Source organism: Buttiauxella brennerae ATCC 51605, assembly GCF_001654925.1.
In the GTDB taxonomy this organism is placed as follows: Bacteria; Pseudomonadota; Gammaproteobacteria; order Enterobacterales; family Enterobacteriaceae; genus Buttiauxella; species Buttiauxella brennerae.
Map to the genome: position 1 here is coordinate 230,686 of NZ_LXER01000029.1, position 47,822 is coordinate 278,507.

The following is a 47,822-nucleotide window of genomic DNA, read 5'->3' on the forward strand; positions in this document are numbered from 1 at the left end:
ATTTAGTCTTGTGGCTACCCGAAACGACCGCCCCACTGAATGGTTTGCCGTCAATGGCGTCGTGAGTACGTACCGCTTCTGGATGGATCCAACGCTGGATACGTGATGGCATATCCAGGCCAATCAACAGGATGACCACAAACGTCAGGCTGAACGACAGTGATGCCAGCGCCGTCCCTAAATCAAGGCGCTGAGCGATAGTCGCGCCAATCACCGGAGCCAGTGCGCCACCGAGCGCGCCGACGTTATAGGTAAAGCCAAGACCTGCGGCACGCTGTTCGGTATCGAAATAACCGCCGATAAGCTTAGGCAATATTCCCGAAATCCCCTGCCCCAACATTTGTTGTAAGAACAGCAGCAGGCCCAGCACCCAAATGTTGCCGCCACCAATTGCGAATACCGGAATAATTAGCAGTTGTGATGCCAGCAGGCTGCAGACATAGGCTTTGCGCGTCCCTAGCCAGTCGCCCAGGAAGCCACCCACACAGCAGCCGACTGCGGCACCAAATCCACTAAAGAACAGAACATGAGCCACCGTTGCAGGGTCGTAGGCCAGTTCAGTTTTCAGATAAGTGGGCAGTAACGCCTGAATCGGCCAGGAGTAGAGGAAGGCGAAGAACACGACGATCATCAACGTGACACCTGTCGGCCAGCGTTTGCCACTACTTTGCACCATAAAGCTAATGAAGATGGCCGCACAAATCAGGCCGAGAACTGCAATCAGTAGTGCATTGCCAAGGTTACCGGCAAAGCAGAAGTAAAGTGCCGCTGCGACGACTATCGTCAGGCCAATATTGATAAGCCGGTGTTCGCCGCGATACAGAATATCCACCATGGTTTTGGTTGGCTTTTTATCGGCAAACTTCTCTTTCCAGTCTTCTGCTTCGGGGATATTTTTACGCAGCCAGAGCGCGAAAATAATGGGTAAAATGCCGATGAAGAACAGTGCACGCCAGCCCCAGACAGGCACCACTACGCTATACACTTGAGCGGCGATTACCGCCCCAACAGAAAAGCCGGAGATCAGAAAACCACTCGCTTTATTCCGCATCTGCTTCGGCCAGCTTTCGATAACATAAGTAGCGCTTGAACCGTACTCACCCGCCATTCCCATGCCAATCAGCAGTCGGGCAAAGAACATGGTGGTAAAACCTGGGGCAAAACCGCAGGCCAGCGTGCCGAAAGAAAACAGCACGATACTGGTGATCATCGCCAGTTTGCGGCCATAGCGGTCGCCCATTGCCCCTAAAACCAGGCCACCAAACCAGCGCGAGATAAATGCAGCCGAGATTAAACTCGCGGCCTGAATGGTCGTCAGGCCAAATTCACTCTGAATTTCAGTCAGTACTAACGCTATTAAGACAAAATCAAAACCATCCAGTAAGTAGCCAATCCAGGCTGCCGAAAACGCTTTCCATTGCGGTTTGGTAAGATGGCGATACCACGGGATCTGTTGGGTAGTGTTATTCATAAAGCACTCCCGGTGCGGGTTTGTGAAAACCCGCCCATTGGTTAGATTAGGTATTAGCGATACTGGCGTTCAGCATCATTTATTATTCAGAACGTTGCACGCTCGCTCTGCAGCTGTTTTGCCAGCGCTTTCAGCTCCGGCAGATATTGCTCATCAACCGGGGAAAACGGCTTACGGCACAGCGGTACCGCTACCACATCCATATAGTGCAGCAGGGTTTTCAGTCCACGGAAAACGCCCACTTTGATCAACAGATCAATGACTTTATTACATTCGCTTTGTAGATGGCTTGCGCGCTGCATATCCCCTTCGAGCACCGCTTGCTTGATGGCGAGGTAACGCCAGCCCATCACGTTGTAAGTGCTACCAATGCCGCCATCGGCACCTGCCACAAGGCCTGATGCGAAGATCTCGTCATAACCGTTATAGAGCACCAGATCAGGATGTGCACGGCGGATCTGCTCCATCTGATAAAGATCGCCGGAGGTTTGTTTTAATGCGCCCACTCCCGGCAAGTTGATAAGAGTACCAATCTGCTCAAGCGTCAGTTTCACGCCACTCAACGCAGGGATGTTGTAAACCACCATCGGCAAACCGCCGGATGAATCAATCACGGCGCGGTAATGGTCGCAATGTTCGTTAAAGCTGAATGGGTAGTAGAAAGGTGTCACTGCGGAGACGGCATCAAATCCGTAACGGTGTGCAGCACTCGCCAGCGCCTGGCTTTCATGGGTGCTGATACTACCGACATGGGCAATTAAGGTCACTTTACCTTTAGCCTCTTCCGCGACGATTTCCAGCACCTGTTCACGTTCCTGTGAACTTTGCAGGAAGGCTTCCCCGGTTGAGCCGCCGACGTAAAGGCCATCAACCCCCTGCTCAATATTGAAACGAACCAGGCGCCGTAAGCTTTCGGTGTCTATCTGCTGTTGCTGATTAAATGGAGTAAGCAGTGCGGGCATCACACCGCGAAGATTCTGTTTCATAAATGCCTCTGTGTTGTCTGGTTTCTGGAGTTAACGATATACCTTTATACCTGTTATACCAGATCAAAAACTAAACACCACAGCGCGGAGAGCTAAGAATGCGATCCTGTTCATACGAAATTATGATGGGTATGCAGACGTTACCGGCAAAGACGTGCGCGGGATCGCAGATTAATGCAGGTTATTTTTTCGCTGTGCGTTTGCGTGGTGCGGGATAGTAAGAGGCAAATACACTTTTCAGGTGCGCTTTCAGGGCTGCGTCAGCCGCATCAGGATCACGAGCCTGGATCGCGTTATAGATGTCGATATGCTGTTGGTAGCTAACCGTATTGTGGGCGAGAAGAACATCCTGCGAAACCGCGGGACGCGCGGCAATCAGCCAATCGAGCAATGCGACATGCACCGCCATGAAGATCGGGTTATTGGGGATCTCGGCCAGCTCGCGGTGGAATTCAATATCGGATCGAATAAACAGATCGTTGTCATCCAGCGCCTGATTGTTCATCTCCAGCGCTTTTCCAAGACGGGCGATTTGCTCATCTGTGGCAAATTCCGCAGCGTAGCGGACCAGGCTTGATTCAAAGAACATGCGCAGTTGCTCGAAGTGCGCAATGCCGCCAGGCCGTGCGAGGAAGTCTTTCGCGACGCCAGATAACTCACCAATTATGGTGTCTGCGGAAGGGCGCGAAACGCGGGCACGTTCGCCATTACTGATTTGCACCAGCCCTTTGCGTTTGAGCGCAGCCAGTGCTTCACGCACCGAAGGGCGACCAACATTGAAAAAAGCCATCAGTTCACGTTCAGAAGGCAACTGCTCACCTTCGGCAAACTCACGTCGGCGAATCATCTGCTCGAGCTCTTCTTCCACCATTTCTGAGAGTTTTTTACGCGCAAGCGGGCGACGTCGCATCGTATGGCCGATGGTTTCAGTCGTCTCAGGTGGCTGCTCGTCAAATGTGCTCATCGCGTCAGAATTGGCCGTTTAATGGAAGGAAGATCGCAAATAATATTGTCGAATCATAACACAGCAATTCGTGGCTGACGTAAAGATGCCGTCCGCATGTTTATTTTAGGCAAGAAAAAGCCAGTCATCAGACTGGCTTTCGATTCCCGATTAACGCTCGCGAGTTACTTCACTACGCGCAGAGCTGGACGTCCACCACGTGGAGGTGGCTCGTCATCCGGACCGTTGTCATCTTCATCATGATCGGGGCGTGAGCCGTCGATCACTTGCATGACCATTTCTGAATCAGACGGCAACTGCTCAATATTGTTATGACTTTCACCATCTTCGTCATAGTTGGCTTCTGGCTCGAACATGGTGCCAGCACCATTTTCTCGAGCATAGATAGCCAGAACCGCAGCCATAGGAACAAATACCTGGCGTGGAACGCCACCGAAGCGCGCATTAAAGCGCACATCGCTGTTGGACAATTCCAGGTTTCCTACAGCACGTGGGGCAATATTCAGGACAATTTGCCCGTCACGCGCATATTCCATCGGTACATGCACGCCTGGCAATGTCACATCCACCACCAGGTGCGGAGTGAGCTGGTTATCCAATAACCACTCGTAAAAAGCACGGAGCAGATATGGACGACGTGGTGACAATTGCGACATATCCATCAATTAGCCCCGGGTCTGCAGACGCATTTCGCGCTCAGGTTCGGTCAGAGAAGCCAGGAATGAATCTCGTTCAAATACGCGAGTCATGTAGCCTTTCATCTCTTTAGAACCCGCGCCTGTCAGCTCGATACCCATTTGTGGCAAACGCCACAGCAGAGGTGCCAGGTAGCAATCTACCAGACTGAACTCATCACTCAGGAAGAAAGGTTTCTGAGTAAATACAGGTGCGATTGCCAGCAACTCTTCACGCAATTGCTTACGTGCAGCGTCAGCTTCTTGAGCAGAACCACTCATCACGATATGCATCAGGGAGTACCAGTCTTTCTGGATACGATGCATGTACAGGCGACTTTCACCACGTGCAACCGGGTAAACCGGCATTAATGGTGGGTGCGGGAAACGCTCATCAAGATATTCCATGATGATGCGGGATTCCCACAGGGTAAGTTCGCGGTCAACCAGGGTCGGTACGCTGTGATTTGGGTTGAGGTCAATCAGATCCTGAGGCAGGTTATCCGTTTCCACATGCTCAATTTCAACGCTAACACCTTTTTCAGCCAGGACGATACGAACCTGGTGGCTATAGATGTCAGTAGGACCGGAAAACAGCGTCATCACCGAACGTTTGTTGGCAGCGACAGCCATGAAAACCTCCAAGTTTATCAGAAAATTACTGCTAATAGCCGCAAGCGGCAACTAACCTGACCGTTTGATACCCAACGACGCCGTAACACCATCAGTTGCCAGAAAACGAGGCGAAAACAAACTGATGCCGACATGCGGGCAGAAAATTGTTTGATAGTTTACCAGATTTTACGGGTTTTGTGGGGGATGGATCTGGGATTAGCCTGAAAAGCCAGTACTATCATAATGTTAGCATCAATAAATATAATTTTCAGGCATAAAAAAACCCGGTACAGGACCGGGTTTTTTCGCAAATTGTATTCTGCAAAAGCAGAGGACAATTAACGTTTGGAGAACTGAGGACGACGACGTGCTTTACGCAGACCGACTTTCTTACGTTCAACTTCACGAGCATCACGAGTAACGAAACCAGCTTTACGCAGTTCGCCACGCAGGGACTCGTCGTACTCCATCAGAGCGCGGGTGATACCGTGACGGATCGCACCAGCCTGACCAGAAGTACCACCACCTTTAACAGTGATGTACAGATCGAATTTCTCAACCATATCAACCAATTCCAGCGGCTGACGAACTACCATGCGGGCAGTTTCACGACCGAAGTACTGTTCCAGAGAACGTTGGTTGATGATGATTTTACCGCTGCCCGGTTTGATAAAAACGCGAGCTGCAGAACTTTTGCGGCGACCAGTGCCGTAGTATTGATTTTCAGCCATTGCCATAATCCCGATTAAATGTCCAGAACTTGCGGTTGCTGTGCCGCGTGGTTGTGCTCGGTGCCCGCGTAAACTTTCAGTTTACGGAACATAGCACGGCCCAGCGGGCCCTTTGGCAGCATGCCTTTAACCGCGATTTCAATCACACGCTCAGGATGGCGAGCAATCATCTCTTCAAAGGTCGCTTGTTTGATACCACCGACGTAGCCGGTGTGGCGGTAATACACTTTGTCAGTACGCTTGTTGCCGGTTACAGCAACTTTTTCTGCGTTCAGAACGATGATGTAATCACCAGTATCAACGTGCGGAGTGTATTCCGCTTTGTGCTTACCGCGCAGACGGCTAGCCAATTCAGTAGCCAGACGACCTAAGGTCTTACCGTCAGCGTCAACAACGAACCAGTCGCGCTGTACGGTTTCTGGTTTAGCTGTAAAAGTTTTCATTAAAAGCTTACCCAATATATAGTTACACGTAGGTGTTCACCCAAACGTTTAAAATCAGTTCAAGGTTCACACGACAAAGTCCGGCAAACCTACCCCTTCGAATAGCCAATGCCAGCACGACCAAGTTTCGGGAAAAAAACTTTGGTTGTAACGTGGGGTCGCAAGATTATAGGGAAGTCGCCCCTAAAGGTCGAACCTTTTTGTCGTTTTTGTCTCACTTTATAGTCAGCCTCAGCTGCGCATTGCCGTTTAAGGCATATGTTGCAACCGCAAATATTCTTCACTTTGCATTTCCTGCAGGCGCGACAGGCAGCGCTGGAACTCAAAGCGCAGCCTTTCCCCCTGGTAAATCTCAAACAGCGAAACTTGTGCTGAAACCACTAATTTAACGTGGCGTTCGTAAAACTCATCGACCAGTGCAATGAATCGTCGCGCTTCATTTTCATTGCGAGTGTTCATGACTGGCACGTTAAACAACATCACGGTATGAAAGAGGCGTGATAGTGCAATGTAATCATGCTGGCTACGGGCATCAACGCACAGGGTATTAAAATCTACCGCCAGCGTCTGATTCACCAGGCCGAGCGTCGCAAGCGGGCGGTGGTTAATCTCCAGTACCGGCTCGCCTTCCCTAACAGCCCCGGCAAGTGCTGCATAGAGTTTTTCCATCTGCCGCGCGGTTTCGTCGTTTAACGGCGAAAGCCAGAGATGAGCTTGAGTCAGGGTTCTTAAACGGTAATCAATACCTGCATCCACGTTCATCACTTCACAATGGCGCTTGATGGCTTCAATCGCAGGGATAAATCGCGGCCTCTGCAAACCATTACGGTACAGCTCATCTGGCGGGATATTTGACGTCGCCACCAGCGTAATTCCGCGTGCGAAAAGTGCCTGCATTAATGTGCCAAGCAGCATTGCATCGGTGATATCCGACACAAAAAACTCATCAAAACAGAGAATATCCGTTTGAGCTTTGAAGCGGTCGGCAATCAACTCTAGCGGATCGGTTTGCCCTTGCAGATCGGCCAGCTCCTCATGAACCCGCAACATGAAACGATGGAAATGCAGCCGCAGCTTGCGCTCACCAGGCAGACTCTGAAAAAACATGTCCATCAGCCAGGTTTTCCCTCGCCCTACTCCACCCCACATATATAAGCCACGGGCGGGTTCCTGATTTGCACAAGCGCTGCGTTTACCAAAGAGTTTGCCGAAGAAACCAACATTTGCGGGCGCAGCAGGCATTTGGCTGCTTAATGCCTGCCAGATAGCATCGAGCCGGGCCACGGCCTCACGCTGAACGTCATCAGGTTGATAACTGCCTTCAGCCAGGGCTTGTTGGTAGCGCAATGCAGGGGAGAGATTTTGCATGGTATTATGGTATTCCCTTAAAAATCGGATTGCCGTTTACTTAGTACTCAAAAAAGGACGGTTGTCGAAAAAAAGGCCGTTCTACCCTAAGCGATGCTGCGTCAGGATTCCACTTCTCTTAGGTTAACGGTTATAGTGGCTACATTACCCTACGGAAACACAATACAACGGGAGAAGTTCATGACCTGGGAATATGCGCTAATTGGGTTAGTTGTTGGCATCATCGTTGGTGCTGTTGCTATGCGTTTTGGCAACCGCAAGCTGCGTCAGCAGCAGGCTATGCAGTATGAGATTGAGAAAAACAAAGCAGAGCTTGAAGAGTATCGTGAAGAGTTAGTCAGCCATTTTGCACGTAGTGCGGAGTTGCTGGATAACATGGCTCACGACTACCGCCAGCTTTATCAGCACATGGCAAAAAGCTCCAGCAGTCTGTTGCCTGAAATGTCAGCGGAGGCGAATCCATTCCGCAACCGCCTTGCTGAGTCCGAAGCCAGCAACGATCAGGCACCGGTGCAAATGCCGCGTGACTACTCTGATGGTGCATCTGGTTTGCTGCGTACCGAGCGCGCAAAACGCGATTAATCACAAATTTAGAATTTTATTCCGGGGTACAACTTTTGTACCCCGATCTCTCTTCAGCACAGCTATCATTTACTAATATCACTTCACTCTATAACAACATTGTTACCCGGTTGATATTTCAATAACATCGGAGTGTCATACTCTTCAAATTTCGAGTGACAGGTAGGCGGTAAGGGAGTGAATCCCAGGGAACCTACTAGAGTCAGTGGCGGAGCGTGCGAGCGCAACCAACATCTCTGCGGCTTGAAAGATGACAAGTGTATCGGGTTTTCCTTTTCCAGGTTCAGGTCACGAGAGCAAGCCATCAATGAAGAAAAAAACACTGTTATTGAGTGCATTAGCGATAAGCGTTGGACTAACGTTCGGTATTGCATCGCAGGTCAATGCGGCGATTCCAGCACAAGTTCCGGGCCAGTCCGCGATTCCAAGCCTTGCGCCAATGCTGGAAAAAGTATTGCCCGCCGTGGTTAGCGTTCAGGTTGAAGGCACTGCCGCTGCACCGACTCAGAAAGTCCCGGAAGAATTTAAAAAGTTCTTTGGCGATGATATGCCGCCATCTGAAGCACAGCCGTTTGAAGGCCTGGGTTCTGGCGTCATCATTAATGCTGAGAAAGGCTATGTACTGACCAATAATCACGTCATCAGCCATGCTGAGAAGATCAGTGTGCAACTTAATGATGGCCGTGAGTTTGATGCCAAATTGATTGGTGGCGATGATCAAAGTGATATTGCGCTGATTCAAATCCAGAATGCGAGCGGCCTGACACAAATCGCCGTAGCTGATTCCGACAAACTGCGCGTGGGCGATTTTGCCGTGGCCGTGGGTAACCCATTCGGTCTTGGGCAAACGGCAACATCAGGGATTGTCTCGGCATTAGGCCGCAGCGGCCTTAACCTTGAAGGGCTGGAAAACTTTATCCAGACTGATGCCTCGATTAACCGTGGTAACTCTGGCGGCGCCTTGCTGAACCTTAATGGCGAGCTTATCGGCATTAACACCGCCATCCTTGCACCAGGCGGCGGTAGCGTCGGTATCGGCTTTGCCATTCCAAGCAACATGGCACAGACCCTGGCCAAACAGCTGATGGAGTTTGGTGAGATTAAACGCGGTTTGCTCGGCATTAAAGGCACTGAAATGAGTGCTGATATTGCCAAAGCCTTTAACCTGACCACCCAACGCGGCGCGTTTGTTAGCGAAGTCCTGCCACAATCCGGTTCAGCTAAAGCAGGCATAAAAGCCGGTGATGTGATTACCAGCCTGAATGGTAAGCCTCTTAATAGCTTTGCGGAATTGCGCGCTAAAATCGCCACCACGGAGCCTGGAACCGTGGTGAAACTTGGTTTACTGCGCGACGGGAAGCCACTGGAAGTCAGCGTTACGCTTGATAAGAGCACCGCTGCATCTGCTAACGCCGAGCTGATTATGCCAGCCTTGCAAGGGGCAACCTTAAGCGATGGTCAGCTTAAAGATGGCACGAAAGGCATCAAACTCGACAGCGTTGAGAAAGGCACCCCAGCAGCACAAGCCGGGCTGCACAAAGATGATTTCATTATTGGCGTGAACCGCGAGCGAGTCTCAAGCATTGCTGAGATGCGTAAAGTTCTGGAAACCAAACCAGACGTGATTGCGTTGCACGTGGCGCGTGGCGAAGAGAGCATCTACCTGTTAGTTCGCTAATCTGTTCAGTAATCGGACATCGCTATACGATGTCCGATTAACTCATGCTATTCTGCTTCCGGCTTATTATTAACTAATTCAAATCCATGTTTCTTAAGATATTACGTTCGGTGGTAATCGGTCTGATTGTGGCTGGAATGTTGCTGGTAGCATTACCAACATTACGCCAGAAAATCGTCCCGTTAGCGCCTTCGAAGTTTGACAGTGCCGATGAAACACCGCTGAGCTACAACTCCGCGGTGCGACGCGCTGCGCCAGCAGTAGTGAATGTGTATAACCGCAGCGTGGGTAACAATTCGCAAAATCAGCTAGAAATCAAAACGCTGGGTTCTGGTGTCATCATGGACGAACGCGGATACATCATTACCAACAAACACGTCATCAATGATGCTGAGCAAATTATCGTTGCCTTGCAGGATGGGCGTGTATTTGAAGCGTTGCTGGTCGGTTCAGACAGCCTCACCGATTTAGCTGTTCTGAAGATCAATGCGACCAATCTTCCTGTTATCCCTATCAACAATAAGCGCGTGCCGCATATTGGTGATGTCGTCATGGCGATTGGTAACCCGTATAACCTCGGGCAGACCATTACACAAGGGATCATCAGTGCTACGGGGCGGATTGGCCTTAGCCCTTCAGGTCGCCAGTCTTTCCTGCAAACCGACGCTTCAATCAACCATGGCAATTCCGGTGGCGCGTTGGTTAACTCGCTAGGTGAACTTATGGGCATCAACACTCTGTCGTTTGATAAAAGTAACGATGGTGAAACGCCGGAAGGTATCGGCTTTGCGATCCCGACCCAGCTTTCCACTAAAATCATGGATAAGTTAATCCGAGATGGCCGCGTGATTCGTGGTTACATTGGTATTGGCGGGCGTGAGATAACGCCATTACATGGCCCGGCCACCGGTATTGACCAGATTCAGGGCATCATTGTTAATGAAGTCACCCCTGACGGCCCAGCTGCAAAAGCCGGTCTTCTGGTTAACGACGTGATTATTTCGGTCAACCATAAACCAGCCATCTCCGCGTTGGGAACAATGGACCAGGTAGCGGAAATTCGCCCGGGTTCAGTTATCCCGGTTGAAGTCATGCGTGATGATAAGAAGCTGACGCTACAAGTAACGATTCAGGAATATCCCGCCACAAATTGATAAACGTTGAATCGCAGGCAATAAAAAACCGGAACTCAGTTCCGGTTTTTTATTTATGAAGCCTGGTGCTTACTTGTTAACGAACTCTTCACCAAGGGTAATATCTTTCTTCAGGGTATCCAGCATACCTTCCAGTGCCTGGTGCTCAAACGCACTCAGTTTGCCGTAAGATTTGTGCTCTTCAATACCATTTTTACCCAGCAGTAACGGCTGAGAGAAGAAACGAGCGTGCTCGCCGTTGCCTTCTACATACGCACATTCAACAACATTGCTTTCGCCCTGCAGTGCACGTACCAGAGAAAGACCAAAACGTGCAGCAGCCTGACCCATTGACAGAGTTGCGGATCCGCCACCTGCCTTCGCTTCCACAACTTCAGTACCTGCGTTCTGGATACGTTTGGTCAGATCAGCAACTTCTTGCTCGGTGAAGCTTACGCCTGGGATCTGAGACAGCAATGGCAGAATAGTCACACCAGAGTGGCCGCCAATGACAGGCACTTCGATATCAGTCGGCTGTTTGCCTTTCAGTTCCGCAACAAAGGTGTTGGAGCGGATGATGTCCAGCGTGGTTACGCCAAACAGTTTGTTTTTGTCGTACACGCCTGCTTTTTTCAGCACTTCAGCTGCAATCGCAACGGTAGTATTCACAGGGTTTGTGATAATACCGATACAGGCTTTCGGGCAAGTTTTAGCAATCTGTTGAACCAGATTCTTCACGATTCCCGCGTTGACGTTAAACAGGTCAGAACGATCCATACCTGGTTTACGAGCGACACCGGCTGAGATCAGCACCACATCCGCACCAACCAGTGCAGGGGTTGCATCTTCACCGCAGAAACCTTTGATTTTCACATCAGTAGGGATATGGCTCAAATCAACTGCAACACCTGGGGTTACCGGTGCAATATCATACAGGGAGAGTTCTGAGCCTGAAGGCAGTTGGGTCTTGAGTAGAAGGGCAAGCGCCTGGCCGATTCCGCCTGCTGCGCCGAGGACTGCAACTTTCATCCTAAACTCCTTATTATGGTTAGCAAATAGGTGCCGTAACTCCATGCGGTGGCGACCATAATCCAGAGAAGGGGTAATTACAATCTTCCCGCTTAAGGTTTGCGAAGTTACGCAATCCTGAAACGTTACTGCTGCATTTACTCGCCGGGTGGAAACGACGCCTGAGCGCCCGGTCACTACCTGATGTTGTCACATCAACAGGCGGTTACATTACCCCTCCCCTCGCAGCAAAACAACATCATTTTGATAACATTTGGTTTACTTACAGACTTATTTTAGAGACGTGACGAAGGCATGTTTCTCAATAACAAAATTTGATAAAATCAGCCTCTTTCATAACATTATTTCAGGCTAACACCCAGCCATTGATTTGCATAAAAATTCATTTAAATGCATAATAATGTTATCTTTGTTGACCTGTATATGGGTGATCTATGCGTATTTCCTCAAAACAAGAAGAATTAGTCAAAGCATTCAAAGCATTATTGAAAGAAGAAAAATTCAGTTCTCAAGGCGAGATTGTCCATGCTTTGCAAAATGAAGGCTTCGAAAACATTAACCAATCTAAAGTCTCGCGCATGCTGACGAAGTTTGGTGCGGTGCGTACGCGTAATGCCAAGATGGAGATGGTGTATTGCCTGCCAGCTGAGTTAGGTGTGCCAACCACATCAAGCCCACTCAAAAATCTGGTGCTGGATATTGATTACAACGATGCCGTTGTCGTTATCCATACAAGTCCTGGCGCTGCACAGTTGATTGCACGCTTGCTGGACTCTTTAGGTAAAGCAGAAGGGATCCTCGGCACCATCGCCGGAGATGACACTATCTTTACTACCCCAGCAAAAGACTTCACGGTTAAAGAGCTTTATGAAGCGATTCTGGTGCTCTTTGAACAAGAGCTGTAAGCATTAATACCCTGTTCCCGCTGTCATCGCATGGCGGGAATGACATCCTGATAACATCCTTATCCTTCCTTATACCTGTCTGTAAATTCCACTCGTAACATCCCAGGCGAGCTTAAAAGCCGAATCCATCAGCCCGTTATGTGATGCACCGCACAAAAAGTCAAAGTCTGACATCTCATTGTTTTTACTTATATTTAACAAAAAAATAGCAATAAAAGACCATTTTTAATAACTTTACGAACTAACGAAAGCCTCTATTATTGTAAAGTTTCATAGAGAATAATTAGCGTGGTATTAATTTTCCAGGTTATTAGTGTATACTTGATTTTGTGATGAGGGTCACGGAATGATGACCCAAACAAAAGAATACGACGAGGTAAAAATTATGAACATGAAAACAACATTAGTTACTGCAAGCCTGCTTTCCATGCTGTCATTCGGCGCATTTGCCGCAACATCTATCAATGCTGATCAGGCGCAAGACCGTCAGGCAATGGGTACCGTTTCGGTAAGCCAGGTAGGTAGTGCACCGATGGACATGCACCAAATGCTGAATGAAAAAGCTGAAGCGAAAGGTGCTTCTTCATACCGCATCGTTGAAGCACGTTCCGGTGATGCATGGCATGCAACTGCTGAGCTGTACAAATAACAGCCCGGTAGCAATAAGCAAAAGCAATACAACGATAATCCAGACAACGGCCCCAAGAACAATAAAGCAGTTTAGCCCTTCCGGTCGTTGAGAAAACTATTCAGGAGTAAAGATTATGAAAACCAAATTAACTATCGCAGCACTGAGCCTTTTCTCTGTTATCTCTTTCGGCGCTAACGCAGCCGCACATCAGGTAACCAGCGAACAAGCACAAAACATGCAATCTATGGGTAGCATTTCTGTCAGCCAGGTTGGCAGTGCACCAATGGATATGCGTCAGGAATTATCACAGAAAGCGACTAAAGAAGGTGCATCGGCATATCGCATTACCGAAGCACGTAGTGGCGATGCATGGCACGCTACCGCTGAACTGTATAAATAAACCCTCGTCGTCAAATTCTGACGACTTTGCCCCCGCTCGCGGGGGCTTTTTTATGCCTTTAAATCAGCCTTAGCCACGCACGTTAAAGCGTAACTGCCCTTCCAGTTCTTCTTCTGCTTCGTCAAAGAGCAAAATCAAAGCCCCGTAACGTCGCCTTTGCATTTCTGGCAGATGAACAAACTCGATCTCCGCCGGGAGCGGTAATGTGCCCCCAACGACTACATCCCACAAGCTATCGAGATCGTGAATCTGTTTTTTCTCGAGTTGAAATGCCTGGGTAAAGTGACGATAGAATCCAGGCTGGTCTTCTATCTGACTAAAATCAAAGGTGTATTTTTTCATTACTTGCCACCTTAACCAGAACGAATTGTTCTACAGACCGCCAATGTGCAGGGTTTTGACTTCCAGAAACTCATCCAGCCCCAATACGGAACCTTCCCTGCCAAGCCCTGACTCTTTCACGCCGCCAAACGGCCCCAGTTCAGTCGAAACGGCACATTCGTTAATCCCTATCATCCCACTTTCAAGTGCCTGAGAGACACGGAACACGCGTGACAAATTCTGAGTATAGAAGTAGGCGGCCAAACCAAATGGCGTATTGTTCGCCCGCTCAATCACCTCCTCTTCGGTTTTGAATCGGAAACAGGCTGCCAGCGGGCCAAAAGTTTCTTCCTGTGCCAGTTTCATGTTGTCATTAGCATCGACAATCACCGTAGGTTGCCAGAAATTACCACCCAACTCATGACTCTTGCCTCCCACCAGCACGTTGCCGCCCTTCGCCTGTGCATCTTCAACATGCTCACGGACTTTATCGACTGCAGATTTCTCAATCAGTGGACCAACAATGACGCCCTCTTCCATGCCATTCCCTACTTTCAGGGCTTTGACCGCATCTGCCAGCTTATTAACAAACTGATCGTAGACAGTATCCTGAATGAAGAAGCGGTTAACACTGACGCACACCTGCCCGGCGTTACGGAATTTGTTGGCAATCGCACCTTTCACAGCTTCATCAATATCGGCATCATCAAAGACGATATACGGCGCGTTACCGCCTAATTCCATAGAGACTTTTTTCATGGTTTCCGCGGCATTACGCACCAGCGTTTTGCCAACGGCAGTGGAACCGGTAAACGAAATCTTCCGTACTTCATGGCTCGCCATAATCGCGTCGCTGATTTCTTGCGTATTACCGGCTACAGCATTAAGCACGCCATCAGGAACGCCCGCTTTTTTCGCCAGCGCCAGTAAAGCAAATGCCGATAGCGGCGTGTTATTAGCAGGCTTTATGATTCCGGTACAGCCCGCGGCGAGGGCCGGGCCGAGTTTGCGAGTCAGCATCGCCATCGGGAAATTCCACGGCGTTATAGCGGCAACAACACCTATCGGTTCACGGGTGGCGAGAATCCGCGACCCCGGTTTGATGGCGGGAATAATTTCACCGTTTGCCCGTTTTGCCTGCTCTGCAAACCACTGAATAAAACTCGCGGCGTACTCAACTTCCCCTTCCGCCTCTTTCAGCGGTTTACCTTGTTCGGTGGTCATTAAGCGACCAAGCCAGCTTTTGTTCTCAATAATCAGCTGGAACCAGCGGTAGAGAATCGTTGAACGTTCTTTGGCGGTTTTTGCACGCCAGGCCGGGAATGCTTTAGCGGCAGCGGCGATAGCTTCTTCAGCCTCTTTTTTGCCGGCTTTTGCGACTTTGGCGACAACTTCACCCGTTGCAGGGTTAAGTACATCGAAGGTTTGATTGAGTTTGCGCCATTCTCCATTGACCAGATAACCAGTGTTGAATAATTCACTATCCTGGAGTGCCTGATTTGTCATAGTTTTCTCCTGTGATGAATTGGGCATCTGGTAAGTATAGATACAAAAAAGCCGACGTAAGCGTCGGCTCTGTTTAAGCATCTATCAGGGCGTGCTGATATTTGTGCAGCACATGCGCCAACCGCTTCACTGGTTCGGTAACCTGTAACGGTGCCTCCCAGATTCGTAACTTTTCCTGGTAAATATCTAACTCCGCCAGCAATTGTTCGAAGTAACGCCGTCTTTTATCGTCACTGGATGCAGAAATCACGCGGTCTGCCGTGTTGCGCAGTTGGCGATGGAAAGCTGAGAGATCGTCATTCACCGGTATTGGTGCATCGCGCAATCTCTGGTGAGCAATGATCAAAATCAGCGCTAAACGGTAACGGTCAATATCGCCAGGGAACGTGTTGAGCAGCAAGAAAAGTTGCTGATACAGCGCCGGAAGATGGTTCTCCTTACGGCGATTTTTATTGGTGGTCAGTGCAGAAACCGCAGCCGAGACAAACTGGTTCAACAAGGTGCGGCCGGTGCGTTCTTTCGAGTTATCTCGAATCAGCAATATCACCATCAATGCCAGGAAGCAGCCCACGATTTGCCCCAGCGCACCATCGAGGAAAGTGTTCAGGTGAAACGTCATCGGGTTATCCAGCACAATGACGTTGATTGTCCCGGCCAGTGCACCCATCGATCCCAGACGTCGTTTCTGTACTTCAATCCCGATAAAGAAGCCCAGTAAGCCGAGGCTAATACACAGCAGTAAAATGCTTTGCTGGGTAGAAGGAATGATGACAAGGAAGTAGAGAGAACCCAGCGGTAACGCCACCAGCATCCCGTATAAAAAGTCCATTGCCACCATGCGAGGGTTGGGCAAGCGCATTGCCAGTGACGTCACGACGGCAATCATAACCATCGCACCGCTTCCTGATGTCCAACCCGTCCATAACCAGAACAAACTCCCAAGCAGGCATGAAACAGTCGTGCGCCAGAAGTTGATCATCGCGTGATGGCCCTCGGCAGACTGCACTTTGACCACCACCTCCTGGTTCAATACTTCCTCTTCCACCGCACTGATACGAACGTTGCTGGCGACACCGCGTTTGAGCAACAGGTAGCGGGTGACTGCACCAGCCCAACTGCTGATGGTGACGGGGGTATTTTTTTCACCGGCATAGGAAATGACTTTGCGGACAACCTTCATCTGCTTATGAACATCAGCAGCGGTTTCCACCGGAGTCTCAAACAGCGTGCGGAACTCTGGAGTGACAAATTCCGGGCGTGTATTTTGAATCAGATAGGTTTCGCAGGCCTGCGTAATGAGCGTAAGCGAAATGGTATTGATTGCCTTCAGACGACGGTTTGCTCGCCCCCAACGTGAGGATTCGATTTTGAGATTAGTACGCATCCCTTCAAGAGCCGTAGTGCGGCGCACAAGCCCAGCCCACGCTTTATCAACCACCTCTTTATCGCCGTGAGCAATACACAGCTGCATCAGCCGATATTGATCCACCAGCAAGTTATCTAACTCGCGATCGATCTCTTGTTTGATGGAACGCGGGGAAAAGAGCAGGTCGGCAAGGATCGCACAAACAATACCAATCACGATTTCACTGCAACGCTCAACCGCAAACTGCGGTGTCAAAAGAGGATGAGCCTGAATCGTGACGATAATAATCAGCGCCGTGTAGCCAGAAAGCCCCCAGGCATAAGAGTTTTCAACTTTTACCAGTGAGGAAATCCAGGTACAAAAACCGGCCCAGATACAGCACACCAGTAGCATCACCACCGGCGCACGAATCAGTAACGTGATAATAAACAGGGCGGCAAAACAGCCGATAAAGGTGCCGACAATACGCAGCATGCCACGGTAACGAATGGCACCAGAATAGGGTTCACCACCTGCGGCAAACGCCGGACCAGCCGCAACAATAGCCGCCGTCAGCACCGCCCAGCGCGGCGTTTCAAGCTGGAAATGGAAGCCGACAAACATTGCCAGCACGATGGCAAAAGCCAACTTGAAGGCAAAGCGCAGATGCAGCCGCGAGATAAAATACATATCAACTCAACCTACGCTTAGCCGAACTCACGCAAACGATGCATGAATTTGATGAATACCGAATCGTGGTCGGTATCGCGATCTTTATCTCCCGTCACCACGACCGTTGCCGTTGTTCCGGCGGGATAAAGGTTAGCCTCTTGCTCATCAAGATGGATTCGCACCGGCACACGCTGCGCCAGACGCACCCACTCCAGGTTGGAATCAACTGTCGCCATCCCTTTGGTGTCTCTTGTGCTGCTGGCGTTGGTGACGCCGGCAGAGATGCTGTCTACCGTTCCGCGCAACACGCGATTGCTGCCCAGTGGCGTGATTTGCACACGATAACCAGGGCGGATGCCATCGAGCTTGGTTTCTTCCATATAGGCCAGAATGTAGAAAGTGCCGCGTTTAACCAGCGCAACAGCGGTGGAACCGCGGGTAATAAATTCACCGGTATACACATTAAGGTTCGTCACCCAACCTTCGGCTGGCGCACGAATGATTGTGCGTTCCATATCCAGTTGCGCCAGATCACGGGTCGCTTCGGATTTTGCTAACTGATGCAGCACGGTCTGTAGAACGTTGTTCGATTGTTCAATCTCCTCACGCGACATCGCCTGAGTCCCCAACGAATTACGACGCCCTGCTTCCCGGCGTTTTTCCCCGGCGAGTGCCTGGAAGTAAGCAACATCGGCCTGCGCCTGCTCCAGCGCTTTCTGATAGCGTGGCTGGTCGATGGTGAACAGAACCTGATCCTTTTTCACCAGTTGGTTGTCATGCACTTTTACGTCGGTGATTAAACCCGAAACGTCTGGCGCAATGGCGACAACATCAGCGGTAAATCGGGCGTCACGTGTCCACGGGGATTCGGTATAGAACACCCAGGCGCGGAAGATAGCGATGAACGCCAGCAGCACCAGAATCAGTGTGATGGCAGTGCGGGTTATTTTTCTTGTTAGTGCTTTCACATCAACCTCAAACAAACAGACGAGAGATCAGATAAAACAGGCAGCAATAAAGCGCTGTATTAAATAATGCCGGATGCCAGACAAAATCGTAAATTCCCGTCGGTGTAAGCAGACGGCGAACCAGCCAGAACAACACCAGCGAAAGAATTAGCTCGAAGAATATCGGTGGAAAAGAAAGACCGAATATCACGACTACGGGAAATAGACTCATGTTAACCTTGCAGAAAATACGGAAGACACAAACCCTGGACAGCCAGGTACACTGAGCTAACGAATGATGCGGGTTGCGTTGTTAATAGTATATTAACGTAATTGTTAGCCAGTTATCTATAATGTGTGATCTAAATCACTTTTAAGCCAGAGTGAACAATGGAAAGACTAAAACGCATGTCGGTATTTGCCAAAGTTGTCGAACTTGGCTCTTTTACCGCCGCGGCCAGGCAGTTGGAAATGAGCGTATCGTCCATCAGCCAAACCGTTTCCAAATTAGAAGATGAGTTACAGGTCAAGCTGTTAAACCGCAGCACACGTAGTATTGGGCTGACCGAAGCAGGTAAAATTTACTACCTCGGCTGCCGCAAGATGCTACATGAAGCGCACGCAGTGCATGAACAACTTTATGCATTTAATAACACGCCAATTGGCACGCTGCGCATCGGCAGTTCTTCAACTATGGCACAAAATGTACTCGCGTCCATGACTGCCGATATGCTCAAAGAGTACCCGGAGCTGACGGTAAATCTGGTCACTGGCATTCCTGCACCCGATCTTATTGCTGATGGTCTGGATGTCGTCATTCGTGTTGGCGCATTGCAGGATTCCAGCCTGTTCTCAACCAAACTCGGTTCAATGCCGATGGTGATTTGTGCCGCGAAAAGTTACCTTCAGCAAAATGGTACACCGGAAAAACCAGCCGATCTTGCCAGCCATTCCTGGCTGGAATACAGCATTCGCCCGCATAACGAATTCGAGTTGATCGCACCGGAAGGGCTGACGATCCGCATGCTGCCACAGGGGCGGTTTGTGACGAATGATCCTATGACGCTGAGCCGTTGGCTAAAACTGGGTGCCGGGATCGCTTATGTGCCGCTGATGTGGGTGATCGATGAGATCAATGATGGGACGCTTGAGATCCTGTTACCGGGTTATCAGTCGGATCCCCGCCCGGTATATGCGTTGTATACCGAAAAAGATAAATTGCCGTTAAAAGTGCAGGTGTGTATTAACTACCTGACTGAGTATTTCGTGAAGGTATCGCACCTTTATCAAGGTGTTCGCGGGATAAAAAACAGCCGGGATTAACCCGGCTGCTTTTTTACTTTTGAAAGAAAAGTTTTACGCTGTGCCGCCAACCGTTAAGTTGTCGACTTTAAGCGTTGGCTGGCCAACACCGACGGGCAGACTCTGCCCTTCTTTGCCACACACACCAACACCGTTATCCAGCGCAAGGTCGTTACCGACCATAGAAATCTGCTGCATCGTTTCGATACCGGAACCAATCAGCGTTGCGCCTTTCACCGGAGTCGTCACTTTGCCATTCTCGATGAGATACGCTTCAGACGTTGAGAACACAAACTTACCAGAAGTGATATCCACCTGCCCGCCACCAAAGTTCGGGGCGTAAATGCCGTACTCAACCGATTCGATAATCTCTTGCGGCGTAGACTTACCGGCCAGCATATAAGTGTTGGTCATGCGTGGCATTGGCAGATGTGCATAAGATTCGCGACGACCATTACCTGTTGGCGCAACACCCATTAAGCGGGCATTCAGTTTGTCCTGCATGTAGCCTTTCAGGATGCCATTCTCAATCAATACGTTGTACTGGCCCGGAACACCTTCATCGTCGATAGCCACGGAACCACGGCGATTGGCCATGGTGCCGTCATCCACAATAGTGCAAAGCTCTGAAGCAACCAGTTGCCCCATTTGGCCGCTGAATACTGAAGTGCCGCGACGGTTAAAGTCACCTTCCAGACCGTGACCCACGGCTTCATGCAACAGCACGCCAGGCCAGCCTGCGCCAAGCACTACCGGGAACATACCCGCTGGTGCTGCCACGGCAGAAAGTGTCACCAGAGCCATACGTACGGCTTCTTTAGCCCACGCATCTGCACGCACTTCACCATCAACGGTTTCGAGGAAATATTCATAACCGAAACGACCACCGCCACCGCTTGACCCGCGTTCACGTTTGCCGTCTTCTTCAACCTGAACACTGACAGACAGTCGCACCAGCGGGCGAACGTCAGCCGCCAGAGTACCGTCAGTTGCCGCGACCAGAATCAATTCATAAACACCAGTCAGGCTGGCGGTAACTTCCTGAACACGCTTGTCTGCCGCACGGGCAACGCTGTCCACACGTTTCAGGATGTCGAGTTTCTCTTCACGCGTCATGCTTTGCAGAGGGTCAGCGCTGGTATAGAGCGCGCTATGTTGCACGGCGCCTAAAGTCTGTACGCGGCCATTCCCTTTTTCCTGCACAATGCTTCGTGCCGCATGAGCACTTTGTTCCAGTGCCAGTAAGCTGACCTGGTCGGCATAAGCAAAACCGGTTTTCTCGCCGCTAACGGCACGCACGCCCACACCCTGATCGATGTTGTAAGAACCATCTTTAATGATGCGGTCTTCCAGCACCCAGGATTCGTGATAACTGGACTGGAAATAGAGATCCCCATAGTCAAGTCGACGCTCGGACAATTGTCCCAGAATGGAAAACAGATCTTGATGGGTTAAGCCATTCGCAGACAGCAACTGCTCACTTACCAGGTTCAGACTCATCGTTTTGCTACTCTTATTTGTCTATCAATTGGAGATATCTATTGAGCTTGCGGTAATTATTGTTCCGCGTCAAATCACTTAGCGTCATTAACCCTTGGCTGGCGGAGCACTTCATTAATTTGCGGTTTATCGACCGACCCGGTGATGTGATAGCGAAGTACGGATATTTTGCTCCACACTGGCCCTAACACTTTACTGGCCGCAAACACCGCGGCACCAACAATCGGGTTCACAACAAAAGCCGCCGCTACACCGACGGTTGCCGAGATTTCCGGTGCGACGACAGCTTCAACATCGAGTCGGCGTCGAACCAGATCGACGGAACCTTTCATGCCAATATCAGCTTCCAGCCCATCCACCAGGGTATCGTCACTGTGTAGCACGCCATCTTTAATCCAGGCAGTGCTGCGGATGGAGTCAAAATAGAAGCCATCGCCGAAGGTATCGCTAAAGTCGAAACGCAATTTACGCATTAATGCGTCAACACTGACCAGGCGTAGCAATTGCCCGGCGTGCCCGGTACCCAGATCGGCAATCTGACCTTTACCTAATTTGGTGTGAAGGATCCCGTTTAATGAGGCGACGTCTGGCTGCCACGGCTTATCACGCCAGTGCAAATCATAATCCACGTCAAACGATGAACCCTGGATTGGCGTTTTCACACCAAAGAAATTGGTCGCAGCATCAAGTTTGGTACCATGGAGTTTACCTTTTAATGAGGTGCGCTCTTCTGCCGGGCTGTTAACCCACTGGCCGCTGGTCGTAAGCCTTGCAAAACCGGAGTCGAGTAAACCATTTTCCAGCTCCAGCGTATTCCCTTTAACCGTGAAGTCGCCTTCAATCCGGCCATATTTTTGCCCCCACAACCAACACTCAGCACAGCGTAATTGCAGATCGGGCCAGCTGCGGAAATCAATGGCGCTATTGTCAGTTAGCGGTGAAACGCTGCCCGATTTAGCGGTGCTGTTGCCCCAGTCAGGGTTGAAATACAGGTATTTGATTGCCGCACGCCACGGTGCTTTATCCTGCATCAATAACGAGCCATTCACTTCGCGCCCCTGAGCTTCAACGCGCATTCCGCCCGGAACAGCGTGGGAAACCAGGCTCAGGTTGTTCCATTGCTGGCCCGCGAAAGTCAGTGAAGGCGTGCGTAACGTGATATCCGTCGGGAATGATGCTGAGTTACCGACACTCTCTACAGCCCCCTGGCTAAACAGTGCTAACCATTGCGCTCCGTCCATCGCGGGCAGATCAAGTTCCAGCCCGGATTGGTCCGGTAACGGTGGTGTCGTGTGACTGTTCGATGCCCAAATTGCGCGGTCAAGCGTCAGCTTTTTATTAAGCAGCCAACGGCTGGAAAAGTGGTTTTCCGCACCTGCATTCCCCGTCAGATTGAAACTGTTGAGGTCGCCTTTCACCGCAATTTTCAACGGCAGAAGTTGCCCTGCTGTCTTATCGACTGGTGCTGGTAAGTGACTGCTCACATTTTTCAGATCCGCAGCCACATTAACCTGATAATTTGCCTCACCGTGGTAAGGAAGCGTTACCGCCACATCGCCTTTCCACGGGACACTGCCGCTCAGTTCCTTATTGATGAGTTCAGGCAGAATACCCATTTTTGTCGGCTGCCAGTCACCCAGCAAATTGACGCCAATCTGGTAGTCTTTCTCACCCGTTTTGGTATTAAAATCAATCCCTACCGGTTGGTTAAACCAGGTGGCTTTCATGGGTTCGCTTTTCAAATCACCATTCACAAAGCTGAACTTACCCGTCAGGTTGTTCAACGTGCTGGAGAGAGGTTTGATCAACAGAGTATTGTTTTTGAGCTGAACATCACCCGATGCTGTCGTCATTTTGCCATCAAGGGGAATATCCAGATGTAAGCGAGCATTCACATCGCCGCCAATCTGGAGTTCATCAAGTGCCGCAGACAATGAATCTTTAAGAGGTGTGTCTTTGAAATAGGGGCCGACCGCACTTCCCGGGCCACTGATATCAGAATCAACCAACAGCCTTTCTTTCGCGTAATCCGGGATAATCGCCGTGAGATTGCGCCCCGTCACACCGCCAAGTTTCACTTCATCTGATTTCATCCACAAACCGTCATTGATGAAATCAAGCGTGATATTCAAATTGTCCAGCGCAGGCCAGTCTGGCTGGAAGGCAAATTTCGCCTTACGCAGTGGGACGTAAACCTGGAACTGGCCTTCATTATGCAAATACGGGAAGAGATGAGGATTGCCGCCGTAGACCAGCGTCGCGTTTTCAGCTTCACCCCCCTGAATCGCACCGCTGAGGTAATCCACCAGCTGTTTGCCCATCAGGTTTTCCGGGAAATAACGCCAGGCATCAGCCCCGTTGTGCGTCGTTATTCCGGCTAATATACCTAACCACGGTTCATCGCCGGTTGGCTGGTAGTAGCGGAAGTCACCCGCCGCCCAGACAGAACGGGCTTTGACATCAAGATTTTTGCCATCAAGCTGGAAACCTGCGGCATTCTTTTGCCACTCAAGTGTTGCGACACCACGCTCTACTTCGAGTGGTGCACGGAAGACGCCCTGGTACGGCATTTTGGCATCAAGTACCTGCACATTAAGCTGCCCGTGCCCCACGCTCCCGGTGACTGAACCTGAGAAGTGTTCGATGCCAGGTAACATTTTCCATTGGTTCCAGCTTACATCTTTCCAGCGCCCTTGCATGCGGGTGCTTTCCGTTTGCTGGAGTGGGATATCCACCGCCAGCACATCAATGTGCCCGCGCGGTTGTAATGTGGTCCAGATATCACCTAAATCAGGGGAGATTTTCTCGGCAATCGGTAGCAAGCCTGTGAAGCTTTCCAGCTCCATATTCGTGGCACGCACCCGCAATTCGTCACTACGAGTACTCGCTTTGCCGCCCACATCTTGCGGAGCAATCCACGCCAGTGATAACGAACCTTTCGGCCAGGTTTTACCATCAAGCGTGATATTGGTTGAAGGGATAGCAAGATCCCAGCTCGCGTCAGAACGATTGACGTGAGCCATTAAATTATCAACAGACAACTGGTGAGAGGAGCTTTTACCTGCCCAGCTCGCGCCACCCTGTTTCAGCCAGACGTTACCGCCCGTGATGTCACCTGATTTGATCTCCATCCACGCTTCAAGGCTAAATTGAGCGCTCTGCAAATCAACATTGTCTTTCATCCAGCGGCCAAGCCAGGGCTTAACATCGACGTTCTCAGCCTGCAGCCAGACTTTGCCGATGTTCAGCAAACCGTTCTCATCGCGCAGATCCATCCGCACTTTCGCCACACCATGCTGACCGTTAAAGCTTGATAAGCTGACCAACCCTTCGGCACGGTGACGGTTGTTAGTGTTAAGCCAGGTAAGTTGCGGTACGGCAAGTTCGGCACGTTGGCCAGAAAGCGTCAGGAAACTGAGGGTACTGTCGCGCAGATCAAAATGATCGAACTGGCGTAAGAAGAGATCGCTGATTTTACCCGGCTCGAATTTACTATCCCCTTTGTTTTGACTCAACGGGGTATTAGTACGCATCTGCATTTGGTAAAAAGTGAGATCGCGGAATTGCCAGCGCATGTGCAAAAGGCTTTGCCAGAGATCAAGCGCTAACGTGACACGCTTGATGTTCAGCTCACCGCCATCTTTCAGGCCCGCTTTAATATCGCGCACATCAAGCGTCGGGCCAAAATTCTCCCAGCTTGCCTGAATTTGGCTTGCATCGACAGGCGTGCCCGTCATGGCTTCGATTTTTTCGAGCAAAGCCGGGCGCCAGGCATCGAGATGCGGCAACACCAGCCGCAGACCACTCACCAGCAGTGCGACGATAACGATAAGCGTTGCGCCAGTGAGTAGCAGAATGCCGGGCAGTCGCCTCACGTATGTCTCCTTGTCTACCGCCGGAGCGGAACTCAAAACTGTGCCAACAGCACAGAGAGCTACATCATAACGACGTCAAACTGCTCCTGATTATAGAGCGGCTCGATCTGCACTTTGACTTGTTTGCCGACAAAAATTTCAACTTCGGCCAATGAATGTGACTCTTCGCTTTTTAGCGCTTCACCCACTGCAGGTGATGCATAAACCAGGAAGCGGTCGGAATCGTAAGCATGATGCACGCGCACGATTTCACGCATAATTTCATAACAGACCGTTTCAACCGTTTTCACGGTGCCGCGCCCGTGGCAAGTTGGACAATCATTGCAAAGCACATGTTCAACACTTTCACGCGTGCGTTTACGGGTCATTTCAACCAGACCCAGCTGCGAGAAACCATTAATACTGGTTTTCACACGGTCTTTACTCAACGCTTGCTCAAGCGAATGCAGCACACGCCGACGATGGTCTTCATTACTCATATCAATGAAGTCGATGATGATAATGCCGCCCAGATTACGCAAACGTAACTGGCGGGCAATCGCCTGCGTCGCTTCGATATTGGTATTGAAAATAGTATCGTCAAGATTGCGGTGACCCACAAACGCACCGGTGTTGATATCAACGGTGGTCATCGCTTCAGTTTGATCGATAACCAGATAGCCGCCAGATTTCAGCTCAACTTTTCGTTCCAGCGCGCGCTGAATTTCGTTCTCAACGTCAAACAGGTCAAAAATAGGCTGGCGACCGCTGTAGTGTTCAATTTTGCCGTGAATTTCCGGCATGTACTCTGCGGTAAATTCCAACAGCATGTCGTAAGTCAGGCGGGAGTCGACACGAATTCGGTCGAGTGCCTCGTCGGCAAAATCACGCAACACGCGCTGTGCCAACGCTAATTCACCGTACAGCTGGCATCGTGTTTTATTACGTTTTTTGCGTTCGCTAACTTTGGTCCAGACACGCTTAAGGTATGCCGCATCAGCAGATAAATCGTCTTCGCATACACCTTCAGCGGCGGTACGAATAATGAACCCACCTTGCTCATCGCAATAGGCATTCACCACACGCTTCAGGCGTTCACGCTCGGCTTCACTTTCAATACGCTGAGAGACACCCACGTGCGAAGCGCCTGGCATAAAGACCAGGTAACGGGATGGCAATGTGATATCCGTCGTCAGACGAGCGCCTTTAGTGCCCAGCGGGTCTTTCACCACTTGCACCATTAAATCCTGGCCCTGACGTACCAGCTCTGAAATATCACGCACGGTGAAGTTCTTCTGCTCTTCGCCCGCCACACATTCGGTATGTGGCATGATGTCAGAAGCGTGAAGAAACGCTGCCTTATCAAGGCCAATATCTACAAATGCCGCCTGCATCCCCGGAAGCACCCGGCTAACACGACCTTTGTAGATATTCCCTACGATCCCGCGACGTGCTTCGCGTTCAATATGGATCTCTTGCAGTATTCCACCATCAATGTAAGCCACACGAGTTTCCGATGGGGTCACATTGACTAACAATTCAGCCGTCATGTTTTCCTCGTCCATCACGCAATGCGTGAAAATTACTCAGCAATTCATAGGTTTCAACTAGCGGTAAGCCGACTACAGCATGGTAGCTGCCATTAATCTTCCTGACAAAACAACCACCAAGCCCTTGAATACCGTATGCACCTGCTTTATCCATGGGTTCACCGCTGGCCACATAACCGGCGATATCCTGTTCTGATAATGCTCGAAATGTCACTTCAGTCGTCACCAGGCAATCGAGCAATGATTCCCGGTCTGCCAGTGCAACCGCCGTCATGACCTGGTGTTGATTCCCGGACAACATGCGCAGCATGGCAGCAGCCTGTTGTTCATCTTTTGGTTTTTCCAGCACATTGCCATTGTAGATAACAATAGTATCTGCACCCAGTACCGGTAAATCACGCGGCGCTAGCGCAACACCTGCACGTGCTTTATCACGCGCAAGGCGCACAACATATTGTTGCGCGCTCTCAGAGCTCAGCCGCTGCTCTTCTACGTCAGTAATGATGCGTTCAAATGACACACCCAACTGAGTCAGAAGTTCCTGACGGCGTGGAGAACCCGATGCCAGATACAAAGATGTCATGTTCAGTCCTATTGCACAGCAAATTGTTGGCGAATTTTACGCATCAACAAAAATATCCATGGCCACAATACACCGTTGACCACACTGCTCCAGAATATTTCTGGGCGGAAAGAGACATTGATGACTAAAAATTCAGACCAGAAAACAATGACATCTGTCATCAATGACAACAGCATAACCACCAGCGCCTGTTGCCAAAGCGCGAGATTGCGGAATAGTTGGTACTTTAACGCGACCAGGTAAGCAACGATGCTCAGAGATAACGCCCGCACACCAAGAGTGGAACCACTGATCAGATCCAGTATGGCACCCACCACAAAACCGGTTCCTACATTTACGCGATGAGGCAACGCCAGAATCCAGTACAGCAGGATCAGTAAAACCCAGTCCGGACGATAGACTTTCAAATCGTCAGGCCAAGGCATTACTTGTAACAGCAAGGCGACAAGGAAAGAAAGCCAGATAACCCAACGGCCCTGGCTACGGTAACTTCCCACTACTGCCCCCCCCGGCTTGCAGGTGCCGGAGAACTGGCATTCCCTGCAGGAGCCTGCACCATTCCCGTTGCGGGGGCTGGAACAGGGGCTGGAGCCGGCGGGCCAACAGAATCAGCCGGAGGCAAAACCTGCGGCATCATTTGCATCAGACGCTCATTAGCCACGCGGTGAACTTCTTCCGGCGGCATAGGGGTTTGCCCTTCGCGATCCGCACCCCACAACAGCAGCAAATAACGCAGACGTTGCAAACCAGCGGTTGGGCGAGCCTGAATAACGGTGTACGCACGTTGAGTATCAAGTTTCACCGAAGAAACCACACCCACCGGATAACCTTCAGGGAAGCGACCACCTAAACCAGACGTCACTAATACATCGCCAACGCGAATATCAGTATTTGCCGGTAAATGTTCAAGTTGCAGGTCGTCAGTACAGCCGTTACCCGCCGCAATAATGCGAATGTCATTACGCAGAACCTGAATAGGCAGCGCATGGGTTGCATCACAGATCAACAGGACACGGCTGGTGAGTTTCGCCACCGCCACAACCTGACCTACGACACCTTTATCACTGATGACGGGTTGACCTTCATAGACACCGTTCACGCTACCTTTATCAATAACCACCTGGTCACTGTAAGGATCGTTAACGGTAGAGATAACCTGGGTCACCATTTTTTGCTCGTCCTGACGTAACGGCGAGCCAAGTAATTCACGCAAGCGTGCGTTTTCCTGACGATATTGACCCATCATCAGTAATTCGCTGTTTTTCAGGATCAGTTCCTGACGCAATGCACGATTTTCGAGTTCTAGCTGATCGCGTGATGCCAGTGTTTGCGAGACGCTGTCGAGCAATTCACGGGGACCATTCGAGACAAAATAGAAAGGACTGACGGCAGTATCCATATACGTTCGAATTTGACTGAACGTACCCAGACGGCTATCGGCAATAATGACACCAATCGCCACCAGCACCGCCAGAATAAGGCGAAACTGCAACGAAGGGCCACGGCTAAAAATTGGCTTCATAGGCTGTGCGTATTCCAGGGCCAGCAAGGAAAAGGCAGTGATAGTCACTGCCTTTTACGTGTGGCTGATTACTCTTCGCTAAACAAGTCGCCGCCGTGCATGTCGATCATTTCCAGTGCCTTGCCACCGCCACGGGCTACGCAAGTCAATGGATCTTCTGCAACTACTACCGGAATGCCTGTTTCTTCCATCAGCAGACGGTCGAGGTTACGCAGCAATGCGCCACCACCGGTCAAAACCATACCGCGCTCAGAAATATCAGAAGCCAGCTCTGGTGGGCACTGTTCCAGTGCAACCATTACTGCACTCACGATGCCTGTCAATGGCTCTTGCAGGGCTTCGAGGATTTCATTGGAGTTCAGGGTGAAACCGCGTGGAACACCTTCAGCCAGGTTACGACCACGAACTTCGATTTCACGCACTTCATCGCCTGGGTAAGCAGAACCGATTTCGTGTTTGATACGTTCAGCCGTTGCTTCACCAATCAGTGAACCGTAGTTACGGCGCACATAATTAATGATGGCTTCATCGAAGCGGTCACCACCGATACGAACGGAAGAGGAGTAAACCACGCCGTTCAGGGAGATAACGGCAACTTCAGTCGTACCACCACCGATATCCACAACCATAGAACCGGTTGCTTCAGAAACTGGCAGGCCAGCACCGATAGCCGCAGCCATTGGTTCTTCGATCAAGAAGACTTCACGAGCACCTGCACCTTGTGCAGATTCACGGATAGCACGGCGTTCAACCTGAGTTGCGCCAACTGGCACACAAACCAGAACACGCGGGCTTGGGCGCATAAAGCTGTTGCTATGCACTTGCTTGATAAAGTGCTGCAGCATTTTTTCGGTCACGAAGAAGTCAGCGATAACGCCGTCTTTCATCGGACGAATAGCCGCGATGTTGCCAGGGGTACGACCCAGCATCTGTTTAGCGTCATGGCCTACGGCCGCAACACTTTTAGGTGAACCGGCACGATCCTGGCGAATAGCCACGACAGATGGCTCATTCAGTACGATGCCTTGTCCTTTTACATAAATCAGGGTATTCGCGGTACCCAGGTCAATGGACAGGTCATTGGAAAACATGCCACGAAATTTTTTCAACATACTAAGGGATAATCCTGAAAGCTGGGGCGGAAACAAAATCCGCTTACTTTACCAACCACTCATTGCAGCGACAAGGCGCATAAATGTTCTGCAATGGTGAAAAATTGTGCAGTTTACTATGACCGTTACACTTTCGGCACGTTCATCCTCGAACCGCAGAGGAAATAAACAAACGCTGTAGGTTAAACGAACAGTGCAAGGAAGCAAACTGGGTTCATTCGTGCTTTAACAATCTGGTCAGCAGGCGTAGTCGCCCCCTTGAGATGCAGCGCGCGTTATTCTACGTCAAATATTTATAAACGGCAGGTTAAACCGAGTATCTTTGCGAATATTTTTTCACGTTGCTGTCGAGCGGTTGAGAGGCGGCAAAAAAATCCCCCTGAGCACCCGCCACACCTTTCTCTACCAGTGTCTGCCATTCACTTCGAGTTCTTACACCAACCGCAAAAACTTGTGTCTGAGTCCCGTTACAAGCCTCAACCAGACTCTGTACAAACAGCTGATTTTCGGTTCGTTTCTCAATGTTACGCACAAGCCCTGGGTGCAGTTTTATCAACTCAACGTCCAATTCTTTAATATAGGACGTGCTCACTACGGTCAAACCTGCCTGGGAGACAGCAATGCGAACCCCCAGAGCCTTGATCAAGCGAATCACAGGTTGCAAACGGCTGATGTGTTGACAAACATCTGCCTCTGCAAGTTCAAAAATAATACGTCGACGAAGCGATTTTTCTGACTGCATCAATGCATCACGCAGCCAACGCTGGAAAGGAGCACGAATCAAGGACTCAACAGAGACTTGAATTGCCAGTGTTTCTTCGGGCCAGAATCCTGCCAACGGCAACAACCGTGCAATGGTTTGTCGGTCATATTGCTCAGACAAACCAAACTGTTTCACCATCGGCAAATATTCAGCTGCCAATACTTCTTGCTCGCCGTCAAAGATTCGACACATGATTTCACGATGATGCACGTAACCATCGCGCTTCACCGCCGGTTTTTGGTAAAAACGCGGACCGCCACGCTGCAAGACCTGCTCAATGAGCGTACGCCATTTAACGTTGCCGCGCCCTTTTTCCGGCAAACTATCGTCGTATACTGACCAACTGTTTGCCCCTTGCAGCGAAGCATTACGCGTCGCGACTTCGGCGTTTTCCATTACCTGTTCTTTGCTTTGCCCGCTACGCCATGCGCAAATACCGATATGCATCATGTCATTGCGATCCAATATCCGCGTTGGCGGCAGAGAATCGACGGCATTCAGTAGCTGGCTGGCAATGCTATCGGCTTCTTTTAATGTGCGATGCGGAAGCAAAACGGCAAAATCGCTGCGGAAATAGCGTGCCAGTAAAGCCCCCGGATAGCGCATCACAAATGTCGACAACATGTTAATAATCATGAACAGATACTCTTCTACAACACTCCGTCCCCAGGTTTCATGCAAAGTATCGAAATCTGGCAGGCGGATGATCATCACGACGCCGTGCGCACCAACTTGCTCCTGCTCATCGAGCAAGGTGGCCAACTGGTTATCAAAGAACAGGCGATTATTAAGCCCTGTTTTCGCATCCTGAGCGGCGAAAGCGCGAATCAGCGTATCCATTCGGCTGCGTTGATCACTGGCGTTTTGCAGGTCAGAAAGCAACACATCAAGCGCACTGCTGGCTTGTGGCGGCCATTCCTGCACCGAACCGCGTACATCGACACCTCGTTCACCATTCAGAATACGGCGCGCGCGGCTTTCCAGTAACTCTTGCCCGGCAAGCTGATTTTTCATCCAGCGAATGGCAAAAAACAGCACGATAAGCATGAGGCCGATAGTGATAGAAAGAGGCACGGTCGTGAAGAGAGAGTTGTAGTAATTCGCCACTGGGTCGCGGTATGTCAGGCTCAGAAACATCCCCGGATGCTTCATTAATTCAACGGTTACAGTACGAAAGCTGTAGCTGTTTCCCAGCAAACGATAAGATTGGGCCAACTGGTGCTGATAAACGGTGTTACCACCAATTTTGAAATCGACCTCAGTGATATCAATCGGCACCATCACTTCATTGAGGCGTTTGATCAATGCTTCTGGAGAGCTTGAAACTAAATCGTTATCAATGATGGTGGCAACTGCAACCACGCGTTGATGAACTTTATAGTGCATCGCATTGAAGAAGCTTAATGAACAGCCCACAAGCGTCACAAAAATAGCGAGGCCGGTGAGTAATGTCATAAAAGCAGAAAGTTTCGTCGTTAATCGCATCCTTGTGTTAACTCCGTTTGGTGAAGATATACCATCTAAAATCTGTGGCCTGAGCTGTGCGGCATTACATAGTAAAAGCGCGGGTCTGGCAAACACGGTGAACAGATTCTCACCCTTTGTTGCAAAGGACCCATTTTGCACACCAGATTTCAAGTATAGCCGTCAAAGGCTTTTGTCGGATTAATGCTTTTTCGCCCACAGCCAAGCCCACTTAAGTTTCAATTTTTTGTGACAAATTCGCAGGCTTGCCTGTTCTCCGTCATGCTTAGCTTATAAAGCAACGATGGAGAATAAGATGAAGAAGGTCACCCGCTTAACTGAAGCAGATGTCACACCCGAAACCGTTTTTTTGCTCAAACGCCGCCAGGTGCTGAAGGCATTAGGTATCAGTGCGGCGGCCCTTTCGCTGCCCCAGACTGCCAATGCGGATATTCTTTCCTGGTTTAAAGGTAATGACCGACCACCCGCGCCATCAGGAAAACCTCTGCAATTCAGCCAGCCAGAACAGTGGCAGGCGAAACTGGCGATGACCCCGGAAGATAAAGTGACGGGCTACAACAATTTCTACGAGTTTGGTCTTGATAAAGCCGACCCTGCGGCAAACGCCGGGAGTTTAAAAACCGATCCGTGGAAAATCACCATTAGTGGTGAAGTCGCAAAACCGCAAACCCTCGATCTGGATGACCTGTATAAAAAATTCCCGCTGGAACAGCGCATCTATCGCATGCGTTGCGTTGAGGCCTGGTCGATGGTAGTGCCGTGGATTGGCTTCCCGCTCAGTAAATTGCTGGCGCTGGTTGAGCCCACCAGCAAGGCGAAATATGTCGCCTTTGAAACGCTTTACGATCCGGAACAAATGCCCGGTCAGAAAGACCGCTTTATAGGTGGTGGTTTGAAGTATCCCTATGTCGAAGGGCTACGCCTTGATGAAGCGATGAACCCTCTGACGCTGCTCACTGTGGGTGTTTATGGCAAAGCGTTGCCGCCACAAAACGGAGCACCAATTCGCCTCACCGTACCGTGGAAATATGGCTTTAAAGGAATAAAGTCGATTGTCAGTATCAAGCTGGTTAGCGAGCTGCCGCCTACCACCTGGAATATGGCTGCACCGAATGAATACGGTTTTTATGCCAACGTGAACCCGAATGTTGATCATCCCCGCTGGTCACAATCGAGCGAACGTTTCATAGGTTCTGGTGGCGTGCTTGATGTGAAACGCCAGCCCACGCTGCTGTTTAATGGTTATGCCGATCAAGTCGCTTCACTGTATCGCGGTTTGAATCTGAAGGAGAATTTCTAACGTGAGATTAACGGCAAAGCAGGTTACATGGCTTAAAGTAGTGCTGCATCTCGCCGCCTTTATACCTTTTGTCTGGTTATTTTATGCCGCAAGCCAGGGGCAGCTGAGCGCTGATCCTGCAAAAGACATCCAGCATTTTACCGGCAGGATGGCGCTGAAGTTACTGTTGGCAACGCTATTAGTCACACCTTTGGCGCGATACGGAAAGCAACCGCTGCTCATTCGCACCCGCCGCCTGCTGGGATTATGGTGCTTTGCATGGGCCACGATTCATCTAACCAGCTACGCTATGCTCGAGTTAGGCATCAGCAATCTGGCGCTTCTTGGTCGGGAACTGGTCACGCGCCCTTATTTAACTTTAGGAATAATTAGCTGGCTGGTGCTGCTATCATTGGCCGCAACGTCTACGCAATCTTTACAACGAAAGCTAGGGTCTCGCTGGCAAAAACTGCACAACTTCGTCTATCTGGTTGCTATCCTCGCACCCATTCATTATTTATGGTCGGTAAAGGTTATCTCACCACAACCGTTGTTGTATGCTCTCGGTGCAATCATCCTTTTAGCCTTGCGCTACAAGAAATTCCGCCAGTGGCTGCGATAACGATAGATATGTGTTCTTCCCCGCAGAAAAGTAATCAACCCTCCTCTTAAAAGGGATATCAGTTGATCATCTTCCCTGATAAGACCAGTATTTAGCTGCCAAATGCTACGAAATCGTTATAATGTGCGACTTTGGTTTTTCTGACAGGCCATTTTCTGGCTCTGAAGGTGACAACCGAGCAACTTAGGTATATTTTGTAAAATACCTACAAATTGCAGGAGATGGCAGCACGATGTCGGCTAATTTTCACATTTTGCTTTTGAACGGACCGAATCTTAACATGCTGGGAACACGCGAGCCTGAGAAGTACGGCACGCTGACTCTGGCGCAAATTGTTAACTCGCTCGAAGAAGAAGCAAAAACGCTAAATGTCTCGTTCAGCCACCTGCAATCTAATGCTGAATATGAGTTGATCGACCGAATTCATCAGGCTAAAGACACTGTCGATTTTATTCTGATTAATCCGGCCGCGTTTACGCATACGAGCGTTGCACTGCGTGATGCCTTGTTAGCGGTAGATATTCCGTTTATCGAGATCCATCTGAGCAATGTGCATGCGCGCGAACCGTTCCGCCATCATTCATATCTTTCTGATAAAGCGGTTGGTGTCATCTGCGGATTAGGCGCTGACGGCTATTCATATGCACTACAGACGGCGGTAAAACGCTTGTCAAAATCCATCTAAACAAGAGTACGGAACCCACTCATGGATATTCGTAAGATTAAAAAACTGATCGAGCTGGTTGAAGAATCAGGCATTTCTGAACTGGAAATTTCTGAGGGCGAAGAATCTGTTCGCATCAGTCGTGCACCGGTAAACACCGGCTACCCGATGATGCAACAGGCTTATGCTGCGCCAATGTACCAGCCACAGCCGCAGGCCGGCCTGTCTAACGTTGTTGCACCTGCCGCTCCGGCAGAAGCACCGGCGGCTGCTGAAATCAGTGGTCACATCGTGCGTTCCCCAATGGTCGGTACTTTCTACCGCACCCCAAGCCCGGATGCTAAATCATTTGTTGAAGTTGGCCAGAAGGTTAACGTTGGCGATACTCTGTGTATCGTTGAAGCAATGAAAATGATGAACCAGATCGAAGCTGACAAAGCTGGTGTGGTGAAAGCCATTCTGGTTGAAAACGGTCAACCGGTTGAATTTGACGAGCCGCTGGTCGTCATCGAGTAACGAGGCGAACATGCTGGATAAAATTGTCATCGCTAACCGTGGTGAGATTGCATTGCGTATTCTTCGTGCCTGTAAAGAACTTGGCATCAAGACTGTCGCAGTTCACTCCACTGCCGATCGCGATTTAAAACACGTATTGCTGGCGGACGAAACTGTTTGTATCGGCCCGGCTCAGTCCGTAAAAAGCTATCTGAATATCCCGGCTATCATCTCTGCGGCAGAAATTACTGGCGCCGTGGCGATTCACCCGGGTTATGGCTTCCTGTCTGAAAATGCCAACTTTGCTGAGCAGGTTGAGCGTTCAGGCTTTATCTTCATTGGCCCGCGTGCTGAAACTATCCGTCTGATGGGCGATAAAGTTTCTGCAATCAACGCTATGAAGAAAGCTGGCGTACCTTGCGTACCAGGTTCTGACGGTCCTCTTGACGGCGATATGGATAAAAACCGTGCCCATGCTAAACGCATCGGTTACCCGGTAATTATCAAAGCGTCCGGCGGCGGCGGCGGTCGTGGTATGCGTGTCGTACGTAACGATGCCGATCTGGAACAATCCATCAATATGACCCGTGCGGAAGCAAAAGCTGCTTTCAACAACGATATGGTCTATATGGAGAAGTACCTGGAAAACCCACGCCACATCGAGATTCAAGTTCTTGCTGATGGTCAGGGTAACGCGATCTATCTGGCTGAACGTGACTGCTCTATGCAGCGTCGTCACCAGAAAGTTGTTGAAGAAGCGCCAGCGCCAGGCATCACGCCGGAACTGCGTAAATTCATCGGTGAACGCTGCTCTAAAGCGTGTATCGACATCAACTATCGCGGTGCAGGTACTTTCGAGTTCCTGTTCGAAAACGGTGAGTTCTACTTTATCGAGATGAACACCCGTATTCAGGTTGAACACCCGGTAACAGAAATGATCACCGGTGTTGATCTGATCAAAGAACAGCTTCGCATTGCAGCGGGTCAGCCACTGTCTATCAAGCAAGAAGACGTTATTGTTCGCGGGCATGCGGTGGAATGCCGTATCAACGCCGAAGACCCGAACACCTTCCTGCCAAGCCCTGGCAAAATTACTCGTTGCCATGTGCCGGGTGGTTTTGGTGTACGTTGGGAATCGCATATCTATTCCGGCTACACTGTTCCTCCATACTACGATTCAATGATCGCGAAACTTATCTGTTACGGCGAAACCCGTGAAGTTGCGATTGCGCGTATGAAGAACGCCCTGGCTGAGCTGATCATTGATGGCATCAAAACCAACGTTGATTTGCAGACCCGCATCATGAACGATGAAAACTTCCAGCATGGTGGGACTAACATCCACTATCTGGAGAAGAAACTGGGTATTCAGGACTAAGTTTCCGCAGTCAACATCGCTAAAAGGCCGGTTATCCGGCCTTTTTCTTTTTTGGCTATGCGTTACAATCGCCGCTTTCCGCCAACTCAAGGGACAACAATGGACGCGCGTTTTGTTCAGGCCCATAAAGAAGCCCGCTGGGCACTTTGGCTAACCCTTCTTTATCTCGCAGCATGGTTAGTGGCTGCTTACTTACCTGATAACAATATCGGCCCAACAGGTCTCCCGCACTGGTTTGAAATGGCGTGCCTGCTGGTACCTTTGCTGTTTATTTTACTGTGCTGGGCAATGGTGAAGTTTATCTTCCGTGATATTCCTCTGGAGGATGATCATGCAGCTTGAAGTCGTATTACCGCTGATAGCCTATCTATTAGTGGTTTTTGGCATTTCTTTGTACGCCATGAAGCGCCGTACCACTGGCAATTTCCTTAACGAATATTTCCTTGGCAGCCGTTCAATGGGTGGATTCGTATTAGCGATGACGCTAACCGCCACCTATATCAGTGCCAGTTCGTTTATTGGTGGGCCGGGTGCGGCTTACAAATACGGTCTGGGCTGGGTTTTGCTGGCGATGATCCAGCTTCCCGCTGTGTGGTTATCGCTGGGGATTCTGGGGAAAAAGTTTGCCATTCTAGCGCGTCGCTATAACGCCGTGACCCTGAACGACATGCTTTACGCACGCTACCAAAGCCGCCTGCTGGTATGGCTGGCAAGTATTAGCCTGTTGGTGGCTTTTGTTGGCGCGATGACCGTGCAGTTCATTGGCGGCGCACGCTTACTGGAAACCGCTGCGGGTATTCCTTACGAAACCGGCTTGCTGATTTTTGGTATTAGCATCGCGCTTTACACCGCCTTTGGCGGCTTCCGCGCCAGCGTTCTCAACGATGCGATGCAGGGTATGGTGATGTTGGTTGGAACGATTTTGCTGTTGGTGGGCATCGTTCACGCAGCCGGTGGCTTGCACAACGCGGTAGATACGCTTCAACGCATCGACCCTAAGCTTGTCTCACCACAGGGTGCCGATGACATCCTTTCCCCAACGTTCATGACCTCATTCTGGGTACTGGTCTGTTTCGGCGTGATTGGCTTGCCTCACACGGCGGTGCGTTGCATCTCTTATAAAGACAGTAAAGCCGTACACCGTGGAATTATCCTCGGCACGATTGTGGTCGCAATTTTGATGTTTGGTATGCACCTGGCCGGTGCACTAGGCCGCGCCGTGATACCTGATTTGAAAGTTCCGGATCTGGTTATCCCGACGTTGATGGTCACGGTATTGCCACCTATTGCTGCGGGGATCTTCCTTGCGGCACCGATGGCGGCAATTATGTCGACAATTAATGCCCAATTGCTGCAATCATCCGCTACGATCGTCAAAGATCTTTATCTGAATATGCGACCAGATCAGATCACTAATGAAAAGCGTCTGAAAAGAATGTCCTCGGTGATCACGCTAATCTTAGGCGTGCTGCTGTTACTTGCGGCATGGCGTCCGCCTGAAATGATCATCTGGCTGAATTTGTTAGCGTTTGGTGGTTTAGAAGCCGTGTTCCTCTGGCCGTTAGTTCTGGGCCTTTACTGGGAACGTGCCAATGCTGTGGGCGCACTGAGTGCGATGATTGTAGGTGGTGGGTTGTATGCGGTACTGGCGAGCTTCAAAATCCAATTGTTTGGCTTCCACCCCATTGTGCCATCCTTATTACTAAGTTTGCTGGCGTTCCTGGTAGGTAACCGTTTCGGTGAGCCGCTGCCTGCCCCAGCACTCGTTTCAACTACTGATAAATAAAGAGTTTCGCTATGCCATGGATTCAACTGAAAATTAATACTACTGGCGCAACCGCTGAAGAACTCGGCGACGCACTGATTGAGAGCGGCGCTGTATCCGTGACCTTTCAGGATACCCATGACACACCGGTATTTGAGCCATTACCTGGCGAAACCCGTTTATGGGGCGATACCGATGTGATCGGTCTGTACGACGCTGAAGCTGACATGAACGAAGTGGTCGCCATTCTCGAAAACTGCCCACTGCTGAGCGTTGGTTTCCACCATAAAATCGAGCAGATCGAAGACAAAGACTGGGAACGCGAATGGATGGATAACTTCCACCCAATGCGCTTTGGGAAACGCCTGTGGATTTGCCCGAGCTGGCGTGATGTGCCAGACGTGAATGCGGTCAACGTCATGCTGGACCCGGGTCTTGCGTTTGGTACTGGCACCCACCCAACCACATCTTTGTGCCTTGAGTGGCTTGATGGCTTGGATTTAGCGGGCAAAACCATCATCGACTTCGGATGTGGCTCCGGCATTCTTGCGATTGCGGCTCTGAAACTGGGAGCGGCAAGAGCGATTGGTATTGATATCGACCCGCAAGCCATTCAGGCCAGCCGTGATAACGCAGAGCGTAATGGTGTTTCTGAACTTCTGGAGCTGTATTTGCCGCAAGACCAGCCAGAAGCCATGAGCGCCGATGTGGTGGTTGCTAATATCCTGGCAGGCCCATTACGTGAGTTAGCCCCTTTAATCAGCGTGCTGCCTGTTCAGGGCGGTTTCCTGGGGCTTTCTGGTGTTCTGGCAAGCCAGGCAGAAAGTGTTTGCGAAGCGTATCAGGACAAATTCACCCTCGATCCGGTCGCTGAAAAAGAAGAATGGTGCCGCATTACGGGCATCAAACGCTAAGTATCTTCCCTAAAAGTGGCCAACTGGCCACTTTTGCCAGCCGCTTAATCCTAAATTTAACGCCCCCGCCATTTTTGCCCCCTTTTTCCTGAAAGCCGAGTTTTATAATGCGTCGCTTCAAACGTATCTGTTAACCGACGTTGTTTAATAAAATTTATCAGGGAATGAATCAATGAAAACCACTTTGCGCAATCTGGCAATTCTCACTATGGGTATGCTGCCCGCGTTAGCGATGGCCTCTCACTGGAGTTACGAAGGTGAAGGTTCACCCGAGCACTGGAGCGAAATCAGCCCAGAGAACCAAATGTGTAAGCAGGGTATGAATCAGTCACCGATTGATATCAATAATACTCTTCAGGCGCATGTTAACCCGCTGAAAACCAGCTACGTTGACTCTCCTGTCACTATCATTAATAACGGCCATACTGTGCAGGCTGGTTTTGCTGCCAATGCGAAAGATAACGTGATTATTGATGGCGTTTCTTTCCAGCTCCAGCAACTCCATTTCCATGCGCCAAGCGAGAACACGCTGCACGGCAAACATTACGATATGGAAATGCACATGGTGCACAAGAATGCCGACGGTGAGCTTGCCGTAGTCGCAGTAATGTTTGAAATCGGCGCGGCAAACAGCGAATTGAGTAAACTTTGGCAGGCTATGCCAGCTAAAGCAGAAATGTCTGGCGAGCTCACACAGAAAATTGATATCAACAAACTGCTGCCCGCTGACTTGACCCACTATCGTTTCAGCGGTTCGCTGACAACACCGCCGTGTTCAGAAGGTGTCCGTTGGCTGGTGATGAAACACCCAGTTACGCTGTCTGAGCAACAACTGAAACAATTCACCTTAGTTATGCATCACGATAATAACCGCCCAGTACAGCCTTTGCATGGCCGCGTAGTTGTTGAATAAATCACCAATTAACGGGGTTTTTACCCCGTTCTCACTCAAGTTTTGACCACAAAATATTGGCGTTTCTCAGCAGAAAAATGAGATTTCACTCACATAAAAATGCAGAAATAGATGAACAAAGCAGCAGTTTATCTGGAAACAACGGCTTAAAATGGCGGTAATTACCTCTTAGTTTCACAAAAACCAAAAAGAGCATAAATAAACCAAAATCACTTAACATGATGATAATAATGATAAATTTTATTTACCCGTCATTCTGTATACAGATTCATTGATCTACGACAGCTGATTGTTCAAAGTTTGGCCTTTCATCTCACGTCAAAAATGCGTAATATACGCCGCCTTGCAGGCAAGTATGGTCATTTCTTAACTCATGCGCATTGGACAACACCAGCTCAGAAATCGACTGATTGCAGCACCTATGGCTGGCATCACTGACAGACCATTCAGGACGCTGTGTTACGAGATGGGGGCCGGACTGACTGTTTCCGAGATGATGTCCTCTAACCCTGAAGTTTGGGCGAGCGATAAATCACGTTTACGGATGGTGCACGTGAATGAACCAGGTATTCGCACCGTGCAAATTGCCGGTAGTGACCCTGATGAGATGGCAGAGGCCGCACGTATTAACGTGGCTAATGGCGCCCAGATTATTGATATCAATATGGGATGCCCGGCAAAGAAAGTGAATCGTAAGCTCGCGGGTTCAGCACTTCTGCAATACCCAAGTCTGGTGAAGTCTATCCTGACGACGGTAATTAACGCAGTGGACGTGCCTGTAACGTTGAAGATTCGCACTGGCTGGGATACGGCGCACCGTAACTGTGAAGAGATTGCCCAACTGGCTGAAGACTGTGGCATTCAAGCTTTGACGATTCATGGACGCACACGCGCCTGTTTATTTCAGGGCGACGCTGAATACGACAGCATTCGGGCAGTTAAGCAGAAAGTTTCCATTCCGGTAATCGCGAATGGTGACATTACTGACCCGCTTAAAGCCAGAGCTGTGCTCGACTACACAGGGGCTGATGCTCTTATGATAGGACGCGCGGCTCAGGGAAGACCCTGGATCTTTCGGGAAATCCAGTATTATCTGGACACTGGAGAGCTGCTTCCTCCCCTGCCTCTGGCAGAGGTAAAGCGCTTACTTTGTGGGCATATTGGTGAACTTCATGAGTTTTATGGTCATGCTAAGGGATACCGAATTGCACGCAAACACGTTTCCTGGTACTTACAGGAACACGCTCCAAATGACCAGTTTCGGCGCACATTCAACGCCATTGAAGATGCAAGCGAACAGCTTGAGGCGTTGGAGGCATACTTCGAAAATCTTGCGTAATTAGAAATAAAGAGCTGACAGAACTATGTTCGAACAACGCGTAAATTCTGACGTACTAACCGTTTCCACCGTTAACTCACAGGATCAGGTTACCCAAAAACCTCTTCGTGACTCCGTGAAACAAGCACTGAAGAACTATTTTGCTCAACTGAATGGTCAAGATGTTAGTGATCTGTATGAGCTGGTATTGGCTGAAGTAGAGCAGCCATTGTTGGACATGGTGATGCAATACACCCGTGGCAACCAAACCCGCGCTGCCCTGATGATGGGCATCAACCGTGGCACGCTGCGTAAAAAATTGAAAAAATACGGCATGAACTGATATTAATCAGTTAACTTGTTGTTTAAAAAGGCGCTACTCGGCATGGGGAAGCGCCTTTTTTAATATTTGTGATACGCCTGGTGACAGGCTACTTTGCTAACGAATGGTTCAGGTAAACTTACTCGGTATGCGAATATTCAGCTTCCGCTAACGAACGGAGTTGTTCCTGCATATACGCAGAAAAGTATTCAGGATTTTTAATCACAACACGGTTGCCGGACTTAATTTTATCAGCCCACCCAGCCACTTTTTTGGTGAATTCAGTATTCCATCCCTCCTGATTCGCTCGTGCCGTAACATCATCTGCACTCGCCGGTACCCCCAGCTCATTCAGATACTTAAAGATCCCCTTCGCTGTGCTCTCATCCATAGAATGCGGGGTTGATGCGGATGTATTCATACCGCCAATGTAGTCCAATGCTTTTTCAATGACAGCTGGCATATTCTTATCCTTAAAATTAACCGTGTATTAAACGAGCCTGTAGCACGCACTGACCATTACCAATTAACCATACGGTTTAAATAGTTGCCACCCTTGGTAGGGCATCCTTTTTAATAGTTGTGACATACCGAACGCTTCCCGAATAATTGGACGTTTTTGACTATGGCGCAAACGCCTTTTTAGTGCATGGAATCCAGCCATCCCTTCAGGTTCCCAGTCGAAATTTGGATCTATCTGAATAATATTGAAGCCGACAATATGCTTGAATACGGGCATGTGTTACCCCTGCCAGGGCATGAATCGATGTGGTTCGAGGCGTTACCTGTTGAACTACAAACTCGTATTGAAAAGCTGGGCGTTACTCACGATAGCTTTGGGTTGTAACATTGTCTGATTATCTGAAAATACTTAACTTCACTTTTTCTCCACACTTTCTTGCCTGTAGCCGATTTCCTCCACTTTGTTTACACAGCACATGAATTGCAATTATTCCCCGCTCATTGCAAGGATGATTACGGTGATAAAATCACCGCATTCACACCGATCAGGTTGTTAGATTACCCGTAGCACTGTCGCGCGAGCTATCCCTGTCCGGAGTTTGGTAAATGAGGTTCCTATGAAAAAGCTAATTACCGCAGCACTGCTTTCTACGCTTCTGGCGGGTTGTGCAACCAATTCACCTTGCGTACCGGTTTATGACGACCAGGGCCGCCTGGTGCACACCAATACCTGCATGAAAGGAACAACTCAGGATAACTGGGAAACCGCAGGCGCAATCGCCGGTGGTGCGGCAGCGATTGCCGGTTTAACGCTGGGTATTGTGGCGTTAACTAAATAAATTCCATCCCCATATTTCAAAAGCGCGCCTTTATTTAGCGCGTTTTTTTTATTGGAAAATCCTTAATCCTTTTCCTTTGCATTGTTTAAGTGCATTCATTTATCGCCACTTCATTTGTTAGCTTCCCGGGCTTGTATGCCCGATCTTTTTAGCGTGAAACAAATCACTCAGTTCGTTCCGGTTTTGTTTTATTGCACCAGCAGACGTGACTCTTCTCACAAACCTCCGCAGACGCTATCCACGCTAATGTTCACGCCAGAAACTACTTCTTTTCATATGATCAAAATCTGAAACTTTTTTGCGCTGAAATGTGGCGTAGGTTTCAATTTTGCCCCGTTATGGGGCGTTGTAAGTAATTTTTCCTGTCTACACTCAGCTTACTGCGACAGGAGGTACACGCATACCGTCTCTCGCAATCTTGGCACTCCCTTTGCTTTAACCACAATGGCAGATGCCACAGACAGGAAAAACGGCGCCATACGGATGCCGACACTTATAACGATAATTTCGCCACACAGGATGCATTATGAAAAAGACTCTGATCTCCACTCTGGTCGCTGCCGGTGCATTATTCGCGGTAGTCAATCAGGCTCATGCTGGCACTACGTTTGATGCGGTAAAGAAGAAAGGCTTTGTGCAATGCGGGATAAGTGATGGCTTGCCTGGTTTTTCTTACGCCGATGCAAACGGTAAATTTACCGGCATTGATGTGGACGTTTGCCGTGGCGTTGCCGCTGCGGTATTTGGGGATGCCTCAAAAGTTAAATATACCCCGCTGACCGCAAAAGAGCGTTTTACGGCTCTCCAGTCAGGCGAAGTCGATATTCTGTCACGTAATACCACCTGGACTTCATCACGCGATGCCGGCATGGGAATGATGTTTACCGGCGTCACTTATTACGATGGCATCGGTTTCCTTACGCACAACAAAGCAGGCCTGAAGAGCGCTAAAGAACTGGATGGCGCGACCGTTTGTATTCAGGCGGGTACTGATACCGAGCTCAACGTCGCCGATTACTTCAAAGCAAATAATATGAAGTACACCCCTGTAACGTTCGATCGCTCCGATGAGTCAGCCAAGGCTCTGGAATCAGGCCGCTGCGATACTCTGGCTTCCGACCAGTCTCAACTCTATGCACTGCGCATCAAACTGAGCACACCAGGTGAGTGGGTGGTTCTTCCTGAAGTCATTTCAAAAGAGCCTTTAGGCCCAGTCGTACGCCGTGGTGATGAAGACTGGTTCTCCGTCGTGCGCTGGACTTTATTCGCCATGCTCAATGCTGAAGAGATGGGGATTGACTCTAAAAACGTTGATCAGATGGCTGCTAACCCAACCACACCGGATATGGCTCACCTGTTAGGTAAAGAAGGTGATTTCGGTAAAGACCTGAAGCTCGATAATAAATGGGCGTACAACATCGTCAAACAAGTCGGTAACTACGCCGAAATCTTCGAACATAACGTCGGTTCTGATAGCCCGTTAAAAATCAAACGTGGGCAAAACAACCTGTGGAACAAAGGTGGTATTCAGTACGCACCGCCTGTTCGCTAAGCGAGACGTCAGAAATGGGCACTACTTCGGTAGTGCCCAAGGTTTGAGTTTATGTTACTGAGGTTCGCTTATGTCCCATCGCCGCCCAATCGTAAAAGGTGATATTTCCTTTTCTAACCCAGCGGTTCGTGCTTGGCTGTTCCAGATTATTGCTGTCGTCGCCGTCGTAGGCATAGCTATTTATCTGATTCATAACACCGTCACCAACCTTAGTAATCGTGGCATTACCTCAGGTTTTGCATTCCTCGACCGAGCCGCTGGCTTCGGTATCGTTCAGCACCTCGTTGATTATGAACAGGGTGATACTTATGGACGCGTGTTTGTCGTCGGCCTGCTGAACACTTTGTTGGTTTCCGCATTGTGCATTGTGTTTGCTTCATTTATCGGCTTCTTTCTGGGGCTTGCCCGACTGTCCGATAACTGGTTGCTACGTAAACTTTCCACTTTCTACATTGAGACATTCCGCAATATCCCTCCTTTATTGCAGATCTTCTTTTGGTATTTTGCTGTTCTTCGCAACCTGCCCGGCCCTCGTCAGGCAGTCAACGCATTCGACCTTCTCTTTCTGAGTAACCGCGGGCTCTATATCCCCTCCCCGCAGATTGGTGAAGGTGTACTGGCTTTCATCGGTGCCATTTTGTTAGCACTGATAATCTCGGCAGGCTTGTATCGCTATAACAAAATGCATCAGATAAAAACCGGGCAATTGCGTCGCACCTGGCCTTACGGTTTGGGGTTACTGATCTTGTTACCGCTACTGGCACACGGTTTTTTTGGCGCAGCATTACACTGGGATGTTCCCGCTTTACGGGGCTTTAACTTCCGTGGGGGGATGGTTCTCATTCCTGAGCTGGCGGCATTAACTTTAGCATTGTCGGTGTATACATCCGCTTTTATTGCCGAAATTATCCGCGCGGGAATTCAGTCTGTCCCCTACGGCCAACACGAAGCAGCACGTTCCCTGGGCATACCGAACCCTGTCACATTACGGCAGGTTATTATTCCTCAGGCAATGCGCGTCATCATTCCGCCACTCACCAGTCAGTACCTCAATATCGTCAAAAACTCATCACTGGCAGCCGCAATTGGTTACCCGGACATGGTCTCATTGTTCGCAGGAACAGTGCTCAATCAGACAGGTCAAGCCATTGAAACTATTGCCATAACGATGTCGGTCTACCTGATTATAAGCCTGACTATTTCGTTACTGATGAATATCTATAATCGGCGAATTGCCCTGATTGAGCGCTAAGGAATTACGATGACAAAAGCATTAGTGTCACTTCACACGCGCCCAAAAGCTGTTCGCTCAAGTGCCGTGCAATGGGCTCGTAAGAATCTTTTTTCCAGCTGGTCTAATAGCTTACTGACTATTTTCTGTTTGTGGATGATGTGGTTGCTGATTCCACCCTTGTTAAACTGGACGATTTTCCAAGCTAACTGGATTGGTGAAACCCGTGCGGACTGCACAAAAGAAGGGGCATGCTGGGTGTTTATCCACGCACGTTTCGGACAGTTTATGTATGGGCTCTACCCGCATGATCAACGCTGGCGCATTAACCTTGCACTGCTAATTGGTCTGGCTTCCATCATTCCAATGTTCTGGAATGCGATGCCACGCCGTGGCCGTTACATCGCCGCATGGGCCGTTATCTATCCGCTGGTTGTTTGGGGTTTATTATACGGTGGCTTTTTAGGTCTGGATCGTGTCGAGACACGCCAGTGGGGCGGGTTAACATTAACGTTGATCATTGCATCCGTCGGGATCGCCGGGGCGTTGCCATTAGGGATCTTACTGGCCTTAGGTCGCCGTTCGACGATGCCGGTAGTCAGAATCTTGTCAGTGATATTTATCGAGTTCTGGCGAGGTGTTCCGCTAATCACGGTGTTGTTCATGTCATCCGTCATGCTGCCGCTGTTTCTTTCTGAAGGAACAAGCATAGACAAACTTATCCGTGCATTGGTTGGGGTGATCCTTTTCCAGTCGGCTTATGTCGCTGAAGTGGTTCGCGGTGGCTTGCAGGCGCTACCAAAAGGGCAATACGAAGCCGCAGAATCTCTGGCGTTGGGATACTGGAAAACCCAGGGATTAGTGATCCTCCCGCAGGCATTAAAGATGGTCATTCCAGGCCTGGTTAACACCATTATTGCTCTATTCAAAGACACCAGTCTGGTGATCATTATTGGTTTGTTTGATCTGTTTAGTAGCGTACAGCAAGCCACTGTCGATCCTGCCTGGCTTGGAATGTCGACCGAAGGCTATGTCTTCGCAGCACTCATCTACTGGATTTTCTGTTTCAGCATGTCGCGCTACAGCCAGCATCTTGAAAAACGTTTTAACACCGGACGAACACCGCACTGAGGATGAATAAATGAGCCAGATTACGATGCAACCCGCTGATGCGATGATCATGCTGGAGAATGTGAATAAATGGTACGGGCAGTTTCACGTACTTAAAGATATCAATTTAAAGGTGCAACAAGGCGAGCGCATTGTCCTGTGTGGACCTTCCGGTTCAGGTAAATCAACAACCATACGCTGTATTAATCACCTGGAAGAGCATCAACAAGGGCGCATTGTCGTTGATGGAACCGAACTCAACGATGATTTACGTAATATAGAGAAGGTTAGGACTGAGGTCGGAATGGTTTTCCAACACTTTAACCTGTTCCCACACCTGACCGTTTTGCAGAACTGCACTCTTGCCCCGATCTGGGTGCGCAAGATGCCCAAGAAAGAAGCTGAAGCTCTCGGAATGCACTATCTGGAAAAGGTACGCATCGCAGAGCATGCGCATAAGTTCCCGGGGCAAATATCTGGCGGACAACAGCAGCGTGTGGCGATTGCCCGCTCACTGTGTATGAAACCTAAGATCATGCTGTTTGATGAACCTACTTCTGCGCTGGATCCGGAAATGGTTAAAGAAGTGCTGGATACCATGATAGGGCTGGCTGAGTCTGGCATGACAATGTTGTGTGTAACGCATGAAATGGGCTTTGCGCGGACGGTGGCTGACAGAGTGATCTTTATGGATAGAGGTGAGATCGTGGAACAAGCACCACCAAATGAATTCTTTGCTCACCCTAAGTCGGAGCGTACTCGTGCTTTCTTGTCTCAGGTTATTCATTGATATTTAACAAGAAAGGCCACGTAAGGGGCCTTTTATTTTCGCTGGAAATACAAAACAAAAAGGCCATCCGCAAGGATGGCCTTTTTGTTTATTTGA

The 47,822-nt window shown here is 49.7% G+C and carries 47 protein-coding genes (1 of these 47 running past the window's edge); 23 read left to right on the forward strand and 24 right to left on the reverse strand.

What is annotated here, in order from left to right:
• The 8 genes from M975_RS16655 to zapE form a co-directional block, all read right to left on the reverse strand.
• Positions 1–1,471, reverse strand: the 5' portion of a protein-coding gene (locus tag M975_RS16655) for an MFS transporter (protein ID WP_064561021.1). It extends 14 nt beyond the left edge of the window; 1,471 of the gene's 1,485 nt are visible here — the first part of the coding sequence; its start codon is at positions 1,469–1,471; the stop codon falls past the left edge of the window.
• Between the two features lie 86 nt (positions 1,472–1,557).
• Complete coding sequence (nanA, locus tag M975_RS16660; protein WP_064561022.1) at positions 1,558–2,457, reverse strand: N-acetylneuraminate lyase; 900 nt, start codon at positions 2,455–2,457, stop codon at positions 1,558–1,560.
• Positions 2,458–2,638: 181 nt separating this feature from the next.
• Positions 2,639–3,421 (reverse strand): transcriptional regulator NanR, encoded by a 783-nt coding sequence (locus M975_RS16665; protein ID WP_064543077.1) that lies wholly within the window; start codon positions 3,419–3,421, stop codon positions 2,639–2,641.
• A gap of 164 nt (positions 3,422–3,585) precedes the next feature.
• Positions 3,586–4,083, reverse strand: coding sequence for a ClpXP protease specificity-enhancing factor (gene sspB / locus M975_RS16670; RefSeq protein ID WP_064561023.1), 498 nt, complete (start codon positions 4,081–4,083; stop codon positions 3,586–3,588).
• A 3-nt stretch (positions 4,084–4,086) separates the two neighbouring features.
• On the reverse strand, positions 4,087–4,728 hold the full coding sequence (sspA, locus tag M975_RS16675; protein WP_064561024.1) for a stringent starvation protein SspA: 642 nt from the start codon (positions 4,726–4,728) through the stop codon (positions 4,087–4,089).
• A 320-nt stretch (positions 4,729–5,048) separates the two neighbouring features.
• Positions 5,049–5,441, reverse strand: a complete 393-nt coding sequence (rpsI, locus tag M975_RS16680) for a 30S ribosomal protein S9 (RefSeq protein ID WP_034459799.1) — start codon at positions 5,439–5,441, stop codon at positions 5,049–5,051.
• A gap of 14 nt (positions 5,442–5,455) precedes the next feature.
• A complete protein-coding gene (rplM, locus tag M975_RS16685; protein ID WP_064514126.1) occupies positions 5,456–5,884 on the reverse strand; it encodes a 50S ribosomal protein L13 in 429 nt (142 codons plus the stop codon).
• 249 nt (positions 5,885–6,133) lie between these two features.
• Positions 6,134–7,252 carry a cell division protein ZapE gene (gene zapE / locus M975_RS16690; RefSeq protein WP_064561025.1) on the reverse strand — a complete coding sequence of 373 codons (1,119 nt, stop codon included), beginning with the start codon at positions 7,250–7,252 and terminating at the stop codon, positions 6,134–6,136.
• Between the two features lie 180 nt (positions 7,253–7,432).
• Here zapE and zapG point away from each other — a divergent pair, with 180 nt between their 5' ends.
• The 3 genes from zapG (at position 7,433) to degS (ending at position 10,666) form a co-directional block, all read left to right on the forward strand.
• Positions 7,433–7,834, forward strand: coding sequence for a Z-ring associated protein ZapG (gene zapG, locus M975_RS16695; RefSeq protein WP_034459804.1), 402 nt, complete (start codon positions 7,433–7,435; stop codon positions 7,832–7,834).
• Between the two features lie 307 nt (positions 7,835–8,141).
• The gene (gene degQ, locus M975_RS16700) at positions 8,142–9,512 is read left to right on the forward strand and encodes a serine endoprotease DegQ (protein WP_064561026.1); all 1,371 of its coding nucleotides are present in this window, start codon (positions 8,142–8,144) and stop codon (positions 9,510–9,512) included.
• Positions 9,513–9,598: 86 nt separating this feature from the next.
• Positions 9,599–10,666: an outer membrane-stress sensor serine endopeptidase DegS gene (gene degS, locus M975_RS16705; RefSeq protein ID WP_064561027.1), complete on the forward strand. Its 1,068-nt coding sequence runs from the start codon at positions 9,599–9,601 to the stop codon at positions 10,664–10,666.
• 69 nt (positions 10,667–10,735) lie between these two features.
• On the opposite strand, the gene mdh is transcribed toward degS, so the two are convergent.
• Complete coding sequence (gene mdh, locus M975_RS16710; protein WP_064561028.1) at positions 10,736–11,674, reverse strand: malate dehydrogenase; 939 nt, start codon at positions 11,672–11,674, stop codon at positions 10,736–10,738.
• A 434-nt stretch (positions 11,675–12,108) separates the two neighbouring features.
• Here mdh and argR point away from each other — a divergent pair, with 434 nt between their 5' ends.
• The 3 genes from argR (at position 12,109) to yhcN (M975_RS16725) (ending at position 13,610) form a co-directional block, all read left to right on the forward strand.
• Complete coding sequence (gene argR / locus M975_RS16715; RefSeq protein ID WP_034459812.1) at positions 12,109–12,579, forward strand: transcriptional regulator ArgR; 471 nt, start codon at positions 12,109–12,111, stop codon at positions 12,577–12,579.
• 385 nt (positions 12,580–12,964) lie between these two features.
• A complete protein-coding gene (gene yhcN / locus M975_RS16720; protein ID WP_064561091.1) occupies positions 12,965–13,228 on the forward strand; it encodes a peroxide/acid stress response protein YhcN in 264 nt (87 codons plus the stop codon).
• Positions 13,229–13,343: 115 nt separating this feature from the next.
• Positions 13,344–13,610 (forward strand): peroxide/acid stress response protein YhcN, encoded by a 267-nt coding sequence (gene yhcN / locus M975_RS16725; RefSeq protein ID WP_064561029.1) that lies wholly within the window; start codon positions 13,344–13,346, stop codon positions 13,608–13,610.
• A gap of 69 nt (positions 13,611–13,679) precedes the next feature.
• Here the strand turns inward: yhcN (M975_RS16725) and M975_RS16730 are convergent, their stop codons facing one another.
• The 5 genes from M975_RS16730 to aaeX form a co-directional block, all read right to left on the reverse strand.
• Positions 13,680–13,952 carry a barstar family protein gene (locus M975_RS16730; RefSeq protein WP_064561030.1) on the reverse strand — a complete coding sequence of 91 codons (273 nt, stop codon included), beginning with the start codon at positions 13,950–13,952 and terminating at the stop codon, positions 13,680–13,682.
• Between the two features lie 30 nt (positions 13,953–13,982).
• On the reverse strand, positions 13,983–15,437 hold the full coding sequence (locus M975_RS16735) for an NAD-dependent succinate-semialdehyde dehydrogenase (protein WP_064561031.1): 1,455 nt from the start codon (positions 15,435–15,437) through the stop codon (positions 13,983–13,985).
• Between the two features lie 73 nt (positions 15,438–15,510).
• On the reverse strand, positions 15,511–17,472 hold the full coding sequence (aaeB, locus tag M975_RS16740; protein ID WP_064561032.1) for a p-hydroxybenzoic acid efflux pump subunit AaeB: 1,962 nt from the start codon (positions 17,470–17,472) through the stop codon (positions 15,511–15,513).
• 17 nt (positions 17,473–17,489) lie between these two features.
• Positions 17,490–18,422, reverse strand: a complete 933-nt coding sequence (gene aaeA / locus M975_RS16745; protein ID WP_064561034.1) for a p-hydroxybenzoic acid efflux pump subunit AaeA — start codon at positions 18,420–18,422, stop codon at positions 17,490–17,492.
• Between the two features lie 7 nt (positions 18,423–18,429).
• On the reverse strand, positions 18,430–18,633 hold the full coding sequence (gene aaeX / locus M975_RS16750; protein WP_064561036.1) for a p-hydroxybenzoic acid efflux pump operon protein AaeX: 204 nt from the start codon (positions 18,631–18,633) through the stop codon (positions 18,430–18,432).
• Positions 18,634–18,791: 158 nt separating this feature from the next.
• Between aaeX and aaeR the strand changes: the two genes are divergently transcribed.
• Entirely contained in the window at positions 18,792–19,724 is a 933-nt protein-coding gene (gene aaeR / locus M975_RS16755) for an HTH-type transcriptional activator AaeR (RefSeq protein WP_064561038.1), read from the forward strand.
• 33 nt (positions 19,725–19,757) lie between these two features.
• Here aaeR and tldD read toward each other — a convergent pair whose 3' ends face one another.
• The 8 genes from tldD to csrD form a co-directional block, all read right to left on the reverse strand.
• Entirely contained in the window at positions 19,758–21,203 is a 1,446-nt protein-coding gene (gene tldD / locus M975_RS16760) for a metalloprotease TldD (RefSeq protein WP_064561040.1), read from the reverse strand.
• 74 nt (positions 21,204–21,277) lie between these two features.
• On the reverse strand, positions 21,278–25,078 hold the full coding sequence (gene yhdP / locus M975_RS16765; protein WP_064561042.1) for an AsmA2 domain-containing protein YhdP: 3,801 nt from the start codon (positions 25,076–25,078) through the stop codon (positions 21,278–21,280).
• A 59-nt stretch (positions 25,079–25,137) separates the two neighbouring features.
• Positions 25,138–26,607, reverse strand: a complete 1,470-nt coding sequence (gene rng / locus M975_RS16770) for a ribonuclease G (protein WP_064561044.1) — start codon at positions 26,605–26,607, stop codon at positions 25,138–25,140.
• Positions 26,597–27,190 (reverse strand): Maf family protein, encoded by a 594-nt coding sequence (locus M975_RS16775; RefSeq protein WP_064561045.1) that lies wholly within the window; start codon positions 27,188–27,190, stop codon positions 26,597–26,599. Before M975_RS16775 ends, rng begins: the two co-directional genes overlap by 11 nt.
• An 8-nt stretch (positions 27,191–27,198) precedes the next feature.
• Positions 27,199–27,687 carry a rod shape-determining protein MreD gene (gene mreD / locus M975_RS16780; protein WP_064561047.1) on the reverse strand — a complete coding sequence of 163 codons (489 nt, stop codon included), beginning with the start codon at positions 27,685–27,687 and terminating at the stop codon, positions 27,199–27,201.
• A complete protein-coding gene (gene mreC, locus M975_RS16785) occupies positions 27,687–28,712 on the reverse strand; it encodes a rod shape-determining protein MreC (protein ID WP_064561048.1) in 1,026 nt (341 codons plus the stop codon). The genes mreD and mreC overlap by 1 nt, the downstream gene beginning before the upstream one ends.
• 68 nt (positions 28,713–28,780) lie before the next feature.
• Positions 28,781–29,824 carry a rod shape-determining protein MreB gene (gene mreB, locus M975_RS16790; RefSeq protein ID WP_000913396.1) on the reverse strand — a complete coding sequence of 348 codons (1,044 nt, stop codon included), beginning with the start codon at positions 29,822–29,824 and terminating at the stop codon, positions 28,781–28,783.
• Between the two features lie 307 nt (positions 29,825–30,131).
• Positions 30,132–32,072, reverse strand: coding sequence for an RNase E specificity factor CsrD (csrD, locus tag M975_RS16795; RefSeq protein ID WP_064561050.1), 1,941 nt, complete (start codon positions 32,070–32,072; stop codon positions 30,132–30,134).
• Between the two features lie 295 nt (positions 32,073–32,367).
• Here csrD and msrP point away from each other — a divergent pair, with 295 nt between their 5' ends.
• The 11 genes from msrP to fis all read left to right on the forward strand — a co-directional run bounded on the left by msrP (position 32,368) and on the right by fis (position 41,763).
• Positions 32,368–33,372, forward strand: a complete 1,005-nt coding sequence (gene msrP, locus M975_RS16800) for a protein-methionine-sulfoxide reductase catalytic subunit MsrP (RefSeq protein WP_064561052.1) — start codon at positions 32,368–32,370, stop codon at positions 33,370–33,372.
• A 1-nt stretch (position 33,373) separates the two neighbouring features.
• Complete coding sequence (msrQ, locus tag M975_RS16805) at positions 33,374–33,973, forward strand: protein-methionine-sulfoxide reductase heme-binding subunit MsrQ (RefSeq protein ID WP_064561054.1); 600 nt, start codon at positions 33,374–33,376, stop codon at positions 33,971–33,973.
• Positions 33,974–34,205: 232 nt separating this feature from the next.
• On the forward strand, positions 34,206–34,658 hold the full coding sequence (gene aroQ, locus M975_RS16810) for a type II 3-dehydroquinate dehydratase (RefSeq protein WP_034459855.1): 453 nt from the start codon (positions 34,206–34,208) through the stop codon (positions 34,656–34,658).
• A gap of 21 nt (positions 34,659–34,679) precedes the next feature.
• Entirely contained in the window at positions 34,680–35,153 is a 474-nt protein-coding gene (gene accB / locus M975_RS16815; RefSeq protein ID WP_064514164.1) for an acetyl-CoA carboxylase biotin carboxyl carrier protein, read from the forward strand.
• A gap of 10 nt (positions 35,154–35,163) precedes the next feature.
• Positions 35,164–36,510, forward strand: a complete 1,347-nt coding sequence (gene accC / locus M975_RS16820) for an acetyl-CoA carboxylase biotin carboxylase subunit (RefSeq protein WP_064561056.1) — start codon at positions 35,164–35,166, stop codon at positions 36,508–36,510.
• Positions 36,511–36,609: 99 nt separating this feature from the next.
• A complete protein-coding gene (locus tag M975_RS16825; protein WP_064561058.1) occupies positions 36,610–36,852 on the forward strand; it encodes a YhdT family protein in 243 nt (80 codons plus the stop codon).
• Complete coding sequence (panF, locus tag M975_RS16830; protein WP_064561060.1) at positions 36,842–38,296, forward strand: sodium/pantothenate symporter; 1,455 nt, start codon at positions 36,842–36,844, stop codon at positions 38,294–38,296. The genes M975_RS16825 and panF overlap by 11 nt, the downstream gene beginning before the upstream one ends.
• An 11-nt stretch (positions 38,297–38,307) precedes the next feature.
• Positions 38,308–39,189, forward strand: a complete 882-nt coding sequence (gene prmA, locus M975_RS16835) for a 50S ribosomal protein L11 methyltransferase (protein WP_064561062.1) — start codon at positions 38,308–38,310, stop codon at positions 39,187–39,189.
• A 172-nt stretch (positions 39,190–39,361) separates the two neighbouring features.
• On the forward strand, positions 39,362–40,102 hold the full coding sequence (locus tag M975_RS16840; protein WP_064561064.1) for a carbonic anhydrase: 741 nt from the start codon (positions 39,362–39,364) through the stop codon (positions 40,100–40,102).
• Between the two features lie 373 nt (positions 40,103–40,475).
• The gene (gene dusB, locus M975_RS16845; protein WP_064561065.1) at positions 40,476–41,441 is read left to right on the forward strand and encodes a tRNA dihydrouridine synthase DusB; all 966 of its coding nucleotides are present in this window, start codon (positions 40,476–40,478) and stop codon (positions 41,439–41,441) included.
• Between the two features lie 25 nt (positions 41,442–41,466).
• On the forward strand, positions 41,467–41,763 hold the full coding sequence (gene fis / locus M975_RS16850) for a DNA-binding transcriptional regulator Fis (RefSeq protein WP_003855228.1): 297 nt from the start codon (positions 41,467–41,469) through the stop codon (positions 41,761–41,763).
• A 118-nt stretch (positions 41,764–41,881) separates the two neighbouring features.
• On the opposite strand, the gene M975_RS16855 is transcribed toward fis, so the two are convergent.
• Together M975_RS16855 and M975_RS16860 are read right to left on the reverse strand one after the other, a co-directional pair.
• A complete protein-coding gene (locus M975_RS16855) occupies positions 41,882–42,205 on the reverse strand; it encodes a DUF1889 family protein (RefSeq protein WP_064561067.1) in 324 nt (107 codons plus the stop codon).
• Between the two features lie 63 nt (positions 42,206–42,268).
• Positions 42,269–42,481: a hypothetical protein gene (locus tag M975_RS16860; RefSeq protein ID WP_064561068.1), complete on the reverse strand. Its 213-nt coding sequence runs from the start codon at positions 42,479–42,481 to the stop codon at positions 42,269–42,271.
• A 340-nt stretch (positions 42,482–42,821) separates the two neighbouring features.
• Between M975_RS16860 and M975_RS16865 the strand changes: the two genes are divergently transcribed.
• From M975_RS16865 to M975_RS16885, 5 genes are all read left to right on the forward strand, one after another.
• A complete protein-coding gene (locus M975_RS16865) occupies positions 42,822–43,043 on the forward strand; it encodes a putative periplasmic lipoprotein (protein ID WP_064561069.1) in 222 nt (73 codons plus the stop codon).
• 526 nt (positions 43,044–43,569) lie between these two features.
• The gene (locus M975_RS16870) at positions 43,570–44,595 is read left to right on the forward strand and encodes an amino acid ABC transporter substrate-binding protein (RefSeq protein WP_064514179.1); all 1,026 of its coding nucleotides are present in this window, start codon (positions 43,570–43,572) and stop codon (positions 44,593–44,595) included.
• A gap of 70 nt (positions 44,596–44,665) precedes the next feature.
• Positions 44,666–45,847 (forward strand): amino acid ABC transporter permease, encoded by a 1,182-nt coding sequence (locus M975_RS16875; RefSeq protein ID WP_064561070.1) that lies wholly within the window; start codon positions 44,666–44,668, stop codon positions 45,845–45,847.
• A 9-nt stretch (positions 45,848–45,856) separates the two neighbouring features.
• Positions 45,857–46,957, forward strand: a complete 1,101-nt coding sequence (locus M975_RS16880) for an amino acid ABC transporter permease (protein WP_064561072.1) — start codon at positions 45,857–45,859, stop codon at positions 46,955–46,957.
• 10 nt (positions 46,958–46,967) lie between these two features.
• Entirely contained in the window at positions 46,968–47,726 is a 759-nt protein-coding gene (locus M975_RS16885) for an amino acid ABC transporter ATP-binding protein (protein WP_064514184.1), read from the forward strand.
• The last annotated feature ends 96 nt before the right edge of the window (positions 47,727–47,822 follow it).

Excerpts from the sequence above, each read along its gene's own strand:
- nanA (WP_064561022.1), bottom strand. The coding sequence starts at position 2,457 with ATGAAACAGAATCTTCGCGGTGTGATGCCCGCACTGCTTACTCCATTT.
- M975_RS16665 (WP_064543077.1), bottom strand. The coding sequence starts at position 3,421 with ATGAGCACATTTGACGAGCAGCCACCTGAGACGACTGAAACCATCGGC.
- sspB (WP_064561023.1), bottom strand. The coding sequence starts at position 4,083 with ATGGATATGTCGCAATTGTCACCACGTCGTCCATATCTGCTCCGTGCT.
- sspA (WP_064561024.1), bottom strand. The coding sequence starts at position 4,728 with ATGGCTGTCGCTGCCAACAAACGTTCGGTGATGACGCTGTTTTCCGGT.
- rpsI (WP_034459799.1), bottom strand. The coding sequence starts at position 5,441 with ATGGCTGAAAATCAATACTACGGCACTGGTCGCCGCAAAAGTTCTGCA.
- rplM (WP_064514126.1), bottom strand. The coding sequence starts at position 5,884 with ATGAAAACTTTTACAGCTAAACCAGAAACCGTACAGCGCGACTGGTTC.
- zapE (WP_064561025.1), bottom strand. The coding sequence starts at position 7,252 with ATGCAAAATCTCTCCCCTGCATTGCGCTACCAACAAGCCCTGGCTGAA.
- zapG (WP_034459804.1), top strand. The coding sequence starts at position 7,433 with ATGACCTGGGAATATGCGCTAATTGGGTTAGTTGTTGGCATCATCGTT.
- degQ (WP_064561026.1), top strand. The coding sequence starts at position 8,142 with ATGAAGAAAAAAACACTGTTATTGAGTGCATTAGCGATAAGCGTTGGA.
- degS (WP_064561027.1), top strand. The coding sequence starts at position 9,599 with ATGTTTCTTAAGATATTACGTTCGGTGGTAATCGGTCTGATTGTGGCT.
- mdh (WP_064561028.1), bottom strand. The coding sequence starts at position 11,674 with ATGAAAGTTGCAGTCCTCGGCGCAGCAGGCGGAATCGGCCAGGCGCTT.
- argR (WP_034459812.1), top strand. The coding sequence starts at position 12,109 with ATGCGTATTTCCTCAAAACAAGAAGAATTAGTCAAAGCATTCAAAGCA.
- yhcN (WP_064561091.1), top strand. The coding sequence starts at position 12,965 with ATGAACATGAAAACAACATTAGTTACTGCAAGCCTGCTTTCCATGCTG.
- yhcN (WP_064561029.1), top strand. The coding sequence starts at position 13,344 with ATGAAAACCAAATTAACTATCGCAGCACTGAGCCTTTTCTCTGTTATC.
- M975_RS16730 (WP_064561030.1), bottom strand. The coding sequence starts at position 13,952 with ATGAAAAAATACACCTTTGATTTTAGTCAGATAGAAGACCAGCCTGGA.
- M975_RS16735 (WP_064561031.1), bottom strand. The coding sequence starts at position 15,437 with ATGACAAATCAGGCACTCCAGGATAGTGAATTATTCAACACTGGTTAT.
- aaeB (WP_064561032.1), bottom strand. The coding sequence starts at position 17,472 with ATGTATTTTATCTCGCGGCTGCATCTGCGCTTTGCCTTCAAGTTGGCT.
- aaeX (WP_064561036.1), bottom strand. The coding sequence starts at position 18,633 with ATGAGTCTATTTCCCGTAGTCGTGATATTCGGTCTTTCTTTTCCACCG.
- aaeR (WP_064561038.1), top strand. The coding sequence starts at position 18,792 with ATGGAAAGACTAAAACGCATGTCGGTATTTGCCAAAGTTGTCGAACTT.
- tldD (WP_064561040.1), bottom strand. The coding sequence starts at position 21,203 with ATGAGTCTGAACCTGGTAAGTGAGCAGTTGCTGTCTGCGAATGGCTTA.
- rng (WP_064561044.1), bottom strand. The coding sequence starts at position 26,607 with ATGACGGCTGAATTGTTAGTCAATGTGACCCCATCGGAAACTCGTGTG.
- M975_RS16775 (WP_064561045.1), bottom strand. The coding sequence starts at position 27,190 with ATGACATCTTTGTATCTGGCATCGGGTTCTCCACGCCGTCAGGAACTT.
- mreC (WP_064561048.1), bottom strand. The coding sequence starts at position 28,712 with ATGAAGCCAATTTTTAGCCGTGGCCCTTCGTTGCAGTTTCGCCTTATT.
- mreB (WP_000913396.1), bottom strand. The coding sequence starts at position 29,824 with ATGTTGAAAAAATTTCGTGGCATGTTTTCCAATGACCTGTCCATTGAC.
- csrD (WP_064561050.1), bottom strand. The coding sequence starts at position 32,072 with ATGCGATTAACGACGAAACTTTCTGCTTTTATGACATTACTCACCGGC.
- msrP (WP_064561052.1), top strand. The coding sequence starts at position 32,368 with ATGAAGAAGGTCACCCGCTTAACTGAAGCAGATGTCACACCCGAAACC.
- aroQ (WP_034459855.1), top strand. The coding sequence starts at position 34,206 with ATGTCGGCTAATTTTCACATTTTGCTTTTGAACGGACCGAATCTTAAC.
- accB (WP_064514164.1), top strand. The coding sequence starts at position 34,680 with ATGGATATTCGTAAGATTAAAAAACTGATCGAGCTGGTTGAAGAATCA.
- accC (WP_064561056.1), top strand. The coding sequence starts at position 35,164 with ATGCTGGATAAAATTGTCATCGCTAACCGTGGTGAGATTGCATTGCGT.
- M975_RS16825 (WP_064561058.1), top strand. The coding sequence starts at position 36,610 with ATGGACGCGCGTTTTGTTCAGGCCCATAAAGAAGCCCGCTGGGCACTT.
- panF (WP_064561060.1), top strand. The coding sequence starts at position 36,842 with ATGCAGCTTGAAGTCGTATTACCGCTGATAGCCTATCTATTAGTGGTT.
- prmA (WP_064561062.1), top strand. The coding sequence starts at position 38,308 with ATGCCATGGATTCAACTGAAAATTAATACTACTGGCGCAACCGCTGAA.
- M975_RS16840 (WP_064561064.1), top strand. The coding sequence starts at position 39,362 with ATGAAAACCACTTTGCGCAATCTGGCAATTCTCACTATGGGTATGCTG.
- dusB (WP_064561065.1), top strand. The coding sequence starts at position 40,476 with ATGCGCATTGGACAACACCAGCTCAGAAATCGACTGATTGCAGCACCT.
- fis (WP_003855228.1), top strand. The coding sequence starts at position 41,467 with ATGTTCGAACAACGCGTAAATTCTGACGTACTAACCGTTTCCACCGTT.
- M975_RS16855 (WP_064561067.1), bottom strand. The coding sequence starts at position 42,205 with ATGCCAGCTGTCATTGAAAAAGCATTGGACTACATTGGCGGTATGAAT.
- M975_RS16860 (WP_064561068.1), bottom strand. The coding sequence starts at position 42,481 with ATGCCCGTATTCAAGCATATTGTCGGCTTCAATATTATTCAGATAGAT.
- M975_RS16865 (WP_064561069.1), top strand. The coding sequence starts at position 42,822 with ATGAAAAAGCTAATTACCGCAGCACTGCTTTCTACGCTTCTGGCGGGT.
- M975_RS16870 (WP_064514179.1), top strand. The coding sequence starts at position 43,570 with ATGAAAAAGACTCTGATCTCCACTCTGGTCGCTGCCGGTGCATTATTC.
- M975_RS16875 (WP_064561070.1), top strand. The coding sequence starts at position 44,666 with ATGTCCCATCGCCGCCCAATCGTAAAAGGTGATATTTCCTTTTCTAAC.
- M975_RS16880 (WP_064561072.1), top strand. The coding sequence starts at position 45,857 with ATGACAAAAGCATTAGTGTCACTTCACACGCGCCCAAAAGCTGTTCGC.
- M975_RS16885 (WP_064514184.1), top strand. The coding sequence starts at position 46,968 with ATGAGCCAGATTACGATGCAACCCGCTGATGCGATGATCATGCTGGAG.